The sequence below is a fragment of the Streptomyces maremycinicus genome, assembly GCF_001184025.1.
GTDB classification, from domain to species: Bacteria; Actinomycetota; Actinomycetes; order Streptomycetales; family Streptomycetaceae; genus Streptomyces; species Streptomyces maremycinicus.
Map to the genome: position 1 here is coordinate 1 of NZ_BBYG01000008.1, position 55,970 is coordinate 55,970.

53 protein-coding genes and 1 pseudogene (1 of these 54 running past the window's edge) are annotated in these 55,970 nt (G+C 71.9%); 33 read left to right on the forward strand and 21 right to left on the reverse strand.

All coding sequences use genetic code 11. The features are described from left to right. Positions 1–25: 25 nt before the first annotated feature. From AOQ37_RS00045 to AOQ37_RS00080, 9 genes are all read left to right on the forward strand, one after another. Positions 26–670 carry an HAD family hydrolase gene (locus tag AOQ37_RS00045; protein ID WP_062641292.1) on the forward strand — a complete coding sequence of 215 codons (645 nt, stop codon included), beginning with the start codon at positions 26–28 and terminating at the stop codon, positions 668–670. Positions 671–762: 92 nt separating this feature from the next. Continuing rightward, a complete protein-coding gene (locus AOQ37_RS00050; RefSeq protein WP_062639880.1) occupies positions 763–1,473 on the forward strand; it encodes a VC0807 family protein in 711 nt (236 codons plus the stop codon). Between the two features lie 76 nt (positions 1,474–1,549). Beyond that, the gene (locus tag AOQ37_RS00055; RefSeq protein ID WP_062639882.1) at positions 1,550–2,785 is read left to right on the forward strand and encodes an MFS transporter; all 1,236 of its coding nucleotides are present in this window, start codon (positions 1,550–1,552) and stop codon (positions 2,783–2,785) included. Further along, positions 2,736–3,908 (forward strand): acetoin utilization protein AcuC, encoded by a 1,173-nt coding sequence (locus AOQ37_RS00060; RefSeq protein ID WP_062639884.1) that lies wholly within the window; start codon positions 2,736–2,738, stop codon positions 3,906–3,908. Before AOQ37_RS00055 ends, AOQ37_RS00060 begins: the two co-directional genes overlap by 50 nt. A gap of 295 nt (positions 3,909–4,203) precedes the next feature. Further along, the gene (locus AOQ37_RS00065; RefSeq protein WP_062641294.1) at positions 4,204–5,019 is read left to right on the forward strand and encodes a phosphatase; all 816 of its coding nucleotides are present in this window, start codon (positions 4,204–4,206) and stop codon (positions 5,017–5,019) included. A gap of 134 nt (positions 5,020–5,153) precedes the next feature. Further along, positions 5,154–5,366 carry a helix-turn-helix domain-containing protein gene (locus tag AOQ37_RS00070; RefSeq protein WP_015658719.1) on the forward strand — a complete coding sequence of 71 codons (213 nt, stop codon included), beginning with the start codon at positions 5,154–5,156 and terminating at the stop codon, positions 5,364–5,366. A 177-nt stretch (positions 5,367–5,543) separates the two neighbouring features. Next, complete coding sequence (locus tag AOQ37_RS38195) at positions 5,544–5,642, forward strand: 30S ribosomal protein bS22 (RefSeq protein ID WP_003948845.1); 99 nt, start codon at positions 5,544–5,546, stop codon at positions 5,640–5,642. 303 nt (positions 5,643–5,945) lie between these two features. After that, a complete protein-coding gene (locus AOQ37_RS00075) occupies positions 5,946–7,016 on the forward strand; it encodes an NAD-dependent epimerase/dehydratase family protein (RefSeq protein ID WP_062639886.1) in 1,071 nt (356 codons plus the stop codon). 14 nt (positions 7,017–7,030) lie between these two features. Further along, positions 7,031–8,101 carry a lysophospholipid acyltransferase family protein gene (locus tag AOQ37_RS00080; protein WP_062639888.1) on the forward strand — a complete coding sequence of 357 codons (1,071 nt, stop codon included), beginning with the start codon at positions 7,031–7,033 and terminating at the stop codon, positions 8,099–8,101. A 395-nt stretch (positions 8,102–8,496) separates the two neighbouring features. On the opposite strand, the gene AOQ37_RS00085 is transcribed toward AOQ37_RS00080, so the two are convergent. The 3 genes from AOQ37_RS00085 to AOQ37_RS00095 all read right to left on the reverse strand — a co-directional run bounded on the left by AOQ37_RS00085 (position 8,497) and on the right by AOQ37_RS00095 (position 12,130). Next, on the reverse strand, positions 8,497–9,732 hold the full coding sequence (locus AOQ37_RS00085) for a DUF5667 domain-containing protein (RefSeq protein ID WP_062639890.1): 1,236 nt from the start codon (positions 9,730–9,732) through the stop codon (positions 8,497–8,499). 255 nt (positions 9,733–9,987) lie between these two features. Continuing rightward, positions 9,988–10,767: an ECF subfamily RNA polymerase sigma factor, BldN family gene (locus tag AOQ37_RS00090; RefSeq protein WP_062639892.1), complete on the reverse strand. Its 780-nt coding sequence runs from the start codon at positions 10,765–10,767 to the stop codon at positions 9,988–9,990. 415 nt (positions 10,768–11,182) lie between these two features. Beyond that, positions 11,183–12,130, reverse strand: a complete 948-nt coding sequence (locus AOQ37_RS00095; RefSeq protein WP_062639893.1) for an HAD family hydrolase — start codon at positions 12,128–12,130, stop codon at positions 11,183–11,185. Between the two features lie 102 nt (positions 12,131–12,232). Here AOQ37_RS00095 and AOQ37_RS00100 point away from each other — a divergent pair, with 102 nt between their 5' ends. From AOQ37_RS00100 to AOQ37_RS00120, 5 genes are all read left to right on the forward strand, one after another. Further along, complete coding sequence (locus AOQ37_RS00100) at positions 12,233–12,505, forward strand: glutaredoxin family protein (RefSeq protein WP_062639895.1); 273 nt, start codon at positions 12,233–12,235, stop codon at positions 12,503–12,505. A gap of 251 nt (positions 12,506–12,756) precedes the next feature. Beyond that, on the forward strand, positions 12,757–13,530 hold the full coding sequence (locus AOQ37_RS00105) for a redox-sensing transcriptional repressor Rex (protein ID WP_062639897.1): 774 nt from the start codon (positions 12,757–12,759) through the stop codon (positions 13,528–13,530). Next, complete coding sequence (locus AOQ37_RS00110) at positions 13,527–15,245, forward strand: glutamyl-tRNA reductase (protein WP_062639899.1); 1,719 nt, start codon at positions 13,527–13,529, stop codon at positions 15,243–15,245. Before AOQ37_RS00105 ends, AOQ37_RS00110 begins: the two co-directional genes overlap by 4 nt. Before the next feature lie 5 nt (positions 15,246–15,250). Next, the gene (gene hemC, locus AOQ37_RS00115; RefSeq protein WP_062639901.1) at positions 15,251–16,210 is read left to right on the forward strand and encodes a hydroxymethylbilane synthase; all 960 of its coding nucleotides are present in this window, start codon (positions 15,251–15,253) and stop codon (positions 16,208–16,210) included. Further along, complete coding sequence (locus AOQ37_RS00120; protein ID WP_062639904.1) at positions 16,207–17,913, forward strand: bifunctional uroporphyrinogen-III C-methyltransferase/uroporphyrinogen-III synthase; 1,707 nt, start codon at positions 16,207–16,209, stop codon at positions 17,911–17,913. Before hemC ends, AOQ37_RS00120 begins: the two co-directional genes overlap by 4 nt. Positions 17,914–18,009: 96 nt before the next feature. On the opposite strand, the gene AOQ37_RS00125 is transcribed toward AOQ37_RS00120, so the two are convergent. Beyond that, positions 18,010–20,325, reverse strand: coding sequence for a peptidoglycan recognition protein family protein (locus AOQ37_RS00125; protein ID WP_078889911.1), 2,316 nt, complete (start codon positions 20,323–20,325; stop codon positions 18,010–18,012). 256 nt (positions 20,326–20,581) lie between these two features. Here AOQ37_RS00125 and hemB point away from each other — a divergent pair, with 256 nt between their 5' ends. Beyond that, entirely contained in the window at positions 20,582–21,574 is a 993-nt protein-coding gene (hemB, locus tag AOQ37_RS00130) for a porphobilinogen synthase (RefSeq protein ID WP_062639908.1), read from the forward strand. 11 nt (positions 21,575–21,585) lie between these two features. On the opposite strand, the gene AOQ37_RS00135 is transcribed toward hemB, so the two are convergent. Next, the gene (locus AOQ37_RS00135; protein WP_062639910.1) at positions 21,586–22,314 is read right to left on the reverse strand and encodes a DUF4232 domain-containing protein; all 729 of its coding nucleotides are present in this window, start codon (positions 22,312–22,314) and stop codon (positions 21,586–21,588) included. 188 nt (positions 22,315–22,502) lie between these two features. On the opposite strand from AOQ37_RS00135, the gene AOQ37_RS00140 reads away from it, so the two are divergent. After that, entirely contained in the window at positions 22,503–23,942 is a 1,440-nt protein-coding gene (locus tag AOQ37_RS00140) for a helix-turn-helix domain-containing protein (protein WP_062639912.1), read from the forward strand. Here the strand turns inward: AOQ37_RS00140 and AOQ37_RS00145 are convergent. Beyond that, positions 23,882–24,166 (reverse strand): hypothetical protein, encoded by a 285-nt coding sequence (locus AOQ37_RS00145; protein WP_062639914.1) that lies wholly within the window; start codon positions 24,164–24,166, stop codon positions 23,882–23,884. The genes AOQ37_RS00140 and AOQ37_RS00145 overlap by 61 nt on opposite strands. Positions 24,167–24,454: 288 nt before the next feature. Between AOQ37_RS00145 and AOQ37_RS00150 the strand changes: the two genes are divergently transcribed. After that, the gene (locus AOQ37_RS00150) at positions 24,455–25,756 is read left to right on the forward strand and encodes an aminotransferase-like domain-containing protein (RefSeq protein WP_234436753.1); all 1,302 of its coding nucleotides are present in this window, start codon (positions 24,455–24,457) and stop codon (positions 25,754–25,756) included. A 6-nt stretch (positions 25,757–25,762) separates the two neighbouring features. On the opposite strand, the pseudogene AOQ37_RS00155 reads toward AOQ37_RS00150, so the two are convergent. The 4 genes and pseudogenes from AOQ37_RS00155 to AOQ37_RS00165 form a co-directional block, all read right to left on the reverse strand. Next, positions 25,763–26,547: pseudogene (locus AOQ37_RS00155) on the reverse strand (DUF4253 domain-containing protein). Positions 26,548–26,617: 70 nt separating this feature from the next. Further along, entirely contained in the window at positions 26,618–26,782 is a 165-nt protein-coding gene (locus AOQ37_RS40245; protein ID WP_159401275.1) for a hypothetical protein, read from the reverse strand. Positions 26,783–26,806: 24 nt separating this feature from the next. Then, the gene (locus AOQ37_RS00160) at positions 26,807–27,880 is read right to left on the reverse strand and encodes a helix-turn-helix domain-containing protein (protein WP_062639917.1); all 1,074 of its coding nucleotides are present in this window, start codon (positions 27,878–27,880) and stop codon (positions 26,807–26,809) included. Then, positions 27,877–28,740 (reverse strand): peptidoglycan-binding protein, encoded by an 864-nt coding sequence (locus AOQ37_RS00165; RefSeq protein ID WP_062639920.1) that lies wholly within the window; start codon positions 28,738–28,740, stop codon positions 27,877–27,879. Before AOQ37_RS00165 ends, AOQ37_RS00160 begins: the two co-directional genes overlap by 4 nt. A gap of 263 nt (positions 28,741–29,003) precedes the next feature. On the opposite strand from AOQ37_RS00165, the gene AOQ37_RS00170 reads away from it, so the two are divergent. Then, positions 29,004–29,444: a peptidoglycan-binding domain-containing protein gene (locus AOQ37_RS00170; RefSeq protein ID WP_062639921.1), complete on the forward strand. Its 441-nt coding sequence runs from the start codon at positions 29,004–29,006 to the stop codon at positions 29,442–29,444. A gap of 113 nt (positions 29,445–29,557) precedes the next feature. Here AOQ37_RS00170 and argS read toward each other — a convergent pair whose 3' ends face one another. Beyond that, positions 29,558–31,327, reverse strand: a complete 1,770-nt coding sequence (argS, locus tag AOQ37_RS00175; RefSeq protein WP_062639924.1) for an arginine--tRNA ligase — start codon at positions 31,325–31,327, stop codon at positions 29,558–29,560. Positions 31,328–31,467: 140 nt separating this feature from the next. On the opposite strand from argS, the gene lysS reads away from it, so the two are divergent. After that, positions 31,468–33,210: a lysine--tRNA ligase gene (lysS, locus tag AOQ37_RS00180; RefSeq protein WP_062639926.1), complete on the forward strand. Its 1,743-nt coding sequence runs from the start codon at positions 31,468–31,470 to the stop codon at positions 33,208–33,210. Between the two features lie 98 nt (positions 33,211–33,308). On the opposite strand, the gene AOQ37_RS00185 is transcribed toward lysS, so the two are convergent. From AOQ37_RS00185 to AOQ37_RS00195, 3 genes are all read right to left on the reverse strand, one after another. Further along, the gene (locus AOQ37_RS00185) at positions 33,309–34,631 is read right to left on the reverse strand and encodes a DUF2637 domain-containing protein (RefSeq protein ID WP_062639928.1); all 1,323 of its coding nucleotides are present in this window, start codon (positions 34,629–34,631) and stop codon (positions 33,309–33,311) included. A gap of 76 nt (positions 34,632–34,707) precedes the next feature. Further along, complete coding sequence (locus AOQ37_RS00190) at positions 34,708–35,670, reverse strand: DUF3558 family protein (protein ID WP_062639930.1); 963 nt, start codon at positions 35,668–35,670, stop codon at positions 34,708–34,710. Between the two features lie 118 nt (positions 35,671–35,788). After that, a complete protein-coding gene (locus tag AOQ37_RS00195) occupies positions 35,789–36,622 on the reverse strand; it encodes a hypothetical protein (protein ID WP_062639931.1) in 834 nt (277 codons plus the stop codon). A gap of 203 nt (positions 36,623–36,825) precedes the next feature. Between AOQ37_RS00195 and AOQ37_RS00200 the strand changes: the two genes are divergently transcribed. Then, positions 36,826–38,019 carry an RtcB family protein gene (locus AOQ37_RS00200; RefSeq protein WP_062639933.1) on the forward strand — a complete coding sequence of 398 codons (1,194 nt, stop codon included), beginning with the start codon at positions 36,826–36,828 and terminating at the stop codon, positions 38,017–38,019. A gap of 78 nt (positions 38,020–38,097) precedes the next feature. Here the strand turns inward: AOQ37_RS00200 and AOQ37_RS00205 are convergent, their stop codons facing one another. The 3 genes from AOQ37_RS00205 to AOQ37_RS00215 form a co-directional block, all read right to left on the reverse strand. After that, complete coding sequence (locus AOQ37_RS00205; RefSeq protein WP_062639935.1) at positions 38,098–39,354, reverse strand: GNAT family N-acetyltransferase; 1,257 nt, start codon at positions 39,352–39,354, stop codon at positions 38,098–38,100. 115 nt (positions 39,355–39,469) lie between these two features. After that, positions 39,470–40,246 carry an SDR family NAD(P)-dependent oxidoreductase gene (locus AOQ37_RS00210; protein ID WP_062639937.1) on the reverse strand — a complete coding sequence of 259 codons (777 nt, stop codon included), beginning with the start codon at positions 40,244–40,246 and terminating at the stop codon, positions 39,470–39,472. Positions 40,247–40,309: 63 nt separating this feature from the next. Next, positions 40,310–40,648: a YnfA family protein gene (locus AOQ37_RS00215; protein ID WP_062639939.1), complete on the reverse strand. Its 339-nt coding sequence runs from the start codon at positions 40,646–40,648 to the stop codon at positions 40,310–40,312. A 127-nt stretch (positions 40,649–40,775) separates the two neighbouring features. On the opposite strand from AOQ37_RS00215, the gene AOQ37_RS41965 reads away from it, so the two are divergent. From AOQ37_RS41965 to AOQ37_RS00235, 4 genes are all read left to right on the forward strand, one after another. Beyond that, positions 40,776–41,369 (forward strand): hypothetical protein, encoded by a 594-nt coding sequence (locus AOQ37_RS41965; protein WP_306305201.1) that lies wholly within the window; start codon positions 40,776–40,778, stop codon positions 41,367–41,369. Between the two features lie 68 nt (positions 41,370–41,437). After that, the gene (locus AOQ37_RS00225) at positions 41,438–41,911 is read left to right on the forward strand and encodes a MarR family winged helix-turn-helix transcriptional regulator (protein WP_062639941.1); all 474 of its coding nucleotides are present in this window, start codon (positions 41,438–41,440) and stop codon (positions 41,909–41,911) included. A 6-nt stretch (positions 41,912–41,917) separates the two neighbouring features. Beyond that, entirely contained in the window at positions 41,918–42,961 is a 1,044-nt protein-coding gene (locus tag AOQ37_RS00230; RefSeq protein WP_062639943.1) for a permease, read from the forward strand. Further along, positions 42,958–43,782 (forward strand): TIGR03943 family putative permease subunit, encoded by an 825-nt coding sequence (locus tag AOQ37_RS00235; protein ID WP_062639945.1) that lies wholly within the window; start codon positions 42,958–42,960, stop codon positions 43,780–43,782. Before AOQ37_RS00230 ends, AOQ37_RS00235 begins: the two co-directional genes overlap by 4 nt. Before the next feature lie 20 nt (positions 43,783–43,802). Here the strand turns inward: AOQ37_RS00235 and AOQ37_RS00240 are convergent, their stop codons facing one another. Continuing rightward, positions 43,803–44,252, reverse strand: a complete 450-nt coding sequence (locus AOQ37_RS00240) for a winged helix-turn-helix transcriptional regulator (RefSeq protein ID WP_062639947.1) — start codon at positions 44,250–44,252, stop codon at positions 43,803–43,805. 216 nt (positions 44,253–44,468) lie between these two features. On the opposite strand from AOQ37_RS00240, the gene AOQ37_RS00245 reads away from it, so the two are divergent. Beyond that, complete coding sequence (locus AOQ37_RS00245) at positions 44,469–45,350, forward strand: NADP-dependent oxidoreductase (protein WP_062639949.1); 882 nt, start codon at positions 44,469–44,471, stop codon at positions 45,348–45,350. Between the two features lie 68 nt (positions 45,351–45,418). Here the strand turns inward: AOQ37_RS00245 and AOQ37_RS00250 are convergent, their stop codons facing one another. Next, a complete protein-coding gene (locus AOQ37_RS00250; protein ID WP_062641297.1) occupies positions 45,419–46,216 on the reverse strand; it encodes a DUF6597 domain-containing transcriptional factor in 798 nt (265 codons plus the stop codon). Positions 46,217–46,331: 115 nt separating this feature from the next. On the opposite strand from AOQ37_RS00250, the gene AOQ37_RS00255 reads away from it, so the two are divergent. The 4 genes from AOQ37_RS00255 to AOQ37_RS00270 all read left to right on the forward strand — a co-directional run bounded on the left by AOQ37_RS00255 (position 46,332) and on the right by AOQ37_RS00270 (position 50,489). After that, a complete protein-coding gene (locus tag AOQ37_RS00255; protein ID WP_062639951.1) occupies positions 46,332–47,432 on the forward strand; it encodes an LLM class flavin-dependent oxidoreductase in 1,101 nt (366 codons plus the stop codon). Then, positions 47,429–48,067: a CE1759 family FMN reductase gene (locus tag AOQ37_RS00260; RefSeq protein WP_062639953.1), complete on the forward strand. Its 639-nt coding sequence runs from the start codon at positions 47,429–47,431 to the stop codon at positions 48,065–48,067. Before AOQ37_RS00255 ends, AOQ37_RS00260 begins: the two co-directional genes overlap by 4 nt. A 235-nt stretch (positions 48,068–48,302) precedes the next feature. Next, the gene (locus tag AOQ37_RS00265) at positions 48,303–49,028 is read left to right on the forward strand and encodes a response regulator transcription factor (RefSeq protein WP_107085062.1); all 726 of its coding nucleotides are present in this window, start codon (positions 48,303–48,305) and stop codon (positions 49,026–49,028) included. Further along, positions 49,029–50,489: a sensor histidine kinase gene (locus tag AOQ37_RS00270; RefSeq protein WP_062639955.1), complete on the forward strand. Its 1,461-nt coding sequence runs from the start codon at positions 49,029–49,031 to the stop codon at positions 50,487–50,489. 84 nt (positions 50,490–50,573) lie between these two features. Here the strand turns inward: AOQ37_RS00270 and AOQ37_RS40250 are convergent, their stop codons facing one another. Together AOQ37_RS40250 and AOQ37_RS00275 are read right to left on the reverse strand one after the other, a co-directional pair. Continuing rightward, a complete protein-coding gene (locus AOQ37_RS40250) occupies positions 50,574–50,954 on the reverse strand; it encodes a hypothetical protein (RefSeq protein ID WP_143661581.1) in 381 nt (126 codons plus the stop codon). A 125-nt stretch (positions 50,955–51,079) separates the two neighbouring features. Next, positions 51,080–51,691 (reverse strand): LuxR C-terminal-related transcriptional regulator, encoded by a 612-nt coding sequence (locus tag AOQ37_RS00275; protein WP_062639957.1) that lies wholly within the window; start codon positions 51,689–51,691, stop codon positions 51,080–51,082. A 250-nt stretch (positions 51,692–51,941) separates the two neighbouring features. On the opposite strand from AOQ37_RS00275, the gene AOQ37_RS00280 reads away from it, so the two are divergent. From AOQ37_RS00280 to AOQ37_RS00295, 4 genes are all read left to right on the forward strand, one after another. Further along, positions 51,942–52,655: a hypothetical protein gene (locus tag AOQ37_RS00280; protein WP_062639959.1), complete on the forward strand. Its 714-nt coding sequence runs from the start codon at positions 51,942–51,944 to the stop codon at positions 52,653–52,655. Between the two features lie 375 nt (positions 52,656–53,030). Further along, positions 53,031–53,687, forward strand: a complete 657-nt coding sequence (locus AOQ37_RS00285) for a sigma-70 family RNA polymerase sigma factor (RefSeq protein ID WP_062639961.1) — start codon at positions 53,031–53,033, stop codon at positions 53,685–53,687. A gap of 213 nt (positions 53,688–53,900) precedes the next feature. Then, positions 53,901–55,280, forward strand: a complete 1,380-nt coding sequence (locus AOQ37_RS00290; protein WP_062639963.1) for an MFS transporter — start codon at positions 53,901–53,903, stop codon at positions 55,278–55,280. Further along, on the forward strand, positions 55,277–55,970 hold the 5' end (the start) of the coding sequence (locus AOQ37_RS00295; RefSeq protein ID WP_062639965.1) for an alpha/beta hydrolase family protein. It continues 734 nt past the right edge of the window; only the first 694 of its 1,428 coding nucleotides appear in the window; it begins with the start codon at positions 55,277–55,279; the stop codon falls past the right edge of the window. Before AOQ37_RS00290 ends, AOQ37_RS00295 begins: the two co-directional genes overlap by 4 nt.

Here is a 55,970-nt window from a genome sequence, read left to right on the forward strand (position 1 = left end):
GTTCGGGCTCGTTTATGGTCTAGTCATGCGCTACGACCTGGTGATTTTCGACAATGACGGTGTCCTGGTGGACAGTGAGCCGATCTCCAATCGGCTGCTGGCCGCCTATCTGACCGAGATCGGGCACCCCACCTCGTACGAGGACTCCATCCGTGACTACATGGGGTCCGCGATGCATCGCATCCACGACCTGGTCCAGGAGCGCACCGGGCGGTCGCTGCCGACGGACTTCGACGACACCTTCCACCGGCGGGTGTTCGCGGCCTTCGAGCAGGAGCTCGAGCCCGTGGCCGGCGCTGTGGACGTGCTCGCGAAGCTGACCGCGGACGGTGTGGCGTACTGCGTGGCGTCGTCCGGGAGCCATGAGCGGATCCGGGTGGGGCATCGGAAGACCGGGCTGGACCGGTGGTTCGAGGATGCGCGGATCTTCAGCTCGCAGGATGTCGGGAAGGGGAAGCCCGCGCCGGATCTCTTCCTGCACGCGGCCCGGCGGATGGGGGTGGCGCCGGAGCGGTGTGTGGTGGTCGAGGACAGTCCGCTGGGGGTGCGGGCGGCGGTGGCGGCCGGGATGGACGTGTACGGCTTCACCGCGATGACGCCCGCCGAGAAGCTCGCGGGGGCCACTCAACTCTTCGACGACCTGGGGCAGTTGCCTGACCTGCTGATCTGACGGACGATCCGGTGCCGGGCTGACATTTGTCATGCGTAGCTCCGGACGATCGTTTCTACTGGGGGACCCCCGCTCGCGGCGAAGCTGGGGGCATGACGACGAACCAGCACAAGAAGCAGAACGCCTTCGCCCCGCTCATCGTGGACGTGGCGGTGCCGCTCGGGTCGTACTACCTCTTCAAGGGCGCGTTCGGGATGAGCACCTTCGCCGCTCTCGCCTGGAGCAGCCTGGTGCCGGCCGGGCGGACCGTGTGGAGCGCGGTCAGCGGGCGGACGGTCAACGGGCTCGCCGGGCTCATCCTCGTCGTCAACGTCGTGGGGCTCGCGCTCAGCCTGGTCTCCGGTGATCCGCGGCTGATGCTGGCCAAGGACAGTGGGGTGAGCAGCACGATCGGGATCGGGATCCTGGTCTCCGTCGCGCTGGGGAGGCCGATGATGACCGCCGCGGTCAAGCCGTTCCTGGTGAAGGGGGACGCGGTCCGGGAGGCTGCCTGGGAGCGGCTGGAGAGCGGTGTGTCGGTCGCGTCGGCGGACTTCCTCCGGCGGGAGCGGGCCTTCTCGGTCGTCTGGGGTGTGGTGCTGCTCGTCGAGTGCGTCGTGCGGGTCGTGGGGGCGTACACGGTGCCGGTGGACACCATGGTGTGGCTCGGTTCCGTGGTCATGGTGGTGGCGATGGGGATCGGGTTCGTCGTCGGCGGGGCGCTGGGGGCCGGGCCGATGGCGGCGATGGTCGGCTTCGAGACGAGGGCCGGGGAGGCCGCGCCGACCGGTGCCGACGTGCCCGAGGTCGCTCTCGCCCGGTGAAGTCCGGGAAAGCTGAGGAGAATTCATCTTTGGCTGGATCTACCCACGAGTACGCAGGGGCCCTACGCTCGCCGCCATGACAGAAGTGCTGCGGCGCGGTAGGGCCTCTTTGGCGTTCAGCTTTTTCGCGCAGGGCGCTGCCTTCGCTCTGCTGGTGACCAGGATCCCGGCCATCCAGGACAGGTACGAGGTCTCGGACGCGCTGCTGCCCGTCTTCCTGGCCGCGGTGCCGATCCTGGCCGGGGTGGGGAGCGTGTCGACCGAGCATCTGGTGAAGCGGATACCGCCCAGCCGGGTGCTGCGGTGGTCCCAGCCGGTGGTGCTGCTGGCGCTGCTCGGGGTCGGGGCCGGGCGGGGGATGGTCGAGCTGGGTGCCGCGCTGGGCGTCTTCGGTCTCGCCGTCGGCGCGCTGGACGCCTCGATGAACATGCTCGGGGTGAGTCTCCAGCGGGCGTACGGGCGCAGCATCATGCTCAGCTTCCATGCCGTGTTCAGTCTGGGCGGGATCGTGGGGGCCTCGCTGGCGTGGGTGGGGGCGCACTGGCATCTCGCGCTGTGGGTGTCGTACCTGCCGGTGGTGGCGGTGCTGCTGCCGGCCGCCCTGGTGGGGAGCCGTTGGTATGTGGACGGCGACGGCGACGGGGGCGCTGAGGGCGACAAGGCGGGTGACGCCGAGGCGGGCGGCGGCGGTACGGGCGTCGTCTTCAAGCTGCTGCTGCCGCTGTGTCTGGTGATGAGCTTCGCCTATATCGGGGACTCGACGGTCTCCAACTGGAGCGCGAAGTACCTTCAGGACGTGCTGGGCAGCAGCGAGCAGCTGGCCACCGTCCCGTACAACGTCTACATGGTGACCACGCTGCTCGGGCGGGCCATCGGGGACTTCGGGGTGCGGCGGTTCGGGGCCGCGGCGGTGGTGCGGCTGGGGGCGCTGGTGGCGGCGGCCGGGTTCGCGGTGGTGGCCGTCGCGCCGGGTGCGTGGGTGGGCATGCTCGGGTTCACGCTCGTGGGGCTGGGGTTGTGTGTGCTGGTGCCGCAGACGTTCGCGGCGGCGGGGCGGCTGTTCCCGGGGGCTTCGGACGCTGCGATCGCCCGTCTCAACATCTTCAATTACGTCGGCTTCCTGATCGGTTCGCCGTTGGTGGGGGCGATCGGGGACGCCTGGAGCTACCGGGGCGCGATGGTGGTGCCGATGGTGTTGGTGCTGGTGACGTTGGTGTACGCCCGGTCGTTCGCCGCTCAACCGGACCGATACGGTGGCGGGCATGAGCGGCCGCGCACAGCTGATGTGGGACGAGGCAGTAACGGGCTATGACTTCGGGCCCGAGCATCCGATGGATCCGGTTCGGCTGGATCTGACCCGGAGGCTGGTCGGTGCCCTGGGGCTCGACCGGGAGGTCGACGTCGTCGCGGCGAAGCCCGCCGGGGAGTCGACGTTGCGGCTCGTGCATCGGGAGGACTACATCCGGGCCGTCAGGGCGGCGTCGGTGGAGCCGGGATCGGCGGACCAGTCGTACGGGCTCGGGACGATGGACGATCCGGCCTTCGCGGGGATGCACGAGGTGTCCGCGCTCATCGCCGGGCTGTCCGTCGGGGCGGCGGAGGCCGTGTGGCGGGGGGAGGCGCTGCACGCGGTGAACTTCGCGGGTGGGCTGCACCACGCGATGCCGGGCGGGGCGTCGGGGTTCTGTATCTACAACGACGCTTCGCTGGCGATCGCGCGGTTGCTGGAGCTGGGTGCCGAGCGGGTCGCGTATGTGGATGTGGACGTGCATCACGGGGACGGCGTGCAGGCGGCGTTCTGGGACGACCCGCGGGTGCTGACGATCTCCCTGCACGAGCATCCGCGCACCCTGTTCCCGCAGACCGGGTGGCCGGAGGAGACGGGTGGGGAGCGGGCGGTGGGGTCCGCGGTCAACGTGGCGCTGCCGGCGGGGACCGGGGACGCGGGGTGGCTGCGGGCGTTCCACTCGGTGGTGCCGGAGCTGATCGCCGATTTCCGGCCGGATGTGCTGGTGAGCCAGCACGGGGCCGACACACACTTCGAGGATCCGCTGGCTCATCTCGCGGTGTCGCTCGACGCGCAGCGGGCCGTGCAGGTCGCCTGTCATGAGCTGGCGCACGAGTACGCCGGGGGCAGGTGGGTCGCGCTCGGTGGGGGCGGGTACGCGGTGGTGGAGGTGGTGCCGAGGTCGTGGACGCATCTGGTGGGGGTGGCGGCGGGGGTGCCGGTGGCGCCGGAGACGGTGATTCCGGAGGGGTGGCGGCAGGAGGTGTTCGCTCGTACGCGGCAGTTGGGGCCGGTGCGGATGACCGACGGGCGGTGGCCGGTGGGGTGGGCCGGGTGGGAGTCGGGGTACGACCCCGCCGATCGGCTGGACCAGGCGGTGCTGGCCACGCGGCGGGCGGCGTTTCCGTTGCGGGGGTTGTTGCCGTAGGTCGTGGCGGTGGTGGGCGGGACGTGGTGGGCGGGATGGGTTTCGCCCCCGCCGCCCTTACCCGCTCCCATCCCTCTCAGGGGGCTGCGCCTCCTGTGACCCCCGGTCGGCCTGGACGGCCTCGTCCTCGAGCGCCGGACGGGCTGAGGGAGGGCGGGCCGGTGTTCGAGCTCTCGGTCTCCTCGGTTTCCTCGGTCGGCGGCGGGTGGGCTCGGGTGGGGTGTTGTTACGCCGACTGTGGGGTGTGGGGGCCGTTTTCGCCCCGGGGGTCGGTTCGTCCGTCAGCATCGGTTGCGTGTTGAGTTCCGGGGCGCTTCGGGCGCATCTGCTTGCCGCGCGGTTGGCCGGGGCGGTGGCGACCTCCCGGGAGGAGAGTCTGCGCAGTTACCGGCTCTTCGCCGCTCGTGATCCCCGAGTGCTGATCGGCCTTGATCCCGAGCGGAGTTGGGGGCAGCGGGAGCTGATCGCGCTGATGGCCGCCAAGTGTGGGGTTTCGGCCGATCCCGGCTGCGTTTCCGGGCATGATGTGATCGATCCTGAGCGCACGCTGGTCGCGCTGGACGCTTTCGCGGACCGGCTCGCATCGGTAGCCCAGCGTGGCGCGCCCGTGCTGCTGGGTACCGGGCATCCGCATCGGCTGCTGGGGTTCTACGCCGCGATCGCAGACGCTTTGTCGGCGGTGGGATGTGAAGTCCTCACCCCGGCGCAGGGTCGCTGTGTCGACATAACGACCCGGTTCGGTCTACGTACGCACAACCTCGACTACGTACGGGGCGTCGCGGTCGTCCGGGAGGCGGGTGTCGAACGCGCCGGTTGTGCGACCGGTGCGCACAGCCATTCACCGCTCCCGGTTCGGGTCGCGCTGGCGGCGGCCGCCGAGGGCGGGGGGCCGCTGCCCGAGCTGGTCGTCGGGGACCACGGCTGGGTCTGCGGGGCAGGTCAGCTGGGGTTCGAGGCCATCGGGCTGGCGGACACCGACGACCCCGCGCTGTTCGTGGGCGAGGCCGAGGGAGTCGTGTCCGTCGTCGTTCCACTTGATGACGCCGTGCGGTCCGCTTACTACAGGCCGCTGACCCGCTACGTACTCAATCGAGCGTGTCTGTCACAGTAGGCCGCTGATGGGTGCACCTCTTCCCCACTCGCATCACCCGCCCCTACATTGGGGAGTGAGCACGCAGCGACGAAGAGTCACCGGAAGGGGAAGCCGGTGGCCGTCGAGTCGAGTGCGGAAGGTTCAGGTGTGTCATGGGTGCAGCCGGCGAGAGGCCTCTGAACGAGGTTCAGTTCCTTACCGTGGCGGAAGTCGCCTCGGTGATGCGAGTGTCGAAGATGACCGTGTACCGACTGGTGCACAGCGGTCATCTGCCCGCGATCCGGGTGGGGCGGTCCTTCCGCGTCCCCGAGCAAGCGGTGCACGAGTACCTCCGCGAGAGCTACGTGGGGGTGGAAACCGCCTGACGGCCAGGGTCTGTCCGACAGGGCAGCACCGGGGTGGGGCCCGGCCTCAGGGCCGTCTCGGGCCCCTCCCGCCCCTCGATTACGACCTCAGCGCTCGGGCGGGTAGGCTAGCCCCTCGTAGGTCGTATGGGCCCATGGCGCCCAGCACCGAGTGATGAGAAGTGAGCGAGGGTAGTCGTGGGCTCTGTTATCAAGAAGCGGCGCAAGCGGATGGCCAAGAAGAAGCACCGCAAGCTGCTCAAGCGCACGCGCGTTCAGCGTCGCAACAAGAAGTAAGCGCCGGCAGGAGTAAGCGCAAGCACTTACTTCGCGCGACGCGAGCCGCGTAGGCGTGGTGTGGCCCCCCACCGTGTTATCGGTGGGGGGCCACACGCATATCCGGGTGCCCGTACGGTCCGCTGAACACCGTGCGTACGTCTGGACGTGCACCATGGCTGATCTGGTCGTATGACCGAAGGGTTCTCGTCACTTCGAGCATCGGGTGGTCATCACAGCGCAACATCGACCCGCTAGGTTGGCCCGCAGACGGGAACTCGGCAGGGCAGCCGGCGGTTCCAGGACGGAAGGAAGGCGCGGATCTTGGGAAAGGTCGTGCTCGTTACCGGAGTGGCCCGTCAGCTGGGGGGCCGGTTCGTACGACGGATCCAGCGTGACCCACAGGTCGACCGCGTGGTCGCCGTGGACGCGGTGCGGCCCGAGCACCATCTCGGCGGCGCCGACTTCATCGAGGCCGACATCCGGCAGCCCACCATCGCGCGGGTGCTCGCCGAGACCGGGGCCGACACGGTCGTCCACCTGGACGTGACGGCGACGGCGCTGGGCAGGGGCAGCCGGACCACGGTCAAGGAGACCAACGTCATCGGGACCATGCAGCTGCTCGGCGCCTGTCAGAAGTCGCCTCATGTGAAGCGGCTGGTGGTCAAGTCCGCGACCAACGTCTACGGGTCCGCGCCGCGTGATCCCGCAGTGTTCACCGAGACGACCCCGCCCAAGTCGCTGCCCAGCGGTGGCTTCGCCAAGGACGCCGTCGAGGTCGAGGGGTATGTGCGCGGGTTCGCCCGGCGGCGGCCCGATGTAGCCGTGTGCGTGCTGCGGTTCGCCAACATCCTGGGGCCGACCGCCGAGACGCCGCTCGCCTCGTACTTCTCGCTGCCGGTGCTGCCCACCGTGCTCGGCTACGACCCCCGGCTCCAGTTCGTGCACGAGGACGACGTGATCGAGGTGCTGCGGATCGCCTCGCACGAACCTCGGCGGGGCACCCTCAACAGCGGCACGTTCAACATCGCCGGGGACGGCGTGCTGTTGCTGTCGCAGTGTTCGCGACGGCTCGGGCGGCTCACCGTGCCCCTGCTGCTGCCCGCCGTCACCTGGGCCGGGTCGCTGGTGCGTACGCTGGGCATGACGGACTTCTCGCCCGAGCAGATCCGGCTGCTCACCCACGGCCGGGTCGTGTCCACGGACCAGATGCGCGAGACGCTGGGGTTCCTGCCGCGGTACACCACGGCGGAGACCTTCGCGGACTTCGCGCGCAGTCACGGACCCGGACTCCTGCCGCCCGAGGCCGTTGCCGGGGCCGTCGACCGGATCGCCGCGCTGTCCCTGGACGGCGGTCACCCCGCGGTTCACCTCCCGACGCAGAGCGCCAACTGAGGAGCGCATCAACGATGGCGGATGCCAAGGTCATTCCGTTCGACGACGACCGGTCCCGGGGGAGCGCCGTGACGCGGCCGCCCCGGCGCCGGGGCGCGGTGAGCCGGCGCCGGAACGGCGAGCCCGCGCCGGTCCGGGAGATCGGTGAGGCCGAGGAGGTCGGTGAGGTCCAGCCCCTGCCCACCAGGGCTGTTGGGCAGGATGATGTTCCTGTGACGGGTGAGCAACGGCTGGACACGGACGCGGGCGGCCTGGAGCGGCGGATCGCGGGTGGACTGTCCTTCCTGCGCCGGCGTCTCACGGGCGACTACGAGGTCGACGACTTCGGCTATGACGAGGAGCTGACCGACCAGGTCCTCATGTCCCTGCTGCGGCCGCTGTACGAGAAGTACTTCCGGGTCGAGGTGAAGGGTGTCGAGAACATCCCGGCGGAGGGCGGCGCGCTGATCGTCGCCAACCACTCCGGGACGCTTCCGCTGGACGGCCTGATGATGCAGGTCGCCGTCCACGACCATCACCCGGCGGGCCGTCACCTGCGGCTCCTGGCCGCCGATCTCGTCTTCGTGCTGCCGGTCGTCAACGAGTTGGCGCGCAAGCTCGGGCACACCCTCGCCTGCGCGGAGGACGCCGAACGGCTGCTCGCGCAGGGCGAGCTGGTCGGGGTGATGCCGGAGGGCTTCAAGGGCATCGGGAAGCCCTTCAGCGAGCGCTACAAGCTTCAGCGGTTCGGCCGGGGTGGCTTCGTCTCCACGGCACTGCGCCAGGGCGCGCCGATCATCCCCTGCTCGATCGTCGGGGCGGAGGAGATCTACCCGATGATCGGCAACGCGAAGACGCTGGCACGGGTGCTGGGCTTCCCGTACTTCCCGCTGACGCCGACCTTCCCGTGGCTGGGTCCCCTGGGTGGGATCCCGCTGCCGACGAAGTGGACGATCCAGTTCGGCGAGCCGATCCCGACGGACGGCTACCCGCCGGAGGCAGCGGAGGACCCGATGCTGATGTTCAACCTGACGGACCAGGTCCGCGAGCAGATCCAGCACACGCTGTACAAGCTGCTGGTGCAGCGGCGGTCGGTGTTCTTCTGACGGGTGGCGATGGCCCGGGGTTCGTGGCCGGGGTTCGGTGGGCCGTCGGGCGGAGTCCGGCGCGGCCGTTCGAAGCCCGCGGAGCGGTGCGAGGGCGGCGGGGGGAGGGGCGGAGCTGCTGGTGCAGCGGCGGTCGGTGTTCTTCTGACGGGTGGTGATGGGCCGGGGTTCGTGGCCGGGGTTCGGTGGGCCGTCGGGCGGAGTCCGGCGCGGCCGTTCGAAGCCCGCGGAGCGGTGCGAGGGCGGTAGAGGGAGGGGCCGAGCTGCTGGTGCAGCGGCGGTCGGTGTTCTTCTGACGGGTGGCCATGAGCCGGGCGGGTTGCTTCGGGTACGGCTGTGGGGGCGCTCCTCTTGAGAGGGGCGCCCCCACAGGTGTCGTGCGGGTCGGGTCCGGGCTACTCCGCGTCCTCGCTGTCGATGCCCAGGCCCGGGAGGAGGCCGGGGAGGAGGGGCGGGAGGGTGACGTCCGGCTGGGTGGTGGGGACGAGGGGGGTCGGGGCGGTGCCGCCGGTCTCCTTCGGAGGGTCCAGCAGGCCGCCGGTGTTGCCGCCGAGCAGGCCGTCGTCGGTGGTGCCCGAGGTGGACGACTTGCTGGGGCTGTCGGTGCCGGCGCCGGTCCCGTCGGACGGGGCGTGGCCGGTGCCGGGGGTGGTCGCGTGGCGGCCCGTCTCCGAGGCGCCGGGGGAGGCCGGGTCGGAGCCCTCGCGGGTGCCGCTGCCGCCCGGGGCGGGGGGCCGCGGGAGCAGGGACTGGAGCGGGGCGACCTCTTCGTCTATGGCTTCGAAGACCGACGAGACCTGCTGACTGACGTCGCCGAGCTGGACCGGCAGGCGGTCGCGCAGGGCGCCCCAGACCTCGCGGTGCGAGCGGGAGAACGCGTCGAGGGCCTGGATGGGGCCCAGGGAGTTCGGGTCGCGTTCATACGCCTCGTGCAGGAGGCGGTGGCCTTCCGACGCGTCGTGCTGCATGCCGTTCAGGGCGCGTCGGATCTCGCCGAGCGACTCGTGGTCGAGGTCGCCGCTGCGGCCCCGCTCCATGAGCCGTCGGGCTTCGCTGAGCCGGGTGGAAGCCTGGTCGAGGTAGGTCCGACCGCGTTCGTCGTCCCCGTCGGCCAGGTAGTTGAGCTTGAAGTCCTCGATGCCGCGCTTCAGCCCGTAGAGCCCGTCGCCCGGGAGGGCGTCGGAACTCGCGGCCGCGACGCCGCCGAAGGCGCCCGCCGCGACGCCGACGCTGAGGCCGCCCGCGGTGAGGCCCTTGGCGAGGCGGGATCGCGGCCGGAACTTGCCCAGTGGGCCGGCCCGGTGAGCGCCCCTGGCGCGGTGGGAGCGTTGCTCCGGCACCGAAGGGTCCGCCGTTTCGCCTTCGGCGGTGCCCGCTTGCAGCATGGCCTCCATGGCGGCGACCAACTGGGCCCGCTGGACGACCTTGACCTCGGGATCGAGCTCCGGTTTGGGCAGCTCGGCGAGACTCGTGGCGAGGGCCAGAAGTCGGCCCTGCCCGGTCTGGTCCGCAGCGGCCGGCGCCGGCGGTGATCCTTCGGTCTGCTCGGCCGCCGTGCCCTGGTCGGACTGCTCCTCCAGGGCCTGGGCGAAGGCGCTTGCCCGCCGGTGCGCCGATACGTTCGCGATCACTGGCGGCACCTCCTCTCGTCATCACGGTCGACTCCCCTGGGGTCCTGACGGTTGCACGCCCTGGCCCGGATCCACACGATCGAGTGATCGGGGTCGGCCAGGACGTGACCACAGGGAGCCTGTATCCCGCACAACGACTGGCGCGGCACTTGGGTTACGGACTGCGGATGATCGGATCGGGAAGACAACGGACTTTCACTGAAGGTGAGTTGGCGTCACGGAAAGTGTGGCGTCGGTCGTGGACGGGGGACGGGCTCAGCGGGCGTCTTCCGGGAGCAGGCGGGCGAGGGTGCGGACGGCCCGGTACTGGAGCGTCTTGATGGCGCCCTCGTTCTTGCCCATGACGCGCGCGGTCTCGGCGACGGAGAGCCCCTGGAGGAACCGGAGTGTCACGCACTCCTGCTGCTGTGGGTTGAGTCGGCGTACGGCGTCCAGGAGTGCCGCGTTGGAGAGGGACTCCAGGACGGAGTCCTCGGGTGAGCGCTCGACCTCGTTGGCGTCGAGCATCTCGCCGGTCGTCACCTCGAGCCGGAAGCGGCTCGACTTGAAGTGGTCGGCGACGAGGTTGCGGGCGATGGTGACGAGCCAGGCACCGAAGTCGCGGCCCTGCCAGGTGAACGTCCCGATGCGGCGCAGGGCGCGCAGGAAGGTCTCGCTGGTGAGGTCCTCGGCGGTGGCCTTGCCGCCCACGCGGTAGTAGATGTAGCGGTAGACGGTGTCGCTGTACTGGTCGTACAGGCGCCCGAAAGCGTCGGCCTCGCCGGCCTGGGCGCGCTCGACGAGGTCCATCATCCGGGCGCTGTCACTGTCGGCGGCCGGCCGACGGGCGGTGGCCGCGCCGGACGGGCGTCCTCGTCTGCCCACCGCGGCGCCGCCGTCGGCCAGTGCGTAGCACGGGCCGAGCGGAGCGGTGGTGGCGAACGCGGGGACGGCGTACGCGGTGGGGACGACGCCGCGCAAGAGGTCATGGACCGTAGCGACCGTTGCGCGCAGCGTAGCCAGGCCCGAGGTGTCAACCCCGACGTGTGGGTACACGGGACTCCCAGAGGCAGAGCTTGCATCACGTGCAGTACGGAACCATTCACCCGTCGTAGCGACGGAAGGGGTACCGGATTGCGTCTGAGGAGAATAACGCTTCGTGCAGGCCCTGCTACACCGAGTTGCTCAAATCATCGATTACGTCGCTTCTGTGGCCTATTGGCGCTCGATCAAGTTGCGTAGGGTGAGCGATTGTTGATCGAAATGGTTCGAGTTTCGGGTCGGTCCGGGGCGTGTTGTGGCTGTGCGCGGACAACAGGACTGGACGGAGCGTTATTCGGGTACGACCGTCGGATCGGCCGGGTTCGGTGTCCGCCGCGGGGTGTTGTCCGGTGGGACGCGACGGAGCGGCCGGGCTGTCGCGCCTCGGCCGCTCGTCCGTGAGGTGACCACGTCGTTGACGCCGTCGGCGTCATCGCCGTCGTCGGTGGAGGGCGATCGCGGCCGCCGTGCCGCCCGCCACCGCGCCGACGCCCGCCGCGGCCGGGATGCCGACCTTCGCCGCCTTGCGGCCGGTGCGGTAGTCGCGCAGCCGCCAGTCGAGGTTGTGCGCGTGCCGGCGGAGCTTGGCGTCGGGGTTGATGGCGTACGGGTGGCCGACGAGGGAGAGCATCGGGATGTCGTTGTGCGAGTCGCTGTAGGCGGCGCAGCGGGAGAGGTCCAGGTTCTCCGCCGCCGCCAGCGCGCGCACCGCCTCCGCCTTCGCGGGGCCGTGCAGCGGCTCGCCCACCAGCTTGCCCGTGTAGACGCCGTCGACGGACTCCGCGACCGTGCCCAGCGCGCCGGTCAGGCCGAGGCGGCGGGCGATCACCTGGGCGATCTCCACCGGGGCCGCCGTGACCAGCCACACCCGCTGGCCCGCGTCCAGGTGGGCCTGGGCGAGGGCCCGGGTGCCCGGCCAGATGCGCTCGGCCATGTACTCGTCGTAGATCTCCTCGCCGATCGACATCAGCTCGGCGACCCGGTGGCCCTGCACGATGGAGAGCGCCGAGTCGCGGGCCTCCTGCATGTGCTCGGGGTCCTCGACGCCGGCCAGTCGGAACCACGCCTGCTGCCAGGCGAAGCGGGCCAGGTCGCGGGTCTCGAAGAACTTGCGTTTGTACAGGCCTCGGCCGAAGTGGAAGAGCGCGGCGCCCTGCATCACGGTGTTGTCGAGGTCGAAGAAGGCGGCGGCCATCGCGTCGCCGTGCACCGGGAACTGCGGTTCCCGGTCGGCGGTGTCCAGGGGTGCCAGGGTCTCCTGCGAGCCCAGGGCTTCCTGGGTGGACTTGCGGGCTGCCTCCGCCGAGGCCTCGCCTGCCAACACGCTCCGCGCCGTGGCGGAACGCCTACGGGGAGTGAGCCATCCTAGAGCGGCCATGGCGTGAGCATAGCCATTCGGGCCGGTGGTTCCGGAGCCGAGAGGTTCGAAGGGTGTGAACTCTCCGCGACCGCGTCGTTAAAGAAGCGCGAGAATGGCGGTATGACTCCTCTCTTTCGACGTAAGGCCGCCGCGGGCGAGCGGTCGGTCACCCTCATTCGTAAGTCCGGTTGTCATCTCTGCGACGACGCCGAGCGCGTGATCGAGAAGGTCTGCGGGGAACTCGGTGTGTCCTGGGAGCAGAAGGACATCGCCGACGACCGGGCGCTGTACGACCAGTACTGGGAGCAGATTCCGGTGGTGCTGGTCGACGGACGGCAGCACACGTTCTGGCGGGTGGACGAGAGTCGCCTGCGCAAAGAACTGGCCGGATGACGAACTGACCGAGTAGTACAAGGCTGTACGGAACATCGCTTAGGATCGATGGCGGTTTTGTCTCGGGGGCGGGATTCACGAGGAGAGTGGCGGTTTTGCCCCCTGGAATGTTGCGCGTGACCCCGGTCACGTTGGCCGGGCAAATCGGACACCATCTTTGTGCACGCGTTCACAAAGACATAGCCTGCTGTCGACGGGGCGGTCTGGGTACGTGTGACCGCCTACAGCCCCGCTCTACCCGCAGGAGCACCGTGGCAACTGGCCGAACTCACCGACCGGCGACCCGTAGCCGAGGGATTCCCGAGGCCACCGTCGCCCGGCTTCCGCTGTACCTCCGCGCGCTGACCGCACTGTCGGAGCGTTCGGTCCCCACGGTCTCCTCCGAGGAGCTCGCGGCCGCGGCGGGGGTCAACTCCGCCAAGCTGCGCAAGGACTTCTCCTACCTGGGTTCCTACGGGACGCGGGGTGTCGGCTACGACGTCGAGTACCTCGTCTACCAGATCTCCCGTGAGCTCGGGCTCACCCAGGACTGGCCGGTCGTGATCGTCGGGATCGGTAACCTCGGCGCGGCCCTGGCCAACTACGGCGGCTTCGCCTCGCGCGGCTTCCGGGTCGCGGCGCTCATCGACGCCGATCCCGCGATGGCCGGGAAGCAGGTCGCCGGGATCTCCGTCCAGCACAGCGACGGCCTGGAGAAGATCATCTCCGACAACGGCGTCTCCATCGGTGTCATCACCACCCCGCCGGGCGTCGCCCAGCAGGTCTGTGACCGGCTCGTGGCCGCAGGCGTCACCTCCATCCTGAACTTCGCGCCGACCGTGCTGACCGTCCCGGACGGCGTCGACGTGCGCAAGGTCGACCTCTCCATCGAGCTCCAGATCCTCGCCTTCCACGAGCAGCGCAAGGCGGGCGAGGCCGGCGAGGAGGCCGCGGCGAACGAGAGCGCCGTGCCGGCCCCCGTCGGTCCTGCCGACCCCACCGACCAGGGACCCGACGGGGACGTACCCGCCGTGATGCCGGCATGAGTCTCCTCGTCGTCGGGCTGAGCCACCGCAGCGCCCCGGTCAGCGTGCTGGAGCGGGCCTCGCTGTCCACGGACGCCCAGTTCAAGCTGCTCCAGGACACGGTCGCCGCCGAACCGGCCGCCGAGGCCGCGGTGCTCGCCACCTGCAACCGGATCGAGCTGTACGCCGACGTGGACAAGTTCCACGCCGGTGTCGCCGAGCTGTCCACGCTGCTCGCCCAGCACAGCGGGGTCGGGCTCGAGGAGCTCACCCCGTACCTGTACGTGCACTACGAGGACCGTGCCGTCCACCACTTCTTCTCGGTGGCCTGCGGGCTGGACTCCATGGTCGTCGGCGAGGGACAGATCCTCGGCCAGATCAAGGACGCCCTGGCCCGGGCGCAGGAGCTGCACACCGCGGGCCGGCTGCTGAACGACCTGTTCCAGCAGGCCCTGCGGGTCGGCAAGCGCGCCCACTCCGAGACCGGCATCGACCGTGCCGGGCAGTCCCTGGTCACCTTCGGCCTGGAACAGCTGGCCGCGGGCGGGGACGTGACCGCGTGGGCACGCGGCAAGAAGGCGCTGGTCATCGGCGCCGGCTCGATGTCCTCGCTGGCCGCCGCCACGCTCGCGCGGGCCGGGGTCGGCGAGATCGTCGTCGCCAACCGGACCCTGGACCGGGCCGAGCGGCTCGCGCAGATACTGACCGAGGCCGACGGCACGGACGTGTCGGCCCGCGCGGTACCGATGGAATCGGTGCCGGCCGAGCTGACACGTGCCGACGTGGCCGTCTCCTGTACCGGGGCGACGGGCCTGGTCCTGACGGCGGAGGCGGTCGCCGACGCCCTCGAGGGCCGCACCGGGGCACCCGTCGCCTTCGACGAGGAGGCCGCGGCGACGGACGTACGGCCGCTGCCGCCCACCTCGGTCGGCACCGACGAGAACTGCCCCCTCGACCTGGCCGCCGTACAGCAGCCCGCCGCGCAGCAGTCCGGGTTCTCCGTGCTGGGCGAGGCCGCCGTCGCCGGCATGGACGCGGCGACGCTCGAGCAGCACGCCGCCTGGGTCGACAACGCCACCGTGGACCGTCGGCAGGGCGCCCGCCGCAGCCCCGAGGCCGACGCCGAGCTGATCACCGCGCTCGCCGCGACCGCCGCGACCCTCGGCCGTATCCCCGAGCGCCGCCGGCCCGAGCCGGTCGCCACGCTCGCCCGGCCGGAGCCGGTGCTCTTCCTGCTCGACCTGGCGATGCCGCGGGACGTCGACGCGGCCGCGCACCGGCTGGCCGGAGTGCGGCTGGTGGACATCGAGTCGCTGGCCGAGGCCTCGGCCGACGCGCCGATGGCCGCCGACGTCGACCAGGTGCGGCGGATCGTCGCCGACGAGGTCGCCGCGTTCGGTGCCGCGCAGCGGGCCGCGCACATCACGCCGACCGTGGTCGCCCTGCGCACCATGGCCGCCGACGTCGTGGCCACGGAGATCGCCCGGCTCGACGGGCGGCTGCCCGGCCTGGACGACAAGCACCGCGCCGAGATCACCCAGACCGTGAAGCGGGTCGTCGACAAGCTGCTGCACGCGCCGACCGTACGGGTCAAGCAGCTCGCGGCCGAGCCCGGCGGCGCCGGGTACGCGGACGCGCTGCGGACCCTGTTCGACCTCGACCCGGAGGCGGTGGCCGCCGTGTCCCGGGCCGAGGAAAGCACCGAGAAGAACGCAGAGAGCCGAGGGCCGGCATGAGCGGCATGAGTACGAAGGCACTGAGACTGGGGACGAGGCGGAGCAAACTCGCCATGGCCCAGTCCGGGCAGGTCGCGGAGGCCGTGAGCCAGGTGACCGGACGGCCCGTGGAGCTCGTCGAGATCACCACCTTCGGTGATGTCTCCCGCGAGCACCTCGCGCAGATCGGCGGCACGGGTGTCTTCGTGACCGCGCTGCGCGACGCGCTGGCCAAGGGCGAGGTCGATTTCGCGGTTCACTCGCTGAAGGACCTGCCGACCACGCAGCCCGAGGACCTGGTCCTGGCCGCCGTACCGGTGCGCGAGGACCCCCGCGACGTGATCGTCGCCCGGGACGCGCTGAAGTTCACCGACCTGCCGCGCGGGGCACGCATCGGTACGGGTTCGCCGCGTCGCATGGCGCAGCTGAACGCGTACGCGCGCAGCCACGGGCTGGACATAGAGACCGTGCCGATCCGCGGGAACGTCGACACGCGGATCCGGTACGTGCACGACGGCGAGCTGGACGCGGTGGTGCTGGCGGCGGCCGGCCTCAGCCGCATCGGCCGCATCGACGAGGTCACCGACTTCCTGTCGATAGACACGGTTCTGCCCGCTCCCGGCCAGGGAGCACTGGCGATCGAGTGTGCCGCGGACAACGCGTCACTGATCGCCGCGCTCGGTGAGCTCGACGACCCCTTCACCCGGGTCGCCGTGACCGCCGAACGGTCCCTGCTCGCCGCCCTGGAGGCCGGCTGCTCCGCCCCTGTGGGCGCGCTGGCCGACCTTCTGGCCGACGGGCAGATTGTCAACGAAATGCGCCTGCGTGGCGTCGTCGGCACCACCGACGGCTCGCGCACGGTGCAGTTGTCCACCACCGGTCCCGTGCCCGAGACGCACGACGGGGCAATGGCGCTCGGTCGCGAACTCGCAGCCGAGATGCTCGCCCAGGGCGCGGCCGGTCTGATGGGGGAGCGAGCACTGTGAGCCCCACCGCCCTTCCAGCCGCTGGTCCTGAACACGGGCACGTCACCTTCCTGGGTGCCGGACCCGGGGATCCGGGACTGCTGACTCTGCGCGCCGTGGAGGCGCTTGCGCACGCGGACGTCCTCGTCGCCGAGCACGAGGTGCTCGACGTCGTACGGACGCACGCGAGGCCGGGCGTCGCCGTCGTGAACACGGAAGGGGGTCCGTCCTCGGATCCTCTTCCGGGCACGGGCGCGCCCCTCCCGACGGTTGTTGACGGCACGTCAACAACCGCTGAGGTACCCGCTGTGCGCGATGCCGCACATCTTGTCATGGAGGCCGCGCGGGGCGGCAGGCGGGTCGTCCGTGCGGTCACCGGGGACCCGGGACTTGATACGTACGCGGCGGCGGAAATGCTCGCCTGCGCGGCGGCCGGTGTTCCCTTCGAGGTCGTACCCGGTGTCGCGGCCGCCGTCGGCGTGCCCGCGTACGCCGGTGTGCCGCTGCGGGACGCGCAGGGCGCCGACGTCCGGTTCGTCGACGCGCGCACGGCTTCGGACCGCTGCTGGACCGAGGTCGGGGCGTCCGACGGCACGGTCGTCGTGTCGACGACGCTCGACTCGGTGGCCTCGGCCGCCGGCGAACTGGTCTCGGCGGGGCGCAAGCCCGATACGCCGATGACGGTCACGGTGGCCGGTACGACGACCCGGCAGCGGACCTGGACGGCGACCCTGGGCACCATCGCGCAGACGCTGAAGCAGGCGAAGGTGCTGCCCTCGCCCGAGGGCGGCCGCCCGGTCATAGTCGTGGTCGGTGAGCGTTCCGCCCCCGCCCAGCGCGACCAGTTGTCGTGGTTCGAGTCCAAGCCGCTGTTCGGCTGGAAGGTGCTCGTCCCGCGGACGAAGGAGCAGGCGGTCTCGCTCTCCGACCAGCTGCGGTCGTACGGGGCCGTGCCGCACGAGGTGCCGACGATCGCCGTCGAGCCGCCGCGCACCCCCCAGCAGATGGAGCGGGCGGTGAAGGGGCTCGTCACCGGACGGTACGAGTGGATCGCCTTCACGTCCGTCAACGCCGTCAAGGCGGTGCGCGAGAAGTTCGAGGAGTACGGCCTCGACGCGCGTGCCTTCGCGGGCATCAAGGTCGCCGCGGTGGGCGAGCAGACGGCGAAGGCGCTGATCGCCTTCGGTGTGAAGCCGGACCTCGTGCCGAGCGGCGAGCAGTCGGCCGCCGGGCTCCTGGAGGACTGGCCGCCCTACGACCCGGTCTTCGACCCGATCGACCGGGTGTTCCTGCCGCGCGCCGACATCGCCACCGAGACCCTGGTCGCCGGGCTCATCGAGCTGGGCTGGGAGGTCGACGACGTCACCGCCTACCGGACCGTGCGCGCCTCGCCGCCGCCGGCGGAGACGCGGGAGGCCATCAAGGGCGGCGGGTTCGACGCGGTGATCTTCACCTCGTCGTCCACCGTGCGGAACCTGGTGGGCATCGCGGGCAAGCCGCACAACGTGACGGTCATCGCCTGCATCGGCCCCGCGACGGCCAAGACGGCCGAGGAGCACGGGCTGCGGGTCGACGTCATGGCGCCCGAGCCGTCCGTGCTCAAGCTGGCCGAGGCGCTGGCCGACTTCGGCCTGCGCCGGCGGGCGGCCGCGCGGGAGGCCGGAGACCCGGTCAGCCGGCCGAGCGAGCGGCGTCCGGGGGCGCGGCGGCGGCGGGCCACCTGACCCCGAGGCGCGGGAATCCCGGTGACAGGGCGGGGCACTCCTTGAAGGGGTGCCCCGCCCTGTCGGGTTCCGAGCCGTACGAGGGGCCCGAGGGGCCTACTTGATGTAGACCAGCCCGTCGGTGGTGATCGTGGGGCGTCCGCTGGTGCCGACGACGACGATCTTGATCGTGTGCTTGGCACTGCCGGTCCAGGTCCTGGTCCAGATCGCCTGGCGGTACAGCGTGGTGGCGGACTTCAGGTCGACGGTCGCGGCCTTCGTCCCGTCGACGTACACGTACGCCTGGCCGGAGGTGGCGGCGCGGGAGACCACCCAGGAGGCGGAACGGCCCGTGAAGGTCCAGGTCAGGCTCGCGCCCTTGGCGCCGCTGGAGTAGGACCTGCCGCCGAGGTAGCTCGAGGCGGAGCGGGCGGTCCAGCTGCCGGACCTGGTGGCGGAGGTCTCCTGGAGGATCACCGGGGTGGCGGCGGCCGAGGCCGTACGGGAGTTGCCGGCGTAGTCGGAGGCCCGCATCGACCAAGTGGTCGCGGTGCCGGGCTTGGCCGTGAGGCTCGAGCCGGTGACGGTCGGGCCGAAGGTGGCCGTGGTGGGTGCCAGCAGCTGCACGGAACGCAGGGCCTTGTCGTCCGTGGCCTTCCAGCCCAGGGTGACCGGGACGGCGGTGGTGCTGACCGGGCCCGTGCGCAGGGTGACCTTCGGCGCGTTGGTGAAGGCCGGGACCGTCGTGTCCGCCACGACGGCCAGTGCGGCGGTCGTGGTCGTCCTTCCGGACTGGTGCACCGCCCGGACGGCGACGGTGTGGCCGCCCGGCGGGAGGGTGGCGCTCGCCGAGCCGGCGGTGCCGGCGGCGGTGGCCACGGGCTTGCCGTCGGCCAGCAGCTCGAACTTCGAGATCAGCGAACCGGGCGTGGTCGTCGACCAGTTCACGGTGACGGCGCCCTTGGTGTAGTAGGCCGAGCCCGACAAGGTCGCGCCACCGGCCACCGAGGTGACCTTCAGGCCCTGCACCGGGCCGGCCGCCAGGGTGCGTACGGTCGGCAGCTGGTCGTACAGGAGCCCGCCGGGGCACTCCGTGTTGAAGCCGTCGCGGTGGCCGGAGATCCGGTCGAAGGTGTACAGGCTGCCCGCGGTGAAGCTCCTGCCGGACAGGTTCTTCTGGGTGGCGCCCGCGGTGAGCTGGACGGTACCCGCCGGGTCCGCGCCGTACTGGCCGAGCTTCCAGGCCGCGAGGCGGGCGACGGAGGTGAGCGCGGCGGTGCTCGCGGTCGTCTGCGTGTGGTCGCCGATCACGGCGACGGCCGCGGACTCGCGGTTCCAGCCGTAGGTGTGGGCACCGAACACCGGCAGGTCCACGCCGCCCTTGCGGCCCTCGTAGAGGGTTCCGCACTTGTCGACGAGGAAGTTGTAGCCGAGGTCCTTCCAGCCGCTGACCTGCACGTGGTACGCGTAGATGCTGCGGATGATCGCCGGGGTCTGATCGCAGGTGTAGTCGTTGGCGCCGTCCGTGTGGTGGACGAAGACCGCCTTGACGTCGTTGTTGTACTCCGGTGCCTCGGGGCTGATCGACTCGTCGGCGCCCCAGGCGGCGCGCGAGCGGATCGGCGGCTCGGGCGCGGTGGACGGCGGCGCGGTCGGCGTCGGCGCGGCGGTCTGCGTCGGGCTCGTCGTCGGGGACGCGGGGCTCGTCGGGGCCGTCTCGGTGGCCGCGGGCGTGGAGTCCGTCGGCGAGGCGGAGACGGTGTCGGTGTCGGTGGGATCGGCGGTGACCGTGTCGGTCGGCGGAGCCGGGACCGTGTCGGTCGGCTCACTGGCCGAGGCGGACGGATCGGCGGCCGAGGCGGACGGATCGGCGGACCCGGAGTCCGTCGTACCGGGGCTCGGGTCCGTGACGAAGCCGGCGGGCTCGGTGCCGGTGGTGGCGGTCTTCGTCTCGGCGGCGGTCACCACGCCCGGGTCGACCAGGTTCACCTCCAGCCCCTGGGGCAGTGCGGCGGTGGTGCCGTTCGCGCGGACGACCTGTACCTCGACGCCGTCGGACGGGCCGACCCAGACCGGCTCGGACGTGCCGCGTACCCTCGGGCCCGGCTCGTCCAGCGGGTCCATGTCCAGTTCCAGGTCGTGCCAGGCGCTCCACTCGCCGGTGGCGAGGGCGCGGGTCCGCACCTGCGCGGTGCCGGCGAGCCGCCGGGCGGCGCCGGTCCAGGTGACGCCCAGCAGCGAGAACTGCTCGGTGTCCGTGCGGGGCAGTTCCCGGCGGCCGGACGAGGCCCCCTTCAGCGTGAGGTCGTAGACCTTCACCGGCCGCTCGGCTCGGCCCTGCTGATCGGCGGACGGGCCGGCCATGGCGTAGGTCACCACGCCGCCGCTGCCCAGGACCACCGCCCCGAGCGTCAGCCAGGCCCTTCTGCGCATGCTCAGCGGTCTGTACGCCCGCGTCCCACCCCTGCGGCGACGTCTGCTCACGACGGAATCCCCCACCCCTGTACGTCCTCGACCATGGTCATGGGCCACCTGACATTCAGGCGGCCCATGTAAAGAAAGCGGTCTCCGGAGGGGAAACGTCACACCTGTGGGGATCTTGATGACGTGGATCACTCACCGGTGAGGGGCGAGGAGGCCGACTGGGCGTCGGCAAAAGGGGGCGCGGGCCGGGCGTAGCGTAGGGCGTATGACGAAGTACGGATCCTTTCCCGGTTCGCGTCCCCGGCGGCTGCGGACCACGCCCGTCATGCGGCGCATGGTCGCGGAGACCCGGCTGCATCCGGCCGACTTCATCCTGCCCGCGTTCGTGCGGGAGGGCGTGAGCGAGCCGGTGCCGATCCAGGCCATGCCCGGCGTCGTGCAGCACACGCGCGACAGCCTGAGGAAGGCCGCGCTCGAGGCCGTACAGGCGGGGGTCTCCGGGATCATGCTCTTCGGCGTGCCGGAGGATGCGAAGAAGGACGCGCTCGGTACCCCCGGTACCGACCCGGACGGCATCCTCCAGGTCGCCATCCGGGACGTGCGGGCCGAGGTCGGGGACGACCTGCTCGTCATGTCCGACCTGTGCCTGGACGAGACGACCGACCACGGGCACTGCGGAGTGCTGGACGACGAAGGACGCGTCGACAACGACGCCACGCTGGAGCGGTACGCCGAGATGGCGCAGGTCCAGGCCGATGCCGGTGCCCATGTCGTCGGGCCCAGCGGGATGATGGACGGGCAGATCGGGGTCATCCGCGACGCGCTCGACCAGATCGGCCGCGACGACGTCTCGATTCTCGCCTACACCGCCAAGTACTCGTCGGCGTTCTACGGCCCCTTCCGGGAGGCCGTCGGGTCGTCCCTGAAGGGCGACCGGAAGACGTACCAGCAGGACCCGGCGAACCTCCGTGAGTCGCTGCGTGAGCTGGCGCTGGACCTGGAGGAGGGCGCCGACATGGTCATGGTGAAGCCGGCCGGGCCCTACCTCGACGTCCTGGCCCGGGTCGCCGACGCGGTGGACGTACCGGTCGCCGCCTACCAGATCTCCGGCGAGTACTCGATGGTCGAGGCCGCCGCCGAGAAGGGCTGGGTCGACCGCGACCGGGCGATCCTCGAGACGCTGACCGGCATCAAGCGGGCCGGGGCGCGGAACATCCTCACCTACTGGGCCACCGAAGTGGCCCAGAAGCTGCGGTAGTCCGCCCGTTCTCACCAGGACAGCGCGTCGTCCATGTCCCGCTGCCAGAACGTCACCGTCAGGGAGCTGTCGTAGTAGACGCCCTTGGCGGGCAGGGCCGGCGTCGCGGAGGCGCCGCCGTCGCTGTTCGGGGTGTAGCCCTGGAAGGCGACCGTGAGCTTTTCGGCCGTCTGTCCGCCGTCGCCGCTCCCGTCGGCGGCGGACAGCAGGACGCCCGCGTAGCCGGACTCGCCGACCGCGAGGGTCGTCACCGCCTGCGGCTGCGTCTCCTTGGCCGCCTGCGGCACCCACTGCATCTCGTCGAAGCGCAGGACCGGGTAGTAGGTCAGGTCGCAGGTCCTGCTGCCGGTGTTGGTCACCGTGAGCAGCATGTGGTTGAGCGGGCGGGGGACCGGCTGCGCGGTGACCTTGGTGTTCGAGCCGTTGCACGGGACGCGGCCGTCGGAGGCGCTGTCGGCGTCCTTGCCGCCCGTGCCACCCGTTCCGCCGCCCGTGCCGGTGCCGCCCTCCGAGGTGCCGCTCGTCGTGCCGGACGATCCGGTGGAGCCCGCCGTGTCCTTCGCCGGGGCGGTGCCGGTGCCCTTGTCCGCGCCGGGCGTGGGCTGGGCCGCCGTGGCCGTCGACGACGCCGCGTGCGAGGCGCCCTCGTCCTTCACGCCCGTCCCGTCCTCGCAGGCGGTGAGCGCGAGGGCGGTCAGGGCGGTGAGGGCGAGCAGGTGGCTGGTGCGGCGGATACGCATCGTGAAGTCCTCTTCCGGAAAGCCGTGTTGAACCGGCGTGCTTGGATGACCAAAGCTTGTGCGGGCATCCGTCCCGGCCGCCACGGTCGGCGGACGATCAGGGACGCTGGAATGCCCGCAATGGTTCTGACCTGGGGAAACGGACCATCCCTGGAACGCCGGGATGGGACATGGGGAGTGGAGGAACGGTGTCTGCGACCGAGTTCGCCGAGCTGCTGCGGGAGTTGAAGGAGCGGTCCGGGCTGAGCTACGGGATGCTCGCGAAACGGCTCCACATGAGTACGTCGACGCTGCACCGCTACTGCAACGGGGACGCCGTCCCCGCGGACTACGCGCCCGTGGAGCGGCTGGCGCGGCTCTGCAAGGCGTCGCCGCGGGAGCTCGTCGAGCTGCACCGGCGATGGGTGCTGGCGGACGCGGTGCGGGGGCGGAAGGGGAGCACGGCCGAGGCGGACGCCGTCGCGGGCGGGGGCGCGGGCGGTATCAGGGCCGGGGGCGCGGACGCCGTCGGCGATGCCGTCACGGAGGCGGCGGTCCCGGGAACCGTGGAGGCGGAGGCGGAGGCGGAGGCGGGCGCGGGGGGCGCGAGGACGGAGGCGGGGGCCGCGGGGGCGGCGGGTGTGGCGGGTGTGGCAACCGGGGGCACGGACGCGGTCGTCGAGGTCGTGGGGGACGAGCCGGCCCCCCGGACGCCTCGGACGCCTCTGGCCCCTCGCACTCGTCGGTCCCTGGTTCTCGCCGGGGTCGGTGTCGTGGCCGCCCTCGGCTCGGTCGCCCTGGCGCTCGCCCTGACGCTGCCGTCCGGCGGGTCCGACGGGTCCGGCGAGGGGGAAAGCGTCGGCGCGGCCGGTACGCCGTCCGTGCGAGGTCGGGGAACGGGGAGCACGTCCTCCGCGTCCGCGTCGCCGTCCGTGTCCGCGTCGCCCTCGGCCTCCGCCTCGGGGTCCGCCTCCCCCTCGCACTCCGCCACCGCCGGTTCCTCGCAGGCGCAGGGCGCGGGGGCCGGCGACCGCGCCCCACTGACGGTCACCACCCGGCCGTACGCCTGGGAGAGCCCGTGCAGCCAGCGTTATCTGATCGAGCAGGGGCCGGACGAGGTGCGGCCGCCGCCCGTCGAGCAGGACGCTCCCGCGTGGGTGGCCCGGCACGGGGCCGTGTCGGCGGGGGAGCAGTATCTGGAGCTCACCGTGCAGGGGACCGGCGACGAGACCGTCGTCGTGGACCGCCTGACGGTCCGGACCGTGGCCAAGGCCGCGCCGCTCGCCTGGAACGACTACGCCATGGGCTACCCGGGCGTCGGCTGCGGTGGCGGTGTGCCGACGCGCGCGTTCTCCGTCGCACTCGACGCGGCGCGGCCGGCGCTGGTGCCCGAGGCGGGGCACCAGAACTTCCCGTTCAAGGTGAGCGAGTCGGACCCGGAGGTCTACTACGTCACCGCCGACGCCTCCGCGTACGACGTGCGCTGGTACCTGGAGCTTTCCTGGTCCAGCGGCGGACGGCACGGCACGCTGACGATCGACGACAAGGGGAGGCCCTTCCGCACGAGCGGCGAGAACGGGCGCCCCGACTACGAGTTTCCGCTCGGCGGCTCCGCGTGGGAGCGGGCGGGAGCCTCCGCGACGCCGTAGGAACCGTTTACGGAGCCGTTCCCGTAGCGGGGACCGGAGCCGGAGTCGTGGCCTGAGCCTTGGTGGGGGCCGGAGCCGGTCAGGGTGCTGGAGCTCGACGGGCCCTCGTCGCGCAGGCCCTGGCCGTCGTGGCACGCGGTGAGGGTGAGCGCCGCGGCGGCGGTCAGCGCGACGGCGAGCGGACGGACCCGGCGGCGCGGCGGGGGAGTGGGGCGTGTGGGCATGGGGCAAGCCTGCGGCGTACGGCCTCCACGCTTCCACATCCACCGCGCAAGTCGGGACGCTGGTACGGTCCCATGGGCTCTGACCTGCGTGAACAGTGGCCCTCCGGGATGGGGTGTGGGACGCCCGCCGCCCGGGGAGAGCCCCTTCGGCCACCGAGTCCACGCCGTCCGCGGGAGCCCGGACCGTCCGAGCCGTCCGCCGCCGCCCCGGCCCTCGGCCCGTGTGGCCCGCTGTCCACATGGCAGAAACCCGTGTGTAGGCGGCATGTATCTCCCTAGGGTGCGGGCATGACTGTCGCAGCCGAGTCGCCCAGTGCCCCCGCTCCCGCCCCCGGCCCCGCCGCCGTCGCTGTCCCCGGCCCCGCGTCCGGACCCAAGTCCGGCCCCGCGTCCGGTCCCGGGACCGGACGCGCCGCCGTGCCTCCGACGGCCGCCCGTGTCCGGTCGATCGGCGGCTCGCCCGTCCGGGACATCCTCGCCGTCACCGCCCGCCCCGAGGTGATCAACTTCGCGGGCGGGCTGCCCGCGCCCGAACTGTTCGACCGCGAGGGGGTGGCCGCCGCTTTCCGGTACGCGCTGGAGGAGACCCCGGCGCAGGCCCTCCAGTACGCCACGACCGAGGGCGAGCCGGCCCTGCGGGAGCGGCTGGCGGCACGGACCACCGCCCGCGGACTGCCCACCACCGCCGACGACCTCCTCGTCACCACGGGTTCCCAGCAGGCCCTGTCGCTGCTGGCGACCGCTCTCCTCGACCCCGGCGACACGGTGCTCGTCGAGGCGCCCTGCTACCTGGCCGCCCTTCAGGTCTTCGGGCTGGCGGGAGCGCGGATCGTGGCGGTGCCCGGCGACGCGGACGGCCCGGACCCCGAGGTGCTCGCCGACCTGGTGATCCGCGAACGGCCGAAGCTCTTCTACACCGTCCCCACCTTCCAGAACCCCACCGGCCGCACGGTCCCCGCCGGGCGCCGCGCCGCGATCGCGGCCGTCGCCGCCCGGCACGGTCTGTGGATCGTCGAGGACGACCCCTACGGCGAACTCCGCTACGACGGCGAGCGCGTGCCCTGGATCGCCGCCCACCCCGACGCCCGTGACCGCACGGTGCTGCTCGGCTCCTTCTCCAAGGTCATGGCCCCCGGCATCCGGCTGGGCTGGCTGCGCGCGCCGGCCGAGCTGCGCCGGGCCTGCGCCGTCGCCAAGCAGGCCGCCGACCTGCACACCCCGACCGTCAACCAGCTCGCGGCGGCGCGCTATCTGGCCGCCTTCGACCTGGACGCGCACGTGGCCCGGGTGGCCGGCGTGTACCGGGACCGCCGCGACGCCATGCTCGCGGGCCTCGCGGACGCCCTCCCGGCGGGGTCGGTGTGGACCCGTCCCGAGGGCGGCATGTTCCTCTGGGTCCGCCTCCCCGAGTCGTACGACACCACGGCGCTTCTCCCCCGGGTCGTCGCCCAGGACGTGGCCTACGTCCCCGGCGCCCCCTTCTACGCAGGTGAGCCGGACCGTTCGACCCTGCGGCTGTGCTTCGTGACGCAGACCCCGCAGGAGATCGGGGAGGGGCTGCGCAGGCTGCGGCGGGGGCTCACCGGGTAGTGCGGCTCAGTCCCACCAGAAGGTCCAGGTGGGCTCGCCGACGAGCTGCCGGGCGTAGGCCTCCGGGGTGCCCGGGCCCTGGAGGACGTTGTCCGGGCAGAACGCGAAGTGCTCGGCGGTGATCCGCTCCGCCTCCGCGAGGGTGCGGGGCGGAGCGGCGACGGACACCGCCTCACGTCGAAACCGAGGCCGACGACCCGTATGCCGAAGCGGTCCTCCCAGGAGCGCAGGACGGCGCACAGACGCGCGGTGTCGTTCTCGTGATCGGCCGGGCCCGACCAGCCGACGGCCGCCGGGACGTCGGCGCTGCGGCGGGCCGGGACCAGGGCGACATGGGGCGACCTGAACCACGAAGCCCCTTGTTCCGCAAGGGTGTCGGCGATCTGCGCGGCGCGTGCGTCCGGGTCGGCCGTCAGGGTGCCGGGGGCGGCGAGACCGGGCCACTCCTCGCCGTCCGCCGCGCACTCCTGCCAGTACTGCGCGAGGACCTCCTCCGCGTCGTGGTCCCCGGGGTAGGACATCTCGGCGGGCATCAACTCCCATTGCGACGGACCGCCCTGGGAGCCGCCGAGGTCGACCAGGACCGGAAGCAGCCCGGCCCGCCCAGCCGTCGCGCCGAGGGCCGTCCAGTTGCCGGAGGAGGCGGACTGCTCCGCGTGCCACAGCAACGGTTCGTGCCACGCCCCATCGTCCGTCGTGTCGATCAGCCGGCCCGGCGGGAGCCGGAGGCCGAGGGAGCGGCCGCTGGGATCGGAGGCCAGCTTGGGGAGCGGATTGGGAAGAGTCGCCATGCCGGTGACTGTAGGGGCAGGCACTGACAGCGGCCCGGGCCGGTGTGTCCCGTCCGGGCCGCGACGGCCGTCAGGCGGAGTGTCCCGCGCGCCGGCGGCGCCAGAGGTGCGTCAGCCAGATGCCCAGGCCGACGAGCGGGAGGACGACGAGGGCCGGGATGACCACCCCCGCGCCTCCGATCAGCACCAGGCCGATCAGTGCGTCGACGATCGACGGGTCGTCCGCGCCGCCCAACTGCCGCTCCTCGCGCTCGTGTTGTCAGGGTTTCGAGGGGTGGGACGTGCGGGGGCGCGGAGTTGGTTCCGGGGCCGGGACCACCCGGGCCTCGAAGCACTCCCGTGCGCCGTCCGCTGTCGGCAGGAAACAGGTCCGGACGAGCGTGCCGGGGCGGGTCGCCGTCATGGCGGTGTGGACATAGGTGTCCGCCTCGGCGCGGTCCCTGACCTCGGCCCGGTAGGTGCGGGAGCCACCCACGGCTCCCGACTCGATCCGGTCGCCGATCCGCGCACCCCACATCCGGGTCCAACTGGTCCCGCACTCCCTGCTGTAGCGCAGTTGGACCGACGCTCCGGTGGCGGTGACGTGCTCGGCGAGGGTCTCCGGCTCGGTGGCACACCGCAGGTCCATCGGGCTGCCGCCCTCGCAGGCTGTTCCCCGGCAGCCGGGGCCGGTGACGGACGTGGACGAGGAGACAGCCGCGGAAGCGGACGGGGAAGCCGCCGGGGACGCGGCCGGGTGCGGTGCGCCGTGCCGGCCCGGGAGGAGGAAGAGGGTCAGCGCGATGGCCCCGAACACCGCGGCGCACGCGGACGCGAGCACCGCCGCGGCCGTGGCTCCCCGGTGGCCGACCGGTGCGGCCCCGCTCCCCGTTGCGCCTGCGGTGGCGGCTGTCGTGCCGGTGGCCGTTGGAGTGGCCGTGGAGTCGGTGGGGCGTGTGGCGTTCGCGAGGGCTGGGGCTGGGGCTGTGGTTGGGGCGGTGGCAGTGGTGGGGGCAGTAGTGGTTGGGGCGGCCGCCGGGACGGGAGGTGCCGCGTTCGCCGCGGGGCGGGTCGGCCGGGGCGGCTCCGCCTCCTTGGACCGGCCGCCCCACTGGGACTCCGCGATCTCCCACAGGGCAAGACATCGACCGACCGGTTCGTCCGCGAGACGGCACAGCTGTTCCACCGCGGTGCGCGGCGGCAGGGCCCTGCCGTTGAGGTAGCGCTCCCAGGACGACTTGCTGAACGCGGTCCTCGCCGCGAGGGCCGCCAGGCTCAGACCGGTCCGGCCCCTCAACTCCCGCAGAGCGGAGGTCAGTCGGGCACCCTCCGGCGACGGGGCGGGACCGGTCATCCGCGCAGTGCCTTCCAGGTGTGGGGTCCGACCGAGCCGTCCACGGCCAGCCCGGCCCGCGTCTGGAAGGCCTTGACCGCGCGCTGGGTCAGCGGGCCGAACATCCCGTCGATGCCACCGGGCGAGATCCCGGAGCGGCGCAGCAGGCACTGCGCCTCGGCCACCTCGGGCCCGACCGCGCCGTAGGCCAGTTCGGTGTCCAGGGTGCGGCTGAGGCCCGCGTGCCAGAGGCCGTCGGTCCGCTCGATCCGGCAGGTGTACGCGGGCGCCGACGACCGTGCCGGAGCGGTGGACACGGCGGGAAGTGCCGCCGCCGGTTCGCCGTCGCCGTCGTCGAGCCGCAGGACCAGGAGCGCCGCCGAGGACAGGGCCAGCACCAGGGCCACCGCCCCCGCCACCAGCGCCACGCGCAGCGACCGCCGGGCGGCCGTCACCCGTTCCGCCTCCGGGTCTGTCGCCGGTTCTGCCTCCGGTCCCGTTTCCGGCTCCGGACCCGCGGCCGGACCCACCGTGGGCGCGGGGGCGGGCGGCGCGAGGTCGGGCGCGCGTTCCGGCGCGGGCGCTTCCGGCACGGAGGCGGCGAGGTGTCTGCCGCCGCCCCAGGTGTCGGCGGCGACCTCGTGCAGCGCGAGCAGGCGGACCGGGTCGACGCCCCCGATCCGGGCCAGCGCCTCGACCGCCTCCCGGGGCGGCAGCGACCTGCCGCCCAGATACCGCTCCCACGACTTCTCGCTGTACCCCGTCTTCGCGGCCAGCTGACGCATGCTCAGCCCGCTGTGGTCCTTCAGCCGGCGCAGCTGTGTCAGCAACTGCCGTACGCGTGGATCCAGTTCGGTGGACAGCGCTCTCCAGCGCGACATGTTCCCCCCACTTGCGGTCATGGACCGTGGTCAGCGGCCCCCCGCTCGCTCGCATTCTGCATGAGCATCTCAACACCCGCCACAGCCGTCCCGCGGGACCGTCCCGGCGGGCGGTTTCCTCGCAGGTCAGGGCGGGTGTCGTCCCAGGATTCCGTCACCTCGGCGGCAGCCGTGGCGGCCCCCGGCGGGCGCCCCGCACTCTCGTGTCGTCACCGGCCCGCCGTCCGGGCCGGGTGGCGACCCACGACCCGAAAGAGGAACGCATGCGACCCAACGCCTTGGCCAGGACCCTCGTCGGACTCACCGCCGTCGCCGGTCTCGCCGCCGGATCCCTGGCGACCGCGGGCACCAGCTTCGCCGCCTCCGCGCCGGCCACGCAGGTGGTGAGCGCTCCCGCCGCCACGCTGGCGACGGAGAACTTCGGCCTCACCACCGCCGAGGCCAAGAACGTCCAGACGTTCCTGGCGGGCGACTGGGACTACACCGGCAAGATCGACGGGCAGCTGGGCACCGAGAGCTGGAAGGCGTTCCAGCGCTGCTTCAAGAAGTACTGGGGCTACACCGACGCCATCGACGGCGACCCCGGCCCCAACACGATCATGGCGCTCCAGCGTCTCCTCAAGGACGACTACGGCTACACCGGCAAGATCGACGGCATCGCCGGTGCCGGTACCCGCGCGGCGTTCAAGCGGTTCGCCGCCTGACGTACCCCGGCCATGACAGCGGCCCGCCCTCCCCGCACACCGGAAACCTTGGTCCGGAGCCGCGAGGAGGACGGGCCGCGGTGCGTCGAGCGCCCCTGAGTACCGCCGGTCGGTCAGAGCTTGTCCGGCGTCCTGATGCCCAGCAGGGCCATGCCCAGGTGGAGGGTGCGGGCCGTGAGGTCCACCAGGAACAGGCGGTTCTCGACGACCTCCGGCGAGTTGTCGGGGGACAGCACGTGGCACTGGTCGTAGAACGTCGTCAGGTGCGAGGCCAGCTGGTACAGGTACGCCGCCAGCTTGTGCGGCTCGTACGCCGCCGCCACCTCGTGCACCGTCTCGCCGAACTGGTCCAGGTGCAGGCCCAGCGCCCGCTCCGCCGGGGCCAGTTCCAGCTCCGGGTGCGCGGCCGGGCGGGCCTCGCCCGCCTTGCGCAGGATCGACTGGATACGGGCGTACGCGTACTGGAGGTAGACGGACGTGTCGCCGTTCAGCGAGACCATCTGGTCCAGGTCGAACTTGTAGTCCCGCACCGCGGACGTCGACAGGTCGGCGTACTTCACCGCGCCGACGCCCACGTACCGGCCGTTCTCCACGATCTCCGGCTCGGACAGGCCGACCTTCGCGGCCTTCTCCCGGACCACCGCCGTGGCCCGCTCGACCGCTTCGTCGAGGAGGTCGACCAGCTTGACCGTCTCGCCCTCACGGGTCTTGAACGGCTTGCCGTCCTTGCCGAGGACCGTGCCGAACGCCAGCTGCTGCGCCTTGACGTCCTCGTTCAGCCAACCCGCCCTGCGCGCCGTCTCGAAGACCATCTTGAAGTGCAGCGACTGACGGGCGTCCACCACGTACAGCAGCGTGCTCGCCTTGAGCTGGAAGACGCGGTCGCGGATCGCCGACAGGTCGGTCGCCGCGTAGCCGTAGCCGCCGTCCGACTTCTGCACGATCAGCGGGACCGGATTGCCGTCCGGACCCTTGACGTCGTCGAAGAAGACACAGAGGGCGCCCTCGGAGCGGACCGCGACCCCGGACTCCTCCAGGAGCCGGCAGGTCTCCGCCAGCATGTCGTTGTAACCCGACTCGCCGACGATGTCCTCGTCGCGGATCTCCATGTCGAGCTTCTCGAAGACCGAGAAGAAGTAGATCTTCGACTCGTCGACGAACTTCTGCCAGGTCGCGAGGGTGTGCGGGTCGCCCGCCTGGAGGTCCACCACCCGGCGCCTGGCCCGGGTCTTGAACTCCTCGTCGGCGTCGAACAGCCTGCGCGCGGCCTTGTAGAGGCGGTCGAGGTTCGACATCGCCTCCTCGCCGCTCACCTGGGAGTCCTTGTGGTCCAGCTCGTGCGGGTGCTCGTCCAGGTACTGGATGAGCATGCCGAACTGGGTGCCCCAGTCGCCGATGTGGTGCCGGCGGACCACGCTCTCGCCGGTGAACTCCAGGATCTGCACCGTCGCGTCGCCGATGACCGCCGACCGCAGGTGACCGACGTGCATCTCCTTCGCCACGTTCGGCTGGGCGTAGTCGATGACCGTCGTGCCCGGCGCGGCGGAGTGCGGCACGCCGAGGCGGTCCGGGTCCGCGTACCGTGCCGCGAGGTTCCGGGTGATCGCGCCGTCGGTGATCGTCACGTTGAGGAAGCCGGGGCCCGACACCTCGATCTCCCCGATCAGGTCACCCGTGACGACGTGCGACACGACCTGCGTCGCCAGCTCCCGGGGGTTCGCCTTCGCCTTCTTGGCCAGCGCCAGGATGCCGTTGGCCTGGAAGTCGGCCCGGTCGCTTCGTCGCAGCAGCGGGTCCGCGCCGGCGGCCTCCGGCAGGGTGGCCGAGAGGGCGGACGAGAGGTGCTGTTCGACGGAGTGGCTGAGGGACGTGACCGGGGCCATAGGAGTGGGTGCCGTTCTCCTCGTGGGGATGGATAGACACGGTCAGTATCCCATGGGGGGTAAAGCGGTTTTCCCGGGCGCGGGGCTGTCTGGGACAATGGAACGCACTTCAAACCCGGAAGCCTTCAGAACAAGAGGACGTGCCGATCGTGGCTCTGAGCACCGAGACCACCGACTGGGTCTCCCGTTTCGCGGATGAGGTCATCGAGGAGTCGGAGCGTCGGGCCCCCGGCAAACCTGTGGTCGTCGCGTCCGGACTCTCCCCCTCCGGACCCATCCACCTTGGCAACCTCCGCGAGGTCATGACCCCGCACCTGGTCGCCGACGAGCTCCGCCGCCGCGGACACCAGGTCCGTCACCTGATCTCCTGGGACGACTACGACCGCTACCGCAAGGTGCCGCAGGGCATCGACGGGATCGACGACTCCTGGGCCGAGCACATCGGCAAGCCGCTGACCTCCGTCCCGGCGCCGCGGGGCTCGGTGCACCCGAACTGGGCCGAGCACTTCAAGGCCGCGATGGTCGAGTCGCTGGCCGAGCTCGGTGTGGAGTTCGACGGGATCAGCCAGACCGCGCAGTACACCTCCGGTGTCTACCGCGAGCAGATCCTGCACGCGATCAGGCACCGTGCCGACATCGACGCGATCCTCGACCAGTACCGCACCAAGAAGGCCCCCGCGAAGAAGCAGCAGCAGAAGCCGCTCGACGAGGCCGAACTCGAGGCGGCGGAGGGGTCGGGCGCGGCGAACGAGGACGACGGTTCGTCCGGCTCGGCCGGCTACTTCCCGTACAAGCCCTACTGCGGCAACTGCGAGAAGGACCTCACCACGGTCACCTCGTACGTCGACGACACCACCGAGCTGTCCTACACCTGCACGGCCTGCGGGTTCGCCGAGACCGTCCGGCTGAACGAGTTCAACCGCGGCAAGCTGGTCTGGAAGGTCGACTGGCCGATGCGCTGGGCCTACGAGGGTGTGGTGTTCGAGCCGAGCGGCGTCGACCACTCGTCGCCCGGGTCCAGCTTCCAGGTCGGCGGGCAGATCGTCGGCATCTTCGGCGGCAAGCAGCCCATCGGGCCCATGTACGCCTTCGTCGGCATCAGCGGCATGGCGAAGATGTCGTCCTCGAAGGGCGGCGTCCCCACCGCCGCGGACGCGCTGAAGATCATGGAGCCGCAGCTCCTGCGCTGGCTCTACGCCCGCCGCCGCCCCAACCAGTCCTTCAAGATCGCCTTCGACCAGGAGATCCAGCGGCTCTACGACGAGTGGGACAAGCTGGACGCCAAGGTCGCCGAGGGCTCGGCGCTGCCGGCCGACATCGCCGCGCACTCCCGCGCGGTGGGCACGGCCGCCGGTGAGCTGCCGCGCACCGTCCGGCCGCTGCCGTACCGCACGCTGGCCTCGGTCGCCGACATCACCGCCGGACACCAGGACCAGGCCCTGCGGATCCTCGACGAGCTGGACCCGCAGAACCCGCTGGGCTCCCTGGACGAGGCCCGGCCGCGCTACGACAAGGCCGAGGCCTGGATCAACACCCATGTCCCCGCCGACCAGCGCACCGTGGTGCGCGCCGAGGCCGACGCCGAGCTGCTGAAGTCCCTCGACGAGGACTCCCGGCAGTCCCTGCGGCTCCTGCTCGACGGGCTCGCCGACCACTGGTCGCTGGACGGCCTGACGCACCTCGTCTACGGCGTCCCCAAGGTCCAGGCCGGGTTCTCCGCCGACGCCACGCCCAAGGAGCTCCCGCCGGAGATCAAGACCGCCCAGCGGACGTTCTTCGCCCTGCTCTACCACCTGCTGGTGGGACGTGACACGGGACCGAGGCTGCCCACGCTGCTGCTGGCCGTGGGCCAGGAGCGGGTGCGGGCCCTGCTCGGGGAGTAGGCGCCGCCTGCGCCGCGCACGACGAGGAGGGGGCGCCCGGTCCGGTACCGGGCGCCCCCTCCTCGTCGTGCATCCGCACATCGGGCGGTGTGGTCCTGTCAGGCGATGTGGTCCTCTTCCAGTTCCGTGTTGAAGCGGTGCTGGAAGCGCTCCGTGAGCGCCTTCAGAGCGCTGGGGCTCATGGTGGTGCCGTAGGTCGCCTGGATGTTGTCGCCGAGGACACCGGGCGTGGGGAAGCTGCCGTCTATCGACTGCCGGAACACCTGGTAGAACGCCTCCTCGTCCGGCTCGATCACCGGGGTGCCGCCGCCCTCGCCGAGTTCGCGCATGCGGCCGGGACCGACCGGGATCGGGAAGGAGCCGGTCTCCTCGGGGGAGGGCTCCTGCGCCGGGGGCTCCTCCTGGTACTGGTCCTGGTACTGCTCGGCCTGCCGCTGTTCCTCGACCCACTGGGCGTACTGCTCCGTGGGGTCGTACGTGGGGTCGTAGCCTCCCTGGTAGGCGACCTCGTGCGGCGCCTGGAACCAGGGGCTCGGCTCCTCCTCCTCGGGCGCGGGGGCGGGCGCCCGACCCACCTGCGGTGCCTGCTGCTGCGCGTGCGGTGCCTGCTGCGCCTGCTGGGGCGCGGGCGCCGCCTCGACGGCCCGGGGTCCCGCGTCGACCGGTGCGGCCGCCGTCAGCTCCTGCTGGGGCGCGGCCGCCGTCACCGGCGCCGGAGGGAGCAGGGCCGGCTCTATGCCCGCCGCCGCCAGACCCGCCGGGGCGGTCTCCGCCAGCGGGACGCCGTAGCGGGCGAGACGCAGCGGCATCAGCGACTCCACCGGGGCCTTGCGGCGCCAGGCACGGCCGAAGCGGGAGCGCAGCCTCGCCTGATAGACGAGACGTTCCTGCTCCAGCTTGATCACCTGCTCGTAGGAGCGCAGCTCCCACAGCTTCATCCGGCGCCACAGCAGGAAGGTGGGCAGCGGGGAGAGCATCCAGCGCGTGAGGCGCACGCCCTCCATGTGCTTGTCCGCCGTGATGTCCGCGATCCGGCCGATCGCGTGCCGGGCGGCCTCGACGGACACCACGAACAGGATCGGGATCACCGCGTGCATACCCGTGCCCAGCGGGTCAGGCCAGGCCGCCGCGCCGTTGAACGCGATCGTCGCCGCCGTCAGCAGCCATGCCGTCTGCCGCAGCAGCGGGAAGGGGATACGGATCCAGGTCAGCAGCAGGTCGAGGGCCAGCAGCACGCAGATGCCCGCGTCGATGCCGATCGGGAACACATAGGAGAAGTTCCCGAAACCCTTCTCCAGGGCCAGTTCACGGACGGCCGCGTACGAACCGGCGAAGCCGATACCGGCGATGACCACGGCTCCGGTCACGACCACGCCGATGAGAACGCGGTGCGTCCGGGTCAGCTGTATTGGCGCGGACACCCGTACTCCCCTCCCCTTGCCTGTTCTTGCGCGCAACAGGGTGGCACATGTGTGCGGCGAACGCGTTGCCGGACCGTCAGCTCTTCGCGGAAGCGGAAGCCTTCGGTGCCGCCGCGGCCGCCTTGGACGCGGTCGCCTTCGGGGTCGCCGACGACGACTTGGAGGGCGTCGCCTTCGGGTCGGAGGAGGCCGACCCGGACGGGGACGGGCTCGTGGCCGTGTCCGAACCGCCGCTGTCGCCCTCGCCGTTGGCCGACCGCACGGCGGCCACCGCCTCCTTGGCAGCCTTCTCCGCCGACTTCGTCAGGGTCTCCGCGCTCGGCGACTTGTCGCCCGCCAGACCGGCACCGTTGTAGTCGAGTGTGAGCACCACGTTCTCGACGCGGACCACGACCGTCTGCTGCTTGAAGGCGCCCTCCGACTTCTTCAGGTCGTAGCGCACCGACGTCGCCTCGTCACCCGCCGACGCCAGGGGAGCCGACTTGACGTTCTTCGCGCCCGACACCGCCTGGGCGTCCTTGACCTGCTTCGCGTAGTACGTCTTCGCCTGCGACTCGCCGTCACCGGTCGTCGTGTCCGACTCGAAGCGCAGCAGCGAAACGTTCAGCCAGCGGAACTGCGAGCCCTTCACACCGTTGTTGGCCAGGCTGGACCAGGAGCAGCTGGCCCGGGCCGCGGTGTCGCTGGACGTTCCTTCCTTGCCCTTGGCCGCGCCCTTCGGTACCAGCTCCGTCAGGGTCTTCTTCGACACCACCGCGCACGCCTCGGGAAGCGTCTTGTACGCCGCGGCCTGCACGGTCGGCGCGGCACTCGCCGTCGAGTCGGTGCCGGTACCCGTGGAGGCGGCGGCGTCCTTCGCGTCGTCGCCCGAGCCGGAGTCCGAGGAGCAGCCCGCGGCGAGCAGCATCACCGGGACGGCGACCGCCGCGGCCAGGAGGCGGTTCAGTCCTCCGGCACGGTTCACTCGCTCGGCACGCTGCTCGCGCTGGTCAAACTGGCCGTCTCGCTGGGCTCGTCGCTGCATGGTTCCTTCACTCATGACGCTCGTGGTTCCTGCGGTCGGATCGGGTCCGAGGGGCCACGGTAGTCGGTGAAGAAGCTGTGCGGTTCCGCTTCGAGGGCTTTGCGGACGGGGTGCGAAGCGGGCCGAAGTACCCTCAGCCGGCCAGCGAGTCGGCGAGCTGCGCGGCCAGTTTCCGGGCCTTGTCCTGCATTTCCTCGCTGTCCGGCACCGTGCCGACCGTCGCCGGCTGCTCCTCGTACTGGATGGTCACCATGACGTTGGACGTGCGGAACGCCACAGTCACGGTGCGCTGTTTGGCCGTCGAACCGGAGCTGCCGAGCGCGTCGTCGACGAACGCCTCGTCGCCCAGGTCGTCCAGGAGGCGGGGCTGGAGGTCGGCGGGAGCGACCGTGGAGGAGGCCGAGGGCGAGGCCGACGAGGAGGCGCCGACGGAGGGCGAGGTCGTCGTCGAGGGGGAGGGGCTCGGGCTCGTGGAGGGGGAGCCGGTCGCCGCGCCGGTGGTGCTGGAGGCGGTGGGTGCCGGGAGGTCGGCCGCGGTCACCTTCTGCGCGAAGAGGGCCTCGGCCTGGTTGTCGTCGCTCACGGCGTTGTCGTACGACACGACCCGCTCGAAGTCGACGAGGAGATGGTCGGTGGCGTCCGTCGACTCCACCTTCCAACGGCAGCCCACCTTGCGGTCCGTGTCGAACGTCTGGGTCGCCTCACCCGCGTAGGCGGTGTCGCGCTGCGCCTCGTCGGCGAGCTGCTTGATACCGGGCAGCAGCGTGTCGAGGGTGGACCGGCTCACCACACCGCAGGCCTCGGGCAGCGTGTCGTACTTGCCGGGCTGCGCGACGGCGCTGGCCGTCCCCGCCGCGCCGGGGTTGGAGTTGTCCGTCGAGCCGCCTTCGTCCGAACCGCCGGTGCAGCCGGCCAGCAGCGCCGCGAGGAGCGCGACGACGCCGGGTACGTATGCCTTCCGCTGCACGGTCGGCTCCTCTCGACAGGCCAGGTGGTGGGGGCGTCCGGGTGTCCCCGCTGGTTATTCGCTTGCCGGACGGGGGCGGCCGCTGGAGACAATGTGTATCGCACGTGGAGCTGTCGATGCCGGTCCGCTGTCCTTTTCGTCGACCTTGGCACCAGTTTTGCGATGTAAGGCTTTTGTATTTACTCCGGGGGAATGAGGACGATATGTCGTACGTGGAAATGCCGGGCGCGAAGGTACCCATCCGTATGTGGGCCGACCCGGCGTCGGTCGAGGAGGGCGCGCTCCAGCAGCTGCGGAACGTGGCGACCCTGCCGTGGATCAAGGGACTGGCGGTCATGCCGGACGTCCACTACGGCAAGGGCGCGACGGTCGGCTCGGTCATCGCGATGCAGGGCGCCGTCTGCCCCGCGGCGGTGGGCGTCGACATCGGCTGCGGAATGTCCGCGGTGAAGACCTCGCTCACGGCGAACGACCTCCCCGGCGATCTGTCCCGGCTCCGTTCGAAGATCGAGCAGGCGATCCCGGTGGGCCGGGGGATGCACGACACCGCCGTCGCGCCGGACCGCTTCCACGGGTTCGCCACGGCGGGATGGGACAACTTCTGGGGGCGCTTCGACGGGGTCGCGGAAGCGGTGAAGTTCCGTGAGGAGCGGGCCGTGAAGCAGATGGGTACCCTCGGTGGCGGCAACCACTTCGTGGAAGTCTGCACCGATACGACCGGTTCCGTATGGCTGATGCTGCACTCCGGTTCTCGGAACATCGGCAAGGAGCTCGCCGAGTTCCACATCGGGGTGGCGCAGAAGCTCCCGCACAACCAGGGCCTGATCGACCGCGATCTCGCCGTCTTCGTCGCGGACACCCCGCAGATGGCGGCCTACCGCAACGACCTGTTCTGGGCGCAGGAGTACGCGAAGTACAACCGCACGCTCATGATGGCGCTCCTGAAGGACGTGATCCGCAAGGAGTTCAAGAAGGCGAAGCCGGCCTTCGAACAGGAGATCAGCGCGCACCACAACTACGTCGCCGAGGAGCGCTACGAGGGCATGGACCTGCTCGTGACCCGCAAGGGCGCGATCCGGGCCGGTTCCGGCGAGTACGGCATCATCCCGGGCTCGATGGGCACGGGTTCGTACATCGTGAAGGGCCTCGGCAACGAGAAGGCCTTCAACTCGGCGTCGCACGGGGCCGGTCGGCGGATGAGCCGCAACGCGGCGAAGCGGCGCTTCACGACCAAGGACCTGGAGGAGCAGACCCAGGGCGTGGAGTGCCGTAAGGACTCCGGCGTCGTGGACGAGATCCCGGGTGCCTACAAGCCGATCGAGCAGGTCATCGACCAGCAGCGGGACCTGGTGGAGGTCGTGGCGAAGCTGAAGCAGGTCGTGTGCGTCAAGGGCTGACACCGCCGGCCGGCGGATGAAGCCCGCGCGGACGGAGGGGTCCGGGCCGGTTCGGCCCGGACCCCTCCGTCCGCTTCCTCACCCGAGCCGCTTCTCCAGCAGGGTCACCGCGTACGGGCTTCCCGTTCCGCCCTCCTTCGCGCGCTGTTCGCCGACGACCGTGTAGCCCGCGGACTCGTAGTAGGCGCGCAGGCGGGGGTTGGCGGAGAGGCAGTCGAGACGGGCCCAGGGGCGGCCGGCCGCGGCGATGCGGGACTCGGCGTGGGCCAGCATCTTGCGGCCCGCGCCCGGTGGGGCCGTGTGCGGGGCCGTCATCAGACGGTGGATGTAGCCGGCCTCGGGCTGACGGGGGCCCCAGGCGGCCGGATCGTCCCACCAGAGCTCGTAGGCGCCCGCGACCGCGCCGTCCGCGTACGCGAGCCAGACCTCGCCCGCACGCATGCGGTCGAGGAAGTGGGCCTCGGACTTCTCGCCGGGCTGCCACTGCTCGATGCCCCGGGCCAGCTGCCACAGGGCCGCCGTGTCGCGCAGCCGGACCAGGAGAGGGGCGTCGAGCGGCTCCGCCCTGCGGTGGGTCAGCTCCGGCCAGGTGGTGGGGACCGGTTCCAAAAGGCGGGCGCGCAGGGTCGCCGACAAGGCTTCCGCGTCCATGCCGAGAGCCTGCGTCACATACGCCTCCACCGAGCCGTAGCGGGCCCGCAGCGCCTCCAGGAACAGGCGCATCACCGACTCGGGGGCCCGGCCGAAGGACGGCCACACCGGGGACCGGCCGTCGTTCCTCGCGCGCCAGTCGGCGAGCAGGGCCGGGCTCGCCAGTTCGGTCAGGGAGAAGTCCTCGATGATCACCTCGTCCGGCACGCCCAGCAGACCCAGGACCAGGGCCGCCAGCTCTCCGGTGCGGTCCTTGCCCGAGGCACAGTGGAAGACCAGTCCCTCCCGCGCCTCGGCCACCAGCTCCAGGGCCGTCGCGATCTCCTTCGTGCCGTCCTCCGCCACCTCCATGAAGCGGGCGGCGAGATAGGGCCCGGGATCCACGTCCGGGGTCAACGCCGCCTGGTCGTAGGGGCGGTGCTCGATGCTGAGGTTGCGGTAGGTGAAGGAGTCGTCCTGCGGGATGCGGCCGCGCGCCTCGATCTCCCAGGGGTGGCGCAGGTCGATCACCGTGCGGACGCCGAGGGCGAGGAAACGGTCCCAGTCCGGCGTGTCCGGTCTGAGCTTGCCGAGCGAGTCCGCGCGGAACAGCAGGCCCGCGCGGACCCGGTGGCCGCTGCCGGTCGGGTACCCGCCCAGGTCACGGAAGTTGTGCAGTGTCTCGAACGGTATGTGTCTGTCCACGGTGAAGACCCTATGGCGAGGCGGCGCTCACTTCGCGTGGCGTACCGCGTAGATCATCACGCCGCATCGGCCGCCGCCGCCCCCTCCTCGTCCTCGGCCGGCCCCTCCTCGGCCGTCACAGCTCCCGGTGGACCTTCGTGTTGGACGCCTGGGCGCGGGGGCGCAGGACGAGCAGGTCGACGTTGACATGGCTGGGGCGGGTGACCGCCCAGGTGATCGTCTCGGCCACGTCGGAGGCGGTGAGGGGCTCGGCGACACCCTCGTAGACCTTGGCCGCCCTGTCCGCGTCGCCGCCGAAGCGGGTGAGGGCGAACTCGTCGGTCCTGACCATGCCCGGGGCGATCTCGATGACGCGGACCGGCAGGCCGACGATCTCCAGGCGGAGCGTCTCGGCGAGGACGTGCGCGCCGTGCTTGGCGGCGACATAGCCGCCGCCGCCCTCGTACGTCCCGTGACCGGCGGTCGAGGACACCACCACGACGGTTCCGTCCCCGCTCGCCACCAGCTTGGGCAGCAGCGCCTGGGTGACATGGAGGGTGCCGAGGACGTTCGTCTCGTACATCGTGCGCCAGTCGGCCGGGTCGCCGGTGGCGACGGGGTCGGCGCCGAGCGCGCCGCCGGCGTTGTTGACGAGGACGCCGATGGTGGTGAAGGCGCTCGCGAACTCGTCGACCGCCGCGCGGTCCGTGACGTCCAGCTGGTACGCCGTCGCCGAGCCGCCCGACCGCGTGATCTCCTCGGCCAGCGCCTCGATGCGGTCCTTGCGGCGGGCGGTCAGGACCACCCGGTAACCGGCCGCGGCGAGCTGCCGGGCGGTGGCGGCGCCGATTCCGCTGCTCGCACCGGTGACGACGGCGATGCGGGAGGCGGCGGACGGGGCGGCGGTGGCCATGGGCTGCTCCTCGTGCACGGGGGTGTTCGTTCGTACGACCGACTGCCGCCCAGGGTATCGGGGTCAGCCGCCGTTCCTCGGGGCCCACATGATCACGGCCATCCCGGCGAGGCAGATCAGGGCGCCGGTCACGTCCCAGCGGTCGGGGCGGTAGCCGTCGGCGACCGCGCCCCAGAGCAGGGAGCCGGCCACGAAGACACCGCCGTACGCGGCGAGGACGCGGCCGAAGGGGGCGTCGGGCTGGAAGGTGGCGACGAAGCCGTACGCGCCGAGGGCGAGGACACCGCCGGCCGCCCACAGCCAGCCGCGGTGCTCGCGGACGCCCTGCCAGACCAGCCACGCGCCGCCGATCTCGAACAGCGCGGCGACGACGAAGAGGGCGGCGGACCGGAGGATGAGCATGTCGGCAGCTTGGCACGGGCGGGCGCTGTCACCTGTTGGAGGGCGCCTGCCGGGCGCCGGGCGTGGGATACATCCCCTGCGTACCCGGCCCTTGGTACCCGGGTGGTTCCGATCGAGGAGTGGTGGCATGCGCAGGATGCGGGTTCTCGCGGTGACGGGCGCGGTGCTGGGCGCGGCGCTGACGGTGGGGCCGGGGGCCGCGCCCGCGGGAGCGGCGGGAGCGACGGCGACGGAGAGCGCGGCGGTGACGGAGAGCGCGGCGGTGACGGAGATTGCGGCGGCGGTGGGCGCGGCGGCGGTGGGCGCGGCGGCGGTGGGCGCGGCGGGGGAGACGACCGAGGCCGATCTGTCGTACCACGGCTCCGCCGTCATGCACGGCGGCCGGGTCGACGTCGCGCTGACCCCGCGCAACCACGGTCCGGGGGACGTCTCGGACTCGACCGTGCGGCTGCGCTGGTCGGTGCCGCTGGCGGCCGGGGCGCACCGGCTGCCGCCCGGGTGCGCGCGGACGGGCCGCCAGGAGGTGGTGTGCCGGACGGGTGCGCTGGCCGCGGACGGGCTCGGGGAGCGCATCGCGCTGCGGGTCTGGCTGCGGGGGCGGCCCACGGAGGTGACGATGGCCGTCGACACGCTGTGGGGCGGCGGGGCGGTGGACCGCAACCGGTCCAACGACCGGCAGCAGGTGCTGGTCCTGGACACCGGGGACGCGTACTTCTTCTGACGTCCGCGGGAGCGGAGCGTCGTACGATCTGCGGACGGCGCCGACGGCGGTGCCGACGAAGGGGTGCGATGTCCGGGAACGTGCGCTCGCGGCTGCTCGACGAGCTGGCCGTCGTGTCGCGCCGGTACGCGGCCGCGTACGCCCTGTTCAACCAGGCGCTCGCCGACCGTCTCGGACTGCATCCCACCGACCTCCAGTGCCTGAACCTGCTGATGCTGGAACGGGAGCCGGTGACGACGGGCCGGGTCGCCGAGCTGACGGGACTGACCACCGGGTCGGCGACGCGGCTGGTGGACCGGCTGGAGAAGACGGGTTACGTCGTCCGGGAGCGGGACGCGGCCGACCGGCGACGGGTCCTTGTGGCGACGGTGCCGGGGCGGATCACGGAGCTCACCCGGATGTGGGAGCGGCTGGGCGGCGACTGGATGCCGCTCTTCGAAGACCTGGACGACGGCGAACTCTCGGTGATCGTGCGCCACATGCGCCGCACGGTGGAGTTCGGCACGGCACAGGTCGCACGGTTGCGGGAAGGCCGGGTCTAGGGCGGGATGCGGGAGACGGACATACGTCCGGCCGCGGCGACGGCGGCGGCCGGCCGGGCACGAGCGGCGGGCGACGCCCGCCCGGCTCGGGAACTGCCGCGTCACTGGCCGCTGTTGCTGCTGGGCGCGGCGGTGGTGCCGGGTGTGCTGCTGGTGCTCGTCGGGCGGTCGCTGGACGCGCCGGCGATGCAGGCGTGGCGGACGGTGTGTCTGGCCGTGACCGTGCAGGCGCTGCCGTTCCTGCTGCTGGGCACCGCGCTGTCGGGGGCGATCAACGCGTTCGTGCCGGCCAGGGTCTTCAGCCGGCTGCTGCCGAAGCGGGCCGCGCTGGCCGTGCCGGTCGCGGGGATGGCGGGGGTGGTGCTGCCGGGGTGCGAGTGCGCGTCGGTGCCGGTGGCGAACAGCCTGATCGGACGGGGGGTCACCCCGGCCGCCGCGTTCGCGTTCCTGCTGTCGGCGCCGGCCGTGAACCCGGTGGTGCTCACCGCCACGGCCGTCGCCTTTCCGGGCAGTCCGGAGATGGTGGTCGCCCGGCTGCTCGCCTCGTTGGTCACCGCCGCCGCGATGGGCTGGCTGTGGCTCTGGCTGGGGCGCGAGGAGTGGCTGAAGCCCACCGTCGTCCGGCACACCGGGCATGTGCCGGGGCAGAGCCGTCTCACGGAGTTCCGGCGCGGTTTCCAGCACGACTTCCTGCACGCGGGGGGTTTTCTGGTGGTGGGCGCGATGGCGGCGGCGACCTTCAATGTGGCGGTGCCGCGCACGTTGCTCGACACCTTCGCGGGTTCGCCGTGGCTGTCGGTGCTGTTCCTGGCGGGGCTGGCGATCGTGCTGGCGGTGTGCAGTGAGGCGGACGCATTCGTGGCGGCCTCGCTGAGCGGGTTCTCGCCGGTCGCGCGGCTGGCGTTCATGGTGGTGGGGCCGATGGTCGACCTCAAGTTGATCGCGCTTCAGGCGGGCACGTTCGGGCGGGCCTTCGCGGTGCGTTTCTCGGCGGCCACGGCTGTGGTGGCCGTGGTGTGCAGCGCGGTGATCGGAGGGGTGCTGCTGTGAGGCGCTTCGCGCAGGTGGGGCTGCTGGTGCTGGGCGGGCTGGGCCTGTTGCACACCTCGCTGTTCACGGACGAGTACCTGCGGTACGTGAAGGAGGGGATGCGTCCGCTGCTGATCGCGTCGGGCGTGCTGCTGGTGGTGCTGGGCGTGGCGGAGGCCTGGGCCGGCCGACGGGAGGAGAACCCCGGCGGACACGGCGGGGCGGGGCGTGCGCACGAGGGGCACGGTCGCGAGGAACCCGAGGGGCATGAGGGGCATGAGGGGCATGAGGGGCACGGAGGGCATGCGGGCCACGGGCATGATCATTCTCGGGTCCCGCGGGTTGCCTGGCTGCTGTTCCTGCCCGTGCTGAGCCTGCTCTTCTACGCGCCGCCCGCGCTCGGCTCCTACACGGCCTCCCGCGAACCGGCGAAGGCCGTCGCCGTGCAGGAGGACGCCTTCGATCCGCTGCCCGCGACCTCCCCGCTGCCGATCACGCTCACCGAGTTCACCCAGCGGGTCCAGCAGGACCGGTCGAAGGCCCTGGGCGGTCGCGAGGTCGTGATGACCGGGTTCGTCACTCCGGCCCCGGCGAAGCTGGACGGCTGGTATCTGACCCGGATCATCGTCAGCTGCTGCGCGGCGGACGCGTCGTCCGTGAAGGTGCTGGTCCAGGGGATCGCGGCGCCGAAGGCCGACACCTGGGTGAACGTCACCGGGACCTGGCGGGGCAGCGGCACGCTGGGCACCTCGTCGGCGGCGGTCGCGTTGGACGCGCGGGCCGTGCTGAAGGTGCGCAAGCCGCCGAACGCGTACATGGACGCGCTGCCACTCCCGTCCTGAACGAAGCGCTCGGACGCCGCTCAGACGTCGGTGCGGTCCGGGTCCGCGCCGCCCGCGCCGCCCGTCCCGTTCCCTTCGTCCCCGTCGTAGCGTCGGCGGGCCGCCTGGACCTCGTCGAAGTGGGTCTCCGCCCAGTCCTTCACGGCCGTCAGCAGCAGGGCGAGGTTGCTGCCGAGGGGGGTCAGCTCGTAGTCGACGCGGACGGGTACGGACGGGGTGACCGTGCGGGTCAGGATGCCGTCGCGTTCCAGGGTGCGCAGGGTCTGGGTGAGCATCTTGGGGCTCACGCCGGCGATCCTGCGGGCCAGGTCGCTGTAGCGCTGGGCGCCGGGGGCGAGGGCGGAGACGACCAGGCTGACCCACTTGTCGCTGAGGCGGTCCAGGAGCTGGTTGGTCGGGCAGCTGCGGAGGAAGGCGTCGTACTCGCTCCGGGCCTGCTCGCGGCGCTGGGCGGCGGTCGTGGTGGCCATGGTGGCTCTCCTCCCGGTGACGTAGGCACCTTCAGGTAACTACTTCCTCCTGGATAGTAACTCTTCCTAGGGTTGTGACCACGGGAGGGCGGCGTGCAGCGGCCGGACAGCAGTCAGTGGCGGGGAGCGAGAGACGCGTGAGGCGCGTGGGCTTCCCGCAGCCGGTCCCGCGCCCGCAGGCCCCCCGATCCGACGAACCTGAGGGAGTGAGTTGTCATGCGTGCAGCGGTGGTGCGGACGTTCGGCGGGCCCGAGGCGGTCGAGATCGTGGACGCGGAGCTGCCGGAGCCGGCCGCCCGGCAGGTGCGGATCAAGGTGGCTGCGGCCACGCTGAACCCGGTGGACGCCGGGGTGCGCTCGGGTGTCTTCGGCGGCGCGGGCAAGCAGATCGGACTCGGCTGGGACGTCGCCGGGACGGTGGACGCGGTGGGCGTGGCCACCGCGTGGACGGTGGGGGAGGAGGTCGTGGCGCTGGACTACGGGATGGTCAAGCCGCTCGGCACGCACGCGGAGTACGTCGTCGTCGACGCGGACGCGGTGGCGCTCGCCCCGGCGTCCGTGGACGCGGTGCACGCGGCGACGCTGCCGCTGAACGCGCTGACCGCCGCGCAGGCACTGGAGCTGCTGGATCTGGCGCCGGGCCGCTCGCTGCTGGTCACGGGCGGTGCGGGGGCGGTCGGCGGGTACGCCGTCCAGCTGGCCGTACGGCGCGGGGTGGAGGTCGCCGCGCTGGTCCGGGCACAGGACGAGGAGTTCGTCCGATCGCTGGGGGCCACCCGTTTCGCCGGTGGGCAGGGGAGCTTCGACGCGGTGCTGGACGCGGCCGTGCTCGGCTCCGAGGCACTGGCCCTGGTGCGGGACGGGGGCGTGTACGTGGGGGTGATCCCGCAGGCCCAGCCCGCGCCGGAACGAGGGATACGGACCGACGCGGTCGAGGTGAGCCCGGACGGCGCCCGGCTGGCGGAGCTGGCGCGGTCGGTGGACGCGGGCGAACTCACCCTCCGGGTGGCCGGGACCTACGCGCTGGACGACGCGGCGAAGGCCCATGCGCGGCTGGCGGAGAGCGGGGTGCGCGGCCGGGTGGTGCTGGTGCCCTAGGTCGCGACACGGCCCGGGTCGGGGACGGCCCGGGTCCGGGACGGCGACACCGGCAGCGCCAGGACGCTTCACGCGCCGCGGTGTCTGGCGTAGGTGGCAGGGGGGACGCCGATCGTGGTGGTGAAGTCGCGGACCAGGTGGGCCTGGTCCGCGTAGCCCAGGTCCGCGGCCAGGGCCGCCCAGTCCGCCGTCTCCCCGGCTTCCGCGCGGGCCAGGGCCTCGTGGATGCGGTAGCGCAGGATCACCCACTTGGGGCCCACGCCGACGTACGCGGCGAACAGGCGCTGGAGCAGGCGGACCGACAGCCCCTCGTTGCTCGCGAGGTCCGCCACCTTGCGGATCGTGCGGTCGGCGCGGATCCGTTCCACGAGGGTCATCGCGAGGTCGGCCTGGAGGTCCGGGCGCGGGACGCGGGCCGCCAGGAGGTGGGCGTCCAGGGCCGCGACCCGGGCCTCCTCGTCTGCGGGGTCGAGGACCGGGGCCGGGTCGGTGCCGATGAGGCGGACCCGGCGGCCCGTCCAGTGGGAGACCGGGTGCTCGGGGGCGAAGGGGCGGAAGCCGCCCGGGCGGAACTTCACGCCGCACACCCGCCCGCGGCCCTCCAGCTTCTGCGTGAAGAGCCCCTGCTGGACGCCGGCGATCTCGGCGAAGGGCTCCTGCCCCTCGAACCGCTGGAAGACGAGGTGGACCGCGGGGTGCGGGACCACGTGGGAGACGTACGGCTCGGTCAGGTCCCAGTCGATCAGCCAGTAGTGCTCGATGTAGGGCCGCAGCGGCGGGGCCGGCCGGGGGCGGCGGAAGCGCACGCGTGCGAGGAACTCCGCGGCGGCGACGATGCCTCGGGTGTCACGGCGTGGGGTGGCCATGACCGGATCGTAGGACGCGGCACCGACATCCATCCCGGCAGGCGGAATAGGGCGGGAGCGGGAGGCGTTCGGGAGGTATAGTTTAACGGTCAACAACTTTGGAGGTTGAGCGACCATGCAGTTCGGGATCTTCAGCGTCGGCGATGTCACGCCGGACCCCACCACGGGCCGTACGCCGACCGAGCGCGAGCGGATCAAGGCCATGGTCGCCATCGCGCAGAAGGCCGAGGAGGTCGGCCTCGACGTCTTCGCCACCGGCGAGCACCACAACCCGCCGTTCGTGCCCTCGTCCCCGACGACGATGCTCGGCTACATAGCCGCGCGGACGGAGAAGCTGGTCCTCTCCACCTCCACCACCCTGATCACCACCAACGACCCGGTGAAGATCGCCGAGGACTTCGCGATGCTCCAGCATCTGGCCGACGGGCGCGTCGACCTCATGATGGGACGCGGGAACACCGGCCCGGTCTACCCCTGGTTCGGCCAGGACATCCGGCAGGGCATCAACCTCGCCATCGAGAACTACGCCCTGCTGCGCCGGCTGTGGCGCGAGGACGTGGTCGACTGGGAGGGCAAGTTCCGCACGGCCCTCCAGGGCTTCACCTCGACGCCCCGCCCGCTGGACGACGTGCCGCCGTTCGTCTGGCACGGCTCGATCCGCTCGCCCGAGATCGCCGAGCAGGCCGCCTTCTACGGTGACGGCTTCTTCCACAACAACATCTTCTGGCCGGCCGACCACACCCGGCAGATGGTCGAGCTCTACCGCGAGCGGTACGCGCACTACGGGCACGGCACGCCCGAGCAGGCCATCGTGGGGCTCGGCGGGCAGGTGTTCATGCGGAAGAACTCGCAGGACGCGGTGCGCGAGTTCCGTCCGTACTTCGACAACGCGCCGGTCTACGGTCACGGGCCGTCCCTGGAGGACTTCACCGAGCAGACGCCGCTGACCGTCGGCACGCCGGAGCAGGTCATCGAGAAGACGCTCAAGTTCCGCGAGTACGCCGGCGACTACCAGCGCCAGCTGTTCCTCCTCGACCACGCCGGGCTGCCGCTGAAGACCGTGCTCGAGCAGCTCGACCTGCTCGGCGAGGAGGTCGTGCCGGTGCTGCGCAAGGAGTTCGCCGTCGGCCGCCCGGCCGAGGTGCCGGACGCCCCGACCCACGAGTCGCTGCTCAAGGCCGCCCGGGCCGCCCAGGAAGGGGTGAACGTCGCATGAAGCTCGTCGTCGTCTCGGCGGGGCTGAGCGTCCCGTCGTCGACCCGGCTGCTGGCCGACCGGCTGGCGGCCGCGACCGCGGGGCGGAGCGCGGCGGAGGCGGAGGTGGACGTGGAGGTCGTGGAGCTGCGCGACCTCGCCGTCGAGATCGCCCACAACTTCACCAACGGTTTCCCCGGCCGGAAGCTGGCGGCCGCGCTGGCCGCGGTGACGGCGGCGGACGGGCTGATCGTCGTCACCCCGGTGTTCTCCGCGTCCTACAGCGGCCTGTTCAAGTCGTTCTTCGACGTGATCGACCCGGACGCGCTGGCGGGCAAGCCGGTGCTGATCGCCGCCACGGGCGGCTCCGCCCGGCACTCGCTGGTGCTCGAACACGCCCTGCGACCGCTCTTCTCGTACCTGCGTGCCGTCGTCGTCCCCACCGCCGTCTACGCCGCCTCGGAGGACTGGGGCGCGGAGGGCCTGCCCGAGCGGATCGAGCGGGCGGCGGCCGAACTGGCGACCCTGATGACGGGGCTGTCCACGCCCGCCACCCCGGTGGACGCGAAGCGGGCCGGACAGGCCGGGCAGGCCAAGAAGGACGCGTTCACGGTCGTCCCCTTCGCCGAGCAGCTGGCGGCCTTGGCCGCCCGGTGACCACCGACCGGCGCCGTGCCGATGAGTGGGTCTGCCGATGCAGGATCTGGCGATACAGGGGTCTGCCGATGCAGGGGGTCGGCGATGTGTGGGGCCGACGATGTGTGGGGGCTGTGGGCGGCAGCCCCGGCCGTCCCTGCGGCAGGTCCACCCGGACGGTGAGAGCCCAGTAAGAAGGGTGATCGTAGGACCGTCCCCACCGCCCAACCGCCGGAGGCCTTGGCAGACTGGCCTGGTGTCCCCCACCGTGCTGCTCGCCGAAGACGACCGTGCCATCCGCAACGCCCTGGAACGCGCCCTGACCCTGGAGGGTTACCGGGTGACCGCGGTCGCCGACGGCGTCGAGGCCCTGGCGCACGCCCACAAGAACCCGCCGGACGTGCTCGTCCTCGACGTGATGATGCCCGGCATCGACGGCCTCCAGGTCTGCCGGGTGCTGCGTGCCGAGGGCGACCGCACACCCATCCTGATGCTGACCGCGCTGGTCGAGACCGCCGACCGGATCGCCGGCCTGGACGCGGGCGCCGACGACTACGTCGTGAAGCCGTTCGACGTCGAGGAGGTCTTCGCCCGGCTGCGCGCGCTGCTGCGCCGCACCAGCCCCGACGCCGCCCAGGAGGCCGCCGTGCCGGTACCCGAGGTACCGAAGCCGGATACGGAGCGGCACGTGGAGGCGGCCGGGCTGCGGATGGACCCGCAGGCGCGACGGGCATGGCGGGGCGGCCGGGAACTGGAACTGACCCGGACCGAGTTCGAGCTGCTGGAACTGCTGGCGCGCAACGCCGGGATCGTCCTGGACCACTCCACGATCTACGACCGTATCTGGGGCTACGACTTCGGCCCCGGCTCCAAGAACCTCGCCGTCTACGTCGGCTATCTGCGCCGCAAGCTCGACCAGCCGGGTGCCCCGCAGCTGATCCACACCGTGCGCGGAGTGGGTTACGTGCTGCGGGAGGACTGAGTGACGAAGGCGAAGGCGAAGGCGAAGACGAGGACGAGGACGTGGGCGGGCCGGCTGCGTCGGCTGCTGTCCCGGCCGCGACCGAAGCTGGTGTCGCTGCGCACCACCTTCGCGGTTTCCTTCGCCGCCGTGACGGCCGCGGTCACCGTACTCGTCGGCGTCCTGTCGTACTCGGCGGCCGCCCGTCTGGTCCGGGTCGACCAGGAGTCGGTGTTCGACGAGGTCGTGCAGGACCTGCGGGACGAGGTGCGCGACCACAGGATGGCGCCGGAGGACTTCTCCTCGTCCGCGCCGGGCCATGACATCGTGCGGCCCGCCCGCACGGACGTCCAGGTGCTGGGCGCGGACGGCTCGGTCGTGGACAGCGGCAGCCCCGGTCTGCCCGTCGTCTCCGCCGATCAGGTGATCGCGGCGGCCGCGGCGGCCGGACGGATCACCGAGCACAAGGACGTCGACGTCGGCAGCGACGTCTACCGCGTCGCGACCGTCTCGCTGGGCGGCGGCCGGGGCGCCGTGCAGGTGGCGCAGGAGTTCAGCGACACCGAGGACCTGCTGCGGGCGCTCCAGCAGCGCACGCTGATCCTGATGATCGCGGTGGTGACGGCGGCGGGCTTGTTCGGCTGGTGGCTGGCCCGGCGCATCACCCACCGCCTGGTGATCCTGACCACCGCCGCCGAGGACGTCGCCCGCACCCGTCGGCTCGGCGTACAGGTGCCGGTCACCGGTCACGACGAGGTCGGACGGCTGGGCCGCGCCTTCGACCGGATGCTCGGCCGGCTCGCCCAGTCGGAGGAGGACCAGCGGCGGCTCGTCCAGGACGCGGGCCACGAACTGCGTACGCCGCTGACGTCACTGCGGACGAACATCTCGCTGCTGCGCCGCATCGACGAGCTGCCCCCGGACACCCGCGACGAACTCGTGGCGGACCTGACCCAGGAGGCCCGGGAGCTGACCGACCTGGTCAACGAACTCGTCGACCTCGCGGCCGGCCAGTCCGACGCTGAGCCGCCGCGCAGGCTGGACCTCGCCGACCTCGCGGAGGAGGTCGCCGGACTCGCCCGCCGCCGCACCGGCCGGCCGGTCCTGATCCGGACGAGCGGTGACACCACCCTCTACGGCCGGCCGGCCATGCTGCAGCGGGCCGTCTCCAACCTCGTCGAGAACGCCACCAAGTTCGACCGCGGGGGCGAGGCGCCCGTCGAGATCGCCGTCACCGGCCCGGCCCGGCCCGGGGTCGTCCGCATCGAGGTGCTCGACCGCGGGCCCGGCATCGCCGAGGCCGATCTGACCCGCGTCTTCGACCGCTTCTACCGCGCCGCCGACGCCCGCTCGCTGCCGGGCTCGGGGCTGGGCCTGTCGATCGTGCGGGAGGTGGCCCTGGCCCACGGCGGCGCGCCGTTCGCCCACCGGCGGGCGGGAGGCGGCTCGGTGATCGGGTTCACCGTGGGCGGGGGTGTGTGACGGGGCGGAGCCGGCCCCGGGGCGGAACATACCGATGGGCCGGGCGTCGCCGTGGCGAGTCCCGGGCCCACCGGCCGGAAGCGGTTACGGCTCGAGATTCTGCTTGCGCTTCACCGGGTCAGTGGAAGGCGAGCCCTTGAGGGGGAAGTTCTGCTTGTATGTTTCCTCGCTCTCGCAGGTCACGGTCGCCTTCGCTGTGACCGTGGCGTTCTTGGCAATCTTCTTGAACGTGACCGAATACGAATTACTGTTTCCGGCAAGCGAATTATCCGTCTTCGATTCAGCGCCCGCCTTGATCGTCACGGAGTCGGGGGAAGATCCGTCGTTGCAGTCTTCGACAGTTCCGCTGACCGTGACCGGCCCGATGGTGACGGCATGTGCCTGGCCTGCGACCGCGACCGACGCCGCCACCCCTGATACGGGCAGCAGCGCTGCGACAGTGAGAATTGCGAGACGATTACGCATGAGCCTCTCCCAGCTGATTTACGGCGTGGCTGGTGATTCTCTGCCAAGGTCTCGCTTTTGCCGTGTGCGGGTCAAGGGGCACCCTTACCCAGGGCCGACGGGGTAGAACTACCCACATCGCGGGCTCATTCCGGGTCCATGAGCCCGTTTTCCACAGCGATCCGGGTCAGATCGGGGCGGCGTCGCGAACCTGTTTTCTCGCCGATCCGGTCGAGGTGCGAATGGACCGTGTGTTTGCTGATGCCCAATGCCGCGGCGATTTCGTGGTCCGTCGAACCGTTCGCGAGCAGCCGCAGGATTTCCTGTTCCCGGTCCGTGAATCGGGGAGAATTGCCCACCAGATGGATCGCGGGTGCGGAGACATAGCTGCGGCCCGAGCCCACCGCCCGGATCGCCGTCAGCATCTCGTGTGCCTCCGCCTGCCGACTCAGATAGCCGCTCGCGCCCGCCCGGAGCGCCTGGACCGCGTCCAGATGCGGTGAGGACGACAGGACGAGGACGGCGTGCCCCCTCCTGCGCAGCTTCGTCACGGTCGCCGCGAGTCGAGGGGCGGGCTGCTGGAGGTCCATCAGGACGACCTGCGCGCCGCGCAGGGTGCGGTCCGCGCTCTCGATCGACGGCGCGGCCATGACCAGCTGGAGGTCGGGAGCGGCGCCGATCAGGTTCGAGATGCCGTGCCGGAAGACCGGGCAGTCCCCGATGACCGCGATCCGCACACGTTCGGCGCAGCCGCTCACCGGCACCTCCGCTGCTCGATGGACGGGGCACGACGCACACGCCCCGTCCCAGAGTCGGCGGGGCGGGCGCCTCCGGCGCGGTGGACTGGACCCTTCGGGCGAACGCCGCGCCACGACCGTCCCGCTCAGGCGGGCCGGGGCGGGCCGGGGTGAGGTGAGGCAGGTCATACGGGGCGGATTGAGTTCCCGACCGGGGTGAATTCCGTACCCCCGTACGACGGGCGGTGTCCGGATGCAAGGATGAGGCGCCATGACTGCTGGGCGGTGTACCCGCACGCTACGGGCCGCGCTGTTCGCGGCTGTCTGCGTGCTGCTCGCCGCCCTGGGTCACGTGACGATGTCCGGGGCCGAGGTGCCCGTCTGGGCGCTGGTCGCGGGTGTCGCCGTCACCGGCGCCGCCGGCTGGTGCCTGGCGGGCCGGGAGCGCGGGCTGCCGCTGATCGTGACGGTCGTGGTCGCCGCCCAGACGGCCCTGCACTCGGCGTTCTCGCTGGCCGGGTCGGAGCCCGGCGGCGCGGCGTCCGTGGGCATGGACGCCCTGGGGACCGGCTCGATGCGTATGGACTCCATGGACATGAGCATGGGCATCGGCATGGGCCACGTGAGCCATATCGGCCCCATGGACCACATGCAGCACATCGGCCACATGGGTCATATGAGTCACATGGGGGAGGGCGCCGGAGTAGGGGGCTCCTCCTCGTTCGGCATGCTCGCCGCCCACCTGCTCGCCGCGCTGCTGTGCGGGCTGTGGCTGGCGCACGGCGAGAAGGCCGCGTTCCGGATCCTGCGGGCGGTGGCCGGACGGCTGGCCGCACCGCTGCGGCTGCTGCTCGCCCTGCCCGTCCCCCCGGACCGCCCGCGTGTCCGGTTCCGCCGGCGTGACTCGGCGCGAGCGCCCCGCCTGCTCCTCCTCACCCACGCGATCACCACTAGGGGTCCGCCCCTGGGGCCCGCTGCCGCCTGACGACGTCCGTCCCGCGTCCGACGTCCGACCTTTGGCCTCTGGCCTCTGACCTCTGATTACGAGCGTCTGACAGCCAACGCGCGACGCCCGACGCCAGATGTCCGAAGTCCGGCATCTGATGCCGAGCGTCCGACGCCTGACGCCTGACGCCTGACGCCTGAAGCCTGAAGCCCGACGTTGGACGCCGATGTCCGGCGCCTGACGTCCGGCGCCTGACGTCCGGCGCCTGACGTCCGACGTCCGCCCGAAGGCCGGCAGCAGGCGACCCGGGGCTGCCCCTGTGCGCCCCGGGCCACGGCCGTACGCCCGCGCGGTCAGCCGGGCGTGGGCCGTCTCTCCCTCATGCCCTCGTGGATGATCCGAGAAGGACACCAGGTGATCACGTCTGCCCTGAAGGTGCCTCAGACACCCCGAACCTCCCAGGCACCCCGAACGCCCCAGCCCTCCCACCCGACACAGAACGCACTCGACGAGTCCATCACCGCATGGGCGCTGGCCGCCCGGGCCGGTGACGCGGACGCGGTCGAGCGCTTCGTACGCGCCCTGCACCGGGACGTCCTGCGCTACGTCTCCCATCTGTGCGCCGACCCCCAGGCGGTCGACGACCTCGCCCAGGACACCTTCCTGCGCGCCCTCGGCAGCCTGCACCGGTTCGAGGGCCGCTCCTCGGCCCGTTCCTGGCTGCTGTCCATCGCCCGCCGTGCGGTGATCGACAGCTACCGCTGCGCCGCCACCCGGCCCCGGCTGTCCGACGTGCCGGACTGGCAGCGCGCCGCCGAGCGCTCCCAGCCGCGCGACCTGCCGGGCTTCGACGACGGCGTCGTCCTGCTGGATCTGCTGGCCGCGCTTCCGGCCGAGCGGCGGGAGGCGTTCGTCCTCACACAACTGGCCGGTCTGCCTTACGCGGAGGCGGCGGAAGCGAGCAACTGCCCTGTGGGCACCGTGCGTTCACGCGTGGCGCGGGCCCGGGCGACCTTGGTGGACCTGCTGGAGGAGAACCCGCCGCACACCCCCGCCCCTCTGGTGGCCTGACGCCCACAGCCTCCGCGCCCCGTACGACCCCTAAGACTCCTACAACCGCTATAGACCGTACGACCCGTAAGGCCAAGGCGCGGGCGGGTCACCGCGCTCCGCCGGGGGGCGGTGGCCCGCGCCGCCATGAGCCAATGTTGTGCACTTTATTGACGGCGGTTACTTGAGGGCCTAACTTCGCGGTGTCCTTCCCCCCGGTCAAGGGAGACCGCGATGTCCCCGTCCCCCATCGCATCACCGTCACCGCCCCCGTCCCCCTCCGCGACCGCCGGACGCACCCGGCAGTTGCGTATGGTCGCCGCCTCCGGACTCCTCGGCACCGCCGTGGAGTTCTACGACTTCCTCGTCTACGGAACCGTCGCCGCCCTCGTCTTCGGCGAGCTGTTCTTCCCCGGTGCCGACCCCGCCGTCGGCACCATCGCCGCGTTCGGCACCTTCGCCGCCGGCTATGTGGCCCGTCCGCTCGGTGGCGTGCTCTTCGGGCACTTCGGCGACCGGCTCGGCCGCAAGTCGATGCTGCTGGTCACCATGGGCCTGATGGGCGGCGCGAGTTTCCTCGTCGGACTGCTGCCCACGTACGACACGATCGGCGTGTGGGCGCCGGTGCTGCTGATCACCCTGCGGGTCGTGCAGGGCCTCGCCATCGGCGGTGAGTGGGGCGGCGCCACGCTCATGGTCGTCGAGCACGCGGGCGAGCGGCGGCGCGGACTGTGGTCCAGCTTCACGCAGATGGGAGCCCCGCTCGGCTCCCTGCTCTCCACCGCCGTCGTCGCACTCGTCGTCACGCTCCCCAAGGACGAGTTCGCGGCCTGGGGCTGGCGGGTGCCGTTCCTGCTGAGCGTGGTGCTGCTCGGCGTCGGGCTCTTCGTCCGCCTCAAGGTCGTCGAGAGTCCGCTGTTCGCCGAGGTGAAGCAGGACCGCGCCGAGTCGCGGCTGCCCATCCTCGACGTGCTGCGGCGGCCACGCCCGGTCCTGCTGGCCTGCTGCGTCGGCATCGGAGCCTTCACCGCGCAGTCCCTGCTCACCAGCTATCTGATCGCGTACGCCACCGGCATCGGCTACGCCCGGCAGCAGGTGCTCACCGCGCTCACGGTGTCCGCCGCCGTCGCCCTCGTCGTGCTGCCCTGCGCCTCCGCGCTCTCCGACCGGGTCGGCCGCCGTCCTGTCGTCCTCGCCGGAGCGCTCGCCTCGGCGGCGCTGGCCTTTCCCGTGCTCGCGCTGGTCGACTCCGGGTCGCCCGGACTGCTGATCCTCGCCGTCGTCCTCGGCCACGGCATCGCCCAGTCCACGATGTACGGGCCGCTGGGCGCCCTGCTCACCGAGATGTTCGGCACCCGGGTCCGCTACACCGGCGCCTCCCTCGGCTACCAGGGCGCCACCCTCATCGGCGCCGGCTTCTCCCCGATGATCGCCGGCAGCCTGGTGGCGGGAAGCGGCGACAGCACACCGGTGTCCCTGCTGCTCTGCGGCGGCGCCGCCGTCACCGCCGTGACCGTCCTCCTCGTCCGCGAGACCAGCCGGACCTCCCTCGCCGGCACCGCGGACCCCGCCGAAGGCTCCGACGCCCCCCACACGCAGGAGATCTCCGCATGACGCCCGCCACCCTCACCCCCGCCTCCCCCCGCGCCCGTACCCGCTCCCGTACGTGTACGCGCACCGCGTGGGCGGCCGCCGTGCTGCTCGCCGGCACCGCGCTCCCGGCCTCGACGGCGGTGGCGGCGGCGGACCCTGGCCATGTCGAGGGCCAACTCCCCTCCGGCGCCACGTACATGATGGACATGCCCGCCGACTGGAACGGCACCGTCCTGCTGTTCAGCCACGGCTACACACCCGGCCCCGCCAATCCCGCGCAGGACGCCCCGGGCGCCGCCACGAAGACCCTCCTCCTCGCGCAGGGCTACGCGCTCGTCGGCTCCTCGTACGCCACGACCGGCTGGGCCGTGACGGACGCGGTCCCCGACCAGCTCGCCGCCCTCGCCGTGTTCACCGGCCGCTACGGCGCGGCCGGCCGGACCATCGCCTGGGGACAGTCGTACGGCGGGCTCGTCACCACGGCCATCGCCGAACGCCACCCGGACCGCATCGACGGCTCCGTCGCCCTGTGCGGCCTGGTCCAGGGCGGTGTCGCCAACTGGAACAACACCCTCGATCCCGCCTTCGCCGTCAAGACCCTCCTCACGTCCGGCTCCGGCGTCCCGCTGGTGGGCTTCGCGGACCAGGCGGCCGCCACCGACGCGGCGAACACCCTGACGGCCGCGGTCGACTCGGCGCAGTCGACGGCGG

Bases quoted from the DNA above. Each gene is read 5' to 3' on its own strand.
- AOQ37_RS00045 (WP_062641292.1), top strand. From the start codon at position 26: ATGCGCTACGACCTGGTGATTTTCGACAATGACGGTGTCCTGGTGGAC.
- AOQ37_RS00050 (WP_062639880.1), top strand. From the start codon at position 763: ATGACGACGAACCAGCACAAGAAGCAGAACGCCTTCGCCCCGCTCATC.
- AOQ37_RS00055 (WP_062639882.1), top strand. From the start codon at position 1,550: ATGACAGAAGTGCTGCGGCGCGGTAGGGCCTCTTTGGCGTTCAGCTTT.
- AOQ37_RS00060 (WP_062639884.1), top strand. From the start codon at position 2,736: ATGAGCGGCCGCGCACAGCTGATGTGGGACGAGGCAGTAACGGGCTAT.
- AOQ37_RS00070 (WP_015658719.1), top strand. From the start codon at position 5,154: ATGGGTGCAGCCGGCGAGAGGCCTCTGAACGAGGTTCAGTTCCTTACC.
- AOQ37_RS00080 (WP_062639888.1), top strand. From the start codon at position 7,031: ATGGCGGATGCCAAGGTCATTCCGTTCGACGACGACCGGTCCCGGGGG.
- AOQ37_RS00095 (WP_062639893.1), bottom strand. From the start codon at position 12,130: ATGGCCGCTCTAGGATGGCTCACTCCCCGTAGGCGTTCCGCCACGGCG.
- AOQ37_RS00100 (WP_062639895.1), top strand. From the start codon at position 12,233: ATGACTCCTCTCTTTCGACGTAAGGCCGCCGCGGGCGAGCGGTCGGTC.
- AOQ37_RS00110 (WP_062639899.1), top strand. From the start codon at position 13,527: ATGAGTCTCCTCGTCGTCGGGCTGAGCCACCGCAGCGCCCCGGTCAGC.
- hemC (WP_062639901.1), top strand. From the start codon at position 15,251: ATGAGTACGAAGGCACTGAGACTGGGGACGAGGCGGAGCAAACTCGCC.
- AOQ37_RS00125 (WP_078889911.1), bottom strand. From the start codon at position 20,325: ATGCGCAGAAGGGCCTGGCTGACGCTCGGGGCGGTGGTCCTGGGCAGC.
- hemB (WP_062639908.1), top strand. From the start codon at position 20,582: ATGACGAAGTACGGATCCTTTCCCGGTTCGCGTCCCCGGCGGCTGCGG.
- AOQ37_RS00135 (WP_062639910.1), bottom strand. From the start codon at position 22,314: ATGCGTATCCGCCGCACCAGCCACCTGCTCGCCCTCACCGCCCTGACC.
- AOQ37_RS00145 (WP_062639914.1), bottom strand. From the start codon at position 24,166: ATGCCCACACGCCCCACTCCCCCGCCGCGCCGCCGGGTCCGTCCGCTC.
- AOQ37_RS00150 (WP_234436753.1), top strand. From the start codon at position 24,455: ATGACTGTCGCAGCCGAGTCGCCCAGTGCCCCCGCTCCCGCCCCCGGC.
- AOQ37_RS00160 (WP_062639917.1), bottom strand. From the start codon at position 27,880: ATGACCGGTCCCGCCCCGTCGCCGGAGGGTGCCCGACTGACCTCCGCT.
- AOQ37_RS00165 (WP_062639920.1), bottom strand. From the start codon at position 28,740: ATGTCGCGCTGGAGAGCGCTGTCCACCGAACTGGATCCACGCGTACGG.
- AOQ37_RS00170 (WP_062639921.1), top strand. From the start codon at position 29,004: ATGCGACCCAACGCCTTGGCCAGGACCCTCGTCGGACTCACCGCCGTC.
- argS (WP_062639924.1), bottom strand. From the start codon at position 31,327: ATGGCCCCGGTCACGTCCCTCAGCCACTCCGTCGAACAGCACCTCTCG.
- AOQ37_RS00190 (WP_062639930.1), bottom strand. From the start codon at position 35,670: ATGAGTGAAGGAACCATGCAGCGACGAGCCCAGCGAGACGGCCAGTTT.
- AOQ37_RS00200 (WP_062639933.1), top strand. From the start codon at position 36,826: ATGTCGTACGTGGAAATGCCGGGCGCGAAGGTACCCATCCGTATGTGG.
- AOQ37_RS00210 (WP_062639937.1), bottom strand. From the start codon at position 40,246: ATGGCCACCGCCGCCCCGTCCGCCGCCTCCCGCATCGCCGTCGTCACC.
- AOQ37_RS00215 (WP_062639939.1), bottom strand. From the start codon at position 40,648: ATGCTCATCCTCCGGTCCGCCGCCCTCTTCGTCGTCGCCGCGCTGTTC.
- AOQ37_RS41965 (WP_306305201.1), top strand. From the start codon at position 40,776: ATGCGCAGGATGCGGGTTCTCGCGGTGACGGGCGCGGTGCTGGGCGCG.
- AOQ37_RS00225 (WP_062639941.1), top strand. From the start codon at position 41,438: ATGTCCGGGAACGTGCGCTCGCGGCTGCTCGACGAGCTGGCCGTCGTG.
- AOQ37_RS00230 (WP_062639943.1), top strand. From the start codon at position 41,918: ATGCGGGAGACGGACATACGTCCGGCCGCGGCGACGGCGGCGGCCGGC.
- AOQ37_RS00240 (WP_062639947.1), bottom strand. From the start codon at position 44,252: ATGGCCACCACGACCGCCGCCCAGCGCCGCGAGCAGGCCCGGAGCGAG.
- AOQ37_RS00245 (WP_062639949.1), top strand. From the start codon at position 44,469: ATGCGTGCAGCGGTGGTGCGGACGTTCGGCGGGCCCGAGGCGGTCGAG.
- AOQ37_RS00250 (WP_062641297.1), bottom strand. From the start codon at position 46,216: ATGGCCACCCCACGCCGTGACACCCGAGGCATCGTCGCCGCCGCGGAG.
- AOQ37_RS00255 (WP_062639951.1), top strand. From the start codon at position 46,332: ATGCAGTTCGGGATCTTCAGCGTCGGCGATGTCACGCCGGACCCCACC.
- AOQ37_RS00260 (WP_062639953.1), top strand. From the start codon at position 47,429: ATGAAGCTCGTCGTCGTCTCGGCGGGGCTGAGCGTCCCGTCGTCGACC.
- AOQ37_RS40250 (WP_143661581.1), bottom strand. From the start codon at position 50,954: ATGCGTAATCGTCTCGCAATTCTCACTGTCGCAGCGCTGCTGCCCGTA.
- AOQ37_RS00280 (WP_062639959.1), top strand. From the start codon at position 51,942: ATGACTGCTGGGCGGTGTACCCGCACGCTACGGGCCGCGCTGTTCGCG.
- AOQ37_RS00290 (WP_062639963.1), top strand. From the start codon at position 53,901: ATGTCCCCGTCCCCCATCGCATCACCGTCACCGCCCCCGTCCCCCTCC.